Source organism: Cupriavidus sp. JZ107 (assembly GCF_053903255.1).
In genome coordinates this window covers 2569656-2624629 of record NZ_CP096481.1, presented here as the reverse complement: position 1 = coordinate 2624629, position 54974 = coordinate 2569656, and the positions used below count along the sequence as shown (strand labels likewise).

The window sequence follows — 54974 nt, the reverse complement described above, 5'->3', positions numbered from 1 at the left end:
CGCCGTTCGCTGGCGACGATGGGCGTGCCCGAGAGCCAGATGGAAGCGGTCAGCCTGGGCAAGGAAAAGCCCAAGGCGCTCGGTCATGACGAAGCGTCGTGGGCCGAGAACCGCCGCGCCGATATCGTCTATTGATGCGCGTCCATTGATACCCTCTGGGTTCGTTTCGATCCGTTGATTCTGCGCTGAAGAAAGTCGATCCATGAAAGCACGCGTCTCTACTCTGTCGTGGCTAGTCGCCGCAGTTTGTGCCGGCCTGTTGCCGGTCGCCCAGGCGCAGGCCGGTGTCTTCGACGATGACGAGGCGCGTCGCGCCATCATCACGCTGCGAGAGCAGTTCAATGGCTTCCAGGCCACTGCCTCGCAGCGGATCGACCAGAACAGCCGCGCCCAGATCGATATCCAGAACCAGCTCGAAGGGCTGCGCCAGGAAGTGGCGCGCCTGCGGGGCCAGAACGAGGTGCTGCAGAACGAGGTCGCCAATCTGCAGCGCCAGCAGAAGGACTACTACGCGGACCTGGACGCGCGGCTCAAGAAGTTCGAGCCGCAGCAGGTCACCGTGGAAGGCCAGCAGGGCCTGGCCCAGCCGGGCGAGAAGACCGAGTACGACGCCGCGCTCAAGCAGTTCCAGACCGGGGACTTCAAGGGCGCCGGCGCCAACTTCTCGGCCTTCATCAAGAAGTATCCGCAGAGCCCATACCTGCCGCTGGCGCAGTACTGGCTGGGCAATTCGCTGTACGCCCAGCGCGACTACCGCGGCTCGATCACGGTGCTGCAGAACATGGTGCAGGCCAGCCCGACGCACCCGAAGGTGCCCGACGCGATGATCGCGATCGCCAACAACCAGCTGGAGTCGAACCAGAAGGCGGCGGCGCGCAAGACGCTGGAGCAGGTGGTGGCCAAGTATCCCGGCACCGAGGGCGCGCAGGCGGCCAGCAACCGGCTGAAGACGCTGAAGTAGATCGCGCCCGACGTAGCGCGACTGCGCGGCGGCGACGCCGGCGTCCGAAGTGCCAAGGCCCGCGCAAGCGGGCCTTTTTTCGTGGTCGCGCTAAAATAACGGGTTACCCGATTTACCGCGAAGGCCGGCCCGGTCCTTCGCCCGCTACCCCGGCACGCGCCACCCCGAGATGACTCAACGCGCAATCGTCCTGCTTTCCGGCGGTCTGGACTCCGCCACCGTGCTCGCCATGGCCAAGGCCCAGGGCTTCGAAACCTATGCGCTGTCAATGCGCTACGGCCAGCGGCATTCGTCGGAGCTCGAGGCCGCCAGGCGTGTCGCCGCGGCGCTCGGCGCCAGGCGGCACGAGATCGTCGATCTCGACCTGCGCCGGTTCGGCGGCTCGGCGCTGACCGACGACGCGCTAGAGGTGCCGACCGACGGCGCGGCCGGCGGTATCCCCATCACCTATGTGCCGGCGCGCAACACGATCATGCTGTCGCTGGCGCTCGGCTGGGCCGAGGCGATCGGCGGCCGCGACCTGTTCTTCGGCGCCAATGCGGTCGACTACTCGGGCTACCCCGATTGCCGTCCGGAGTACGTGCAGGCCTACGAAGCGCTGGCGAATCTCGCCACCAAGGCCGGCGTCGAGGGCGAACGCATCCGCGTCCACGCGCCGATCATCGACATGACCAAGGCCGAGATCATCCAGGCCGGTGTCCGGCTCGGTGTCGACTACGGCATGACGGTGTCGTGCTACCAGGCGGACGAACAGGGCCGCGCCTGCGGCGTCTGCGATTCCTGCCGGATCCGCCGCGCGGGCTTCGAGGCCGCCGGGGTGCCGGACCCGACCCGCTACCAGAACGCCGCGGCATCCTGACCGCAACGACGCGGCCGCGCCGCTCACTTCCTATCGATCCGCCACCGGCAATCCGCCATGCCTGAAATCGACGTCCCCGCGCTGACGCGCACCGTGCTGGTCTGCACGTTCGCCCTGACCTTTCTGTTCGGGGCGGTCCTGCAGCGCACGCATTTCTGCACCATGGGCGCCGTCTCCGACATCGTCAACATGGGCGACTGGACCCGCATGCGCATGTGGGTGCTGGCGATCGGTATTGCGATGATCGGCACCGGCGTGCTGGCGTGGTCCGGCCAGATCGATCCGGCGCGGACCATCTACGCCGCCGACAAGCTGGCCTGGCTGTCTGCGCTGGTCGGCGGGCTGCTGTTCGGCTTCGGCATGGTGCTGGCGTCGGGCTGCGGCAGCAAGACGCTGGTGCGGATCGGCGCCGGCAACCTGAAGTCGCTGGTGGTGTTCGTGTTCCTGGGCCTGTCGGCCTATATGACGCTGCGCGGGCTGTTCGGCGTGATTCGCGTCAATACCGTCGACACCGTGGCGATGCAGCTGCCGACCTCGCAGGACCTGCCGTCGCTGCTGGCGCAGACCGGCCTGTCGCGCGGCACGCTGCAACTGGTGCTGGGCCTGCTGCTTGGCGGCGTGCTGTCGCTGTGGGCGCTGGCCGGCAAGGGTTTTCGCACCTTCGACAACCTGCTCGGCGGCATCGCGGTGGGGCTGATCATCGTGGCGATGTGGTACGTGTCCGGCCATCTCGGCTTCGTGCCGGAGGACCCGAATACGCTGGAGGAGGTATTCGTCGCCACCAACAGCGGCCGCATGGAAAGCCTGAGCTTCGTCGCGCCGTATGCCTATACGCTGGACTGGCTGATGATGTTCAGCGACAAGAGCAAGGTGCTGACGGTCGGCATCGTCAGCGTGATCGGCGTGATCGCCGGCGCCGCGGCCTATGCGGTGGCCTCGCGCACGTTCCGCTGGGAAGGCTTCGGCAACGCCGAGGACGTCGCCAACCATATCGTCGGCGGCATCCTGATGGGCGCGGGCGGTGTGACCGCGCTGGGCTGCACGATCGGGCAGGGCCTGTCGGGCGTGTCGACGCTGGCGATCGGTTCCTTCATCGCGCTGGCCGGCATTCTGCTGGGCGCCGTGCTGGCGTTCCGCTATCAGATGTGGCGGCTCGAGCGGATGGTCTGAGCGGCAGGGTCAGGCATCATGGGCCGGCCGCGAATTCAGCCCGCCAAGGGCATTGCCGTTGACATGATCAGTCAGCAGTGACTATAATCGCGGCTTCGGTTTTTTCGGGTCGTTAGCTCAGCCGGTAGAGCAGCGGACTTTTAATCCGTTGGTCGCAGGTTCGAATCCTGCACGACCCACCAGTATTGCGAAGGGCCTGTGACGCAAGTCACAGGCCCTTTTTGCATGGTGCGGCGGGGAACTGGCGGGGACGTGCCCTTCGGCGCGGCCCTCAGCGGCCCGGCGTCGGCGGCTGGGTCGGCGGCGTCGGCGTCTTGGTGGTCGTCGTGTTCGACTCGGTCTCGCGCATCGACACGAACAGGTCCCAGCTGGCGATGAACAGCGCGGCGATCAGCGGGCCGATCACGAAGCCGTTGATGCCGAACAGCGCCATGCCGCCCAGCGTCGAGATCAGGATCACCCAGTCCGGCATCTTGGTGTCCTTGCCGACCAGGATCGGGCGCAGCACGTTGTCGACCGCGCCGATCACCAGCGCGCCGAACGCGATCACCGTGATGCCCTTCCAGATCACGCCGGTCAGCAGGAAATAGATCGCGACCGGTCCCCAGATCAGCCCCGCGCCGACCGCCGGCAGCAGCGACAGCACCGCCATCACCACCCCCCACAGCACCGCGCCCTGGATGCCCAGCACCGCGAACAGCAGGCCGCCGAGCAGGCCCTGCAGCGCCGCCACGGCGATATTGCCCTTGATGGTGGCGCGGATCACGCCGGTGAACTTCAGCAGCAGCATCTGCTTGTGTTCGTCGCTGAGCGGCAGCGCCAGCCGGATCCTGCGCGTCAGCTTGGCGCCGTCGCGCAGCAGGAAGAACAGCAGATACAGCATCACGCCGAAGCTGATGACGAACTGGAAGGTGTTCTGGCCGATGCTGAGCGCCTGCGTGGCCAGGTACTGGCTGATCTGGCCCGCCGCGGTGGCCAGTTTTTCCTGGATCGAGGCGACGTCGTTGAGCTCGAGCCGGGTCAGCGCCGAGTTCAGGCTCGACGGCAGTGCCGCCACGGCCTGTTCGAAATAGGCGGTGAAATTGATATGGCCCGAACGGATCTGGTGCACCACCGCGGTGGTTTCATTGAGCAGCGAGGCGGTGACCAGGAACATCGGCAGCACCACCACCAGCAGGCATAGCAGCAGGGTAATCAGCGCGGCGAGGTTCGGATGGCCGCGCATCTTGCGCGTCAGCAGATTGTTCAGCGGGGTGAAGATGATCGCCAGGATCACGCCCCAGAATACCGCGCCGAAAAACGGCTGGAGCACCCAGAAGAAGGCGATGGTGACGATGGCCAACAGGATGTAGAAGGCCTTCTGGTGCATGGCGGTTCAGTGTCGAAGTGTCAGGGACACGAGATGGATGGGCGATGCGCCGGCGAACCCGCGGCCCGCCCGGATGCCAGTGCTGGCCTGGTATTCCGCGGCGGGTCCCGACGGTTCAGCGTACCAGCGGATCGTGAAAACCGGTATCGGTGCGCGCGCCGGCGGCGTCGCGGGCGGCCCTGGCTGCCGGGACATTGCCTTCGGGCGTCTGCGCGCGCGCCTGCTGCCAGGTCCGCCAAGCCCAGTAGCCTGCGCCGGCAACCGCGCCCAGCTTGGACAGCTTCCAGCCCCAGCGCAGCACCGGCACGCGCCGCATCAGCGGCAACGCCAGCGACAGTGCCGAGCTCATGACCGGATAGTCCTTGGCCATGCCGAGCAGCTTCCACATCGACTGGGGCCGCGCCATGCGCGGCAGCCAGGCGCCGATGCGGCCGATGTTGCGGACGCTGGCGCGCACGTCGGCAAGCGATTGCGCGCAGTCGTAGCGCTCGAGCGCCGCGCGCGTGATCAGCAGTTCCTTGCGCACCGCCAGCGGCAGCCGCACTTCGCGGTCCGTGCGCCGGCGTGCCGGCGGTTCGGATCGGGCGGTCCGGGCGCCGACGCCGGTCGGCGCCATCGGCGGCAGTCCGGCTTCGTTCAGCGCCGCGGCCGAGGGCGCGGCGTAAGCGTCGGCCGAAGATCCCGCGGATGCGGCTGGCGTGGGGGCCGGTGTGGAGGCCGGTGTTGGAGCGGGGGTCGGTGTCATTGGCGCAGGCTCTCCCGGTCCTTGTCGATTTCGGCCAGCGTGGCTTCGAACATCGGCGGCGAATTGCGGATGATGTTGCGGGCTGCAAGCAGGCAGATGCCGCCGAGCAGCAGATAGACCACGACCACCGCGCCCAGCGCCTGCACCCGGTAGTTGTCCCAGAACAGCAGCACGATCAGGCCGGTCAACGCGAACAGCGAGAGCCCGAAGAAGATCAGGCCGACCAGCGCCAGCAGCGCCATGCGCAACAGCCGGGATTTTTCCTCGGACAGTTCGACGCTGGCCAGCTCCAGTCGGGTCTGCACCATCGCCGCCACCGAGCTGCCCAGTGTGCGCAGCGAGTCCAGTAACTTGGGTGAGGAGGTGTCGGTCATGCGGTTCCGCTGATTGGAGTGTCGTCATGCGCCGCGTCGCGGCACCCGGCAGGAGGGGGCCCGCGCCGTCGGCGCGCCACGGGCGCCCGCGAACGGGGGCCCGGCTGGGCGCCGGCGCAGGCCGGCAAGTCGCGGTCGGGCGCGGGAACCGGCTGGCTCCGCCGGCCCGACCGGCTGGCTTTACTTGCGATTGAGCAGCAGGCCGATCAGCAGACCGGCGCCGGCGGCGATGCCGACCGCGCGCCAGGGGTGGTCATGTACGTAGTCGTCGGTGGCCCGGGCCGCGGCCTTGCTCTTGGTGACGACGGCGTCCTGCAGGTCCTGCGCTTTTTCCTTGGCTTGCTTCAGCAGGCCCATGCCACGCTCGCGCAGTTCGGCGGCCTTCTCGCCGGTGGTCGAGGCGGCTTGCTTGAGCAGCTCCTCGGCATCGGACAGGACGGTTTTGACATCGCTCATCAGTTTCTCCTGGTTGCGGGCGGTTGTTTCGGATAGTTGCATGTTGGCCTTCCTCGCTCTCGTAGGGTGTCTTCGCCTTGCTGCGGTCCAAGCATTTCCTAGGATATGCGGCGCTCAGCAATGGTTTCAAGACAGCGAGTCCTACAAGTCATGTAGGACATCGGCGCAGCGCGATGCAAACCTTAGTGGTTTTGCCCGGCCGGCACGCCGTCAGGCGTCGCGCGCCCGTCCGGCGCGTCCCGATCGCGAGGTGGCGGCGGGTTTCGGCGTCACGCCGAAGTCTTCGACGATTGATTCGGCAAATGACTTCGCGTGATGTTGTAGTGACTTTATATTTGTTTGTGTCTCACCGCAATCGGAATAGACTGGTCTGAGTCCGGGCGCTGGCTTGCCCGGAGGCAAGCATCATTGGACAGACCACTGACGACTGACAGGCAAGGAGGCAAACCATGGCACTGAGGCTAGGCGACATTGCGCCGGACTTCGAACAGGATTCCAGCGAAGGCCGCATCCGCTTTCACGAATGGCTAGGCGACAGCTGGGGCGTGCTGTTCTCCCATCCGGCGGATTTCACGCCGGTCTGCACGACCGAACTGGGCCTGACGGCCAAGCTCAAGGACGAGTTTGCCAAGCGCAACGTCAAGGCGATCGCGCTGTCGGTGGACCCGGTCGAGTCGCACCTGGGCTGGATCCAGGACATCAACGACACGCAGGGCTGCCAGGTCAATTTCCCGATCCTGGCCGACGCCGACCGCAAGGTGTCCGAGCTCTACGACATGATCCATCCGAACGCCAACGAGACGCTGACCGTGCGCTCGCTGTTCGTGATCGATCCGAACAAGAAGGTGCGGCTGATCATTACCTATCCGGCCAGCACCGGCCGCAACTTCAACGAGATCCTGCGCGTCATCGATTCGCTGCAGCTGACCGACAAGCACAGCGTGGCGACGCCGGGCAACTGGCAGCAGGGCGAGGACGTGGTGATCGTGCCGTCGTTGAAGGACGAAGAGGTGATCAAGCAGAAGTTCCCGAAGGGCTACAAGGCGATTCGCCCGTACCTGCGGATGACGCCGCAGCCGGACAAGCAGCAATAAGTGTCCCGGGAACGGAGACAGAAACAGAAACGGTAACGGAAACAGAAACGAAAACGCCGCCCGGGTCCGCGTGGTGCAAGCGGGCCGGGGCGGCGGCAACGGTGTCGTACCGACGGGTTCGCCCGTCGTCTCCTTGGTAGTGTGCTTTGGCCCGGCGACAGCCGGGCCTTTTTATTGGGCCGTGCTTGCTTGCGCGGCCCGGTTCAGCGCAAGGCCGCTCAGAAGAAGGCCTGGATGCCGGTCTGCGCGCGGCCCAGGATCAGCGCGTGGATGTCGTGCGTGCCTTCGTAGGTGTTGACCACCTCGAGGTTGACCACATGGCGGATCACGCCGAACTCGTCCGAGATGCCGTTGCCGCCGAGCATGTCGCGCGCCACGCGGGCGATGTCGAGCGACTTGCCGCACGAATTGCGCTTCATGATCGAGGTGATCTCGACCGCCGCGGTGCCCTCGTCCTTCATCCGGCCCAGGCGCAGGCAGCCCTGCAGGCCCAGCGTGATTTCCGTCTGCATGTCGGCCAGCTTCTTCTGCACCAGCTGGGTCGCGGCCAGCGGGCGGCCGAACTGCTTGCGGTCCAGCGTGTACTGGCGCGCGGTATGCCAGCAGAATTCGGCCGCGCCCAGCGCGCCCCAGGCGATGCCGTAGCGGGCCGAGTTCAGGCAGGTGAACGGACCCTTCAGGCCGCTGACGCCCGGCATCAGGTTCTCTTCCGGCACGAATACCTGGTCCATCACGATTTCGCCGGTGATCGAGGTACGCAGCCCGACCTTGCCGTGGATCGCCGGCGCGCTCAGGCCCTTCCAGCCTTTTTCGAGGATGAAGCCGCGGATGGCCTCCTTGCCGTCCTCGCCCATCAGCTTGGCCCACACGACGAACACGTCGGCGATCGGCGAGTTGGTGATCCACATCTTGGCGCCGCTCAGCTCGTAGCCGCCGTCCACCTTCTTCGCGCGCGTCACCATCGAGCCCGGGTCGGAGCCGTGGTTGGGTTCGGTCAGGCCGAAGCAGCCGATCCATTCGCCGGTGGCCAGCTTGGGCAGGTACTTCTGCTTCTGCGCCTCGCTGCCGAATTCGTAGATCGGCACCATCACCAGCGACGACTGCACGCTCATCATCGAGCGATAGCCCGAATCGACGCGCTCGACCTCGCGGGCGATCAGGCCGTAGCTGACGTAGTTCAGCCCCGGGCCGCCGTACTGCTCGGGAATCGTCGGGCCGAGCAGGCCGAGCTCGCCCATCTCGCGGAAGATGGTCGCGTCGGTCTTTTCATGCCGGAACGACTCCAGCACGCGCGGCATCAGCTTGTCCTGGCAGTAGGCCGCGGCGGCGTCGCGCACCATGCGCTCGTCGGCGGTCAGTTGCTGGTCGAGCAGCAGCGGGTCGGCCCAGTGGAATTCGGCGTTGGCGGCCATCGAGGTCTCCTTCGGTAGAGCGGTGAACGCGGGTCAGCGTGATTGAACTTGAAATGGAACTTGGAAATCGGCGCGGCGGACCGGCTGGCGGCGTGCCGCCGGTCTTGTTTTGTAGTTCCGCATTGCGGAACCATGTTCCGATGCGTTAGTATAGCGCAAAGCGTCCGGCCGGCAACAGCCATGTCCTGCCGTCGCGACACGTCCCGAAACGTCCCGACTTTCCTTTCACCGCATCTCAACGCCTTCGACCGAGGAGCCCGCCGTGGCCAACTCCGACGTGCTTTCTGCCGCCGCCCCCGCCGCCCCCGAGGCCAAGCCCGACCGTGCGGCGCGCGAGAGCGATCCGAACTTCGTCACCGCGCTGGCCCGTGGCCTGGAGCTGCTGCGGTGCTTTCGCACCGGCGAGTCGATGCTGGGCAACCAGGACTTCGTACGCCGTACCGGCCTGCCGAAGGCGACCGTCAGCCGCCTGGCCGGCACGCTGGTGCAACGGGGGTATCTGCGCTACGACGAGAGCCTGGGGAAGTACGCGCTGGACGCCGGCGTGCTGGCGCTCGGATTTGCCTACCTGTCGGCCTCCGGCGTGGTAGCGCTGGCGCGGCCCCATATGCTGGCGTTCGCGCAGACGCATGGCGTGTCGGTGTCGCTCGGCAAGCGCGAGCGGCTGGAGGTCATCTATCTGGAGTCGATCCGCAACGATGCCGGCTCGATGCTGGGGCTCGGCGTCGGATCGCGGCTGTCGCTGGTATCAAGCTCGATGGGGCGCGCCTATCTGGCGGCGCTGCCCGGGCCGAAGCGCGAACGCCTGCTGGCCGAATTCGCGCAGGCCTATCCCGAGCAATGGAAGGCGCAGCAGGCGCCGATGCGGGCGGCGGTGGCGGAGGCCGAGCAGCGCGGCTACGCGGCCTCGTTCCGCGACTGGCATCCGGCGATCCACGCCTGCGCGGTGGCATTCCGGCCGATCGGCGAGAAGGACATCCACATGCTTAGCTGCAGCGCGTCGTATGGCAGCGTCGACGAAGCGACGTTCCACCAGGCGCTGGCGCCCGCGCTGCGCGCGCTGGCGGCGCGGCTGTCGGAAGGGGCGGGCGGGGCCACGCGCTGAGGGCAGCCGTTCGAAACGCTGAAAGCATCCGAACAACCGGGATGTCGTTCCCGCGAAAGCGGGAATCCAGTGTCTTTGAAAGTCGCTGGGTCCCCGCCTTCGCGGGGACGACCGGTGTTCTGGATTCACGCACCGGTCACAGGTCGGTACGCAGCTTCCACAGTTCGGGGAACAGCACGATGTCGAGCATCTTGCGCAGATAGCCGACGCCCTCGGTGCCGCCGGTGCCGCGCTTGAAGCCGATCACGCGTTCGACCGTGGTGACATGGCGGAAGCGCCATTGGCGGAAGGCATCCTCCAGATCGACGAACTTCTCGCCGAGCTCGTACAGCTCCCAGTGCGCCTCGGGCTGGCGATAGACCGCGAGCCACGCCGCCTCGACCGAGGCGTTGTAGCCGGCCGGCTCGGTCCAGTCGCGCTCGAGACAGGCCGCATCGATCGGAAAGCCGCGCCGCGCCATCAGCCGGATCGCCTCGTCGTACAACGACGGCGTGCGCAGCGCCTGCTCGACCAGCGCATGGTGCTGCGGGCGGTGCGCATGCGGGCGCAGCATTGCCGCGTTCTTGTTGCCGAGGATGAATTCGATCTCGCGGTACTGGAACGACTGGAAGCCGGACGACATCCCCAGATAGGGCCGCATCGCCGAATACTCCGGCGGTGTCATCGTCGCCAGCACGTTCCAGGCCTGCACCAGCTGGTCCATGATGCGCGACACCCGCGTCAGCATCTTGAACGCCGGCGGCAGGTCGTCGCGCCGCACCGCCTCGCGCGCGGCGCGCAGCTCATGCAGCATCAGCTTCATCCACAGCTCGGTGGTCTGATGCTGGACGATGAACAGCATCTCGTTGTGATCGGGCGACAGCGGATGCTGGGCGTTCAGGATCTGGTCCAGCGCCAGATAGTCGCCGTAGCTCATCTGCTGGCGCATGTCGAGCTGGGCGCCGTGCCACTGGTCGCCGGACCGGGTGCCAGCCTCGCCGGTCCCTTCTGCCTGGTGCGCCGCGCCGCCCGACATCGGGCAACCGCCGTGTCCGGCCTTGATGTTCTTCGATTCCATGGTCATCGTTTCGCTCGCTGCTCAGGTCACCGCCGTGCGCGTCTGGAAGCGCGCCGCTTCGTAGGCACCGCTGTCGAGCACGTCGCGCAGCACCTCCACCGCATCCCAGACGTCCGCAAAACCAGTGTAGAGCGGCGTGAAGCCGAAGCGGATGATCTGCGGCTCGCGGTAGTCGCCGATCACGCCGCGCTCGATCAGCGCCTGCATCACGGCATAGCCCTGCGGATGGGCGAAGCTGACCTGGCTGCCGCGGCGCGCGTGCTGGCGCGGCGTGACCAGCGTCAGCGGATGGTGGCCGCAGCGCGCTTCCACCAGCGCGATGAACAGGTCGGTCAGTTGCAGCGACTTGGCGCGCAGCGCCTGCATGTCGGTGCGGGCGAAGATCTCCAGCCCGCATTCGACCATCGCCAGCGAGGTCATCGGCTGCGTGCCGCACAGGAAGCGCGAGACGCCGCTGCGCGGGCGATAGTCGGGCTCCATCGCGAATGGCGCGGCGTGGCCCCACCAGCCCGACAGCGGCTGCCAGAACGCGTCGCGCAGCGCCGACGCGACCCACAGGAAAGCTGGCGAACCAGGGCCGCCGTTCAGGTACTTGTAGGTGCAGCCGACCGCGTAGTCGGCGCCGGACTCGCGCAGCGCGACCGGCACCGCGCCCGCCGAATGCGCCAGATCCCAGACCGTCAGCGCGCCGCGCGCATGCGCCAGCTCGGTCAGCGCCGCCATGTCCAGCATCTCGCCGGTCTTGTAGTTGACGTGGGTCAGCATCAGCACCGCGGTATCGTCGCGCACCGCGGCGTCGATCTCGTCGGGGCTGTCGACCAGTCGCAGCGAATAGCCCTGCTGCAGCAGATCGGCCAGGCCCTGGGCGATATACAGATCGGTCGGGAAGTTGCTGCGCTCGGAGACGATCACCTTGCGGCCCGGCGCGCGCAGGCCCTGCACGCGCAGCGCGGCGGCCAGCACCTTGAACAGGTTGACCGAGGTGGTGTCGGTGACGACGACCTCGTCGGGACCGGCGCCGACCAGCGGGGCCAGCAGATTGCCCAGGCGCTGCGGCAGCTCGAACCAGCCGGCGGTATTCCAGCTGCGGATCAGGCCTTCGCCCCATTCCTGCTCGACCACCTGGGCGGCGCGCGCCGAGGCCGCGCGCGGGCGGGCGCCCAGCGAATTGCCGTCCAGATAGATCACGCCGTCGGGCAGCGCGAAGGCGTCGCGCAGCGGGCGCAAGGGGTCTTGCCGGTCCAGCGACAGGCAGTGCTCGCGGGTAGTTGCGGTCATGGGTTCCTTGATGAGGATTGTCGATCGCCGTCGGGGGCGATCGCTGTCAATGCCGGGATGCCGGGCCGGTCGCCGCTCAGCCCAGGCTGCGCAGCACCGCCCGCACCGGGCTCGCGTCGAGTCCGGCAAAGCGCAGCGGCAGCGCGATCAGTTCGTAGTCGCCGGGCGCGACGGCGTCGAGCACCAGTCCTTCGAGAATCGCCATCCGATGCCGGCGCACCATCCGATGCGCGTCCATGGTCTTGGACTGCTGCGGGTCGAGCGACGGCGTGTCGATGCCGATCAGCCGCACGCCGTGTTCGGCCAGCAGCGCGATCGTTTCCGGCGCCACCGCGCAGAAGTCGGGGTCCCATTCGGCCAGCGGCGCGCTGCGGTAGGTCCGCAGCAGCACGCGCGGCGGTGCGCCCGCCAGCGCGCCCGCGACCTGCTCCGGCCGGACCAGCGGCGCGGCGCCGATGCAATGGATCACGCGGCACGGGCCCAGGTACGGGTCCAGATCGACCTCGCCGATCGGCGCGCCGTCGGCCGCGTAGTGCAGCGGCGCGTCGGCATGCGCGCCGGTGTGCGGCGATAGCGTGATGCGGCCGACATTGACCGGGCAGTGCTCGTCCATCTGCCAGGCAGCTTGCTGCTGGAACGGCGTGTCGCCCGGCCATACCGGCGTCGCCGGCGACAGCGGCGGGCTGATGTCCCACAGGCTGCGCGCCGTGGGCGAGGGCGGGGAAGCGGAAAAACCGTCGGACATGGGGCTGGCGCCTCGGCGCGGGGATGGAAGGAATACGGCAGCGGTTCGCGGCAGTGATTCGCTGCCACTCGGCGGTCGCGCCGCTCCCGGCATGATAGTCAAGATTCCGGGAAAGAGGCTTGCTATTTCAACGGCCGGCGCACCCGTATTTCGCATAGAATTCGAATTATCGGCTGTTCATCGAAAGAATCTTCGACATGACCCTCGACCCCATCGATCTTCGCATCCTGACCTGCCTGCAGCAGAACGGCCGCATCAGCAACCAGGACCTGGCCGAGCGTGTGGCGCTGTCGCCGTCGGCCTGCCTGCGGCGGGTGCGGCTGCTCGAAGAAAGTGGCGTGATTGGCGGCTATCGCGCCTGGTTCGACGCAGAGCGGCTCGGGCTGGAGCTGGAGGCGATCGTGCAGGTGTCGATGCGGCCGGCGGTCGAGGGATGGCACGACACCTTCAACGCAGCGGTGCAGTCGTGGCCCGAGGTGCTGTCGGCCTATGTGATCACCGGGGACAGCAACTACATCCTGCGCGTGCAGGCGCGCAACCTGAAGCACTACTCCGACTTCATCGTGAACCGGCTCTATCGGACGCCGGGCGTGATGGATATCCGCTCGAACATCGTGCTGCAGCGGATCAAGACCGAGGGTTCGCCGTTGGCGCTGGTGCAGCCCCGCGCGCCGGGCTAGCAGGCGGCCGGCGAGGAGAGCGCCGCCTGCCTGGCGCGCCTACCGCCGCGCGTGCAGCGCGATCAGCCGACGCAGCGTTTCCTTCAGCTGGTCGCCCTGGCTGGCGCCGAACGCGGCCAGTACCTGGGCCTCGTGTTCGGCCGCCTGGACCAGCAGCGGCCGGGCCCGTTCGCGGCCGCGCTCGGTGATCGACACCAGCGCCTGGCGCCGATCGGGCGCGCCTTCGCGGCGGCGCTCGACCAGGCCGTCGGCGGTCATGCGGTCCAGCAGCTTGGTCAGCGTGGGCTGCTTGGTCAGCGTGATATCGGCCAGCGCGCCGACCGTGCAGACGTCGCGGTCGGCCAGCGTCGCCAGCACGCGCCACTCCGGCACGCTCAGGCCCGCCGCCTCGACCTTGCGGTGGAATTCCCCCGACACCAGATGGCTGGCGCGCGCCAGCAGATAGGGCAGATATCCGTCGACGAAGGGCATGGTCACGTTGGGCCGGCCTCGTGCAGAAGCGCGCGCGTTCAGTCGCGCAGCGGGCTGGTGGTGGAGAACTCGCCGCCCTGGAACACCAGCGGCAGGCCGCCGCTGCCATGGATGCCGCAGCGCTCGACCTCGCCGACGAAGATCACGTGATCGCCCTCGTCGTAGCGGCTGCGGTTGTGGCATTCGAACCAGGCCAGCGCATTGGCCAGGATCGGCAGGCCGGTCGCCGACAACCGGTAATCGACGCCGGCGAAGCGGTCGCCCTTGAGCGTGGCGAAGCGCTGGCACAGGTCCAGCTGCGTCGCGGCCAGCACGTTGATGATGTAGTGCGAGCCGCCGCGGAACATCGGCAGGCTGTTGGCGCGGGTCGCCATGCTCCACAGCACCAGCGGCGGATCGAGCGAAACCGAATTGAACGAGCTGGCGGTGATGCCGACGAACGGCGGATCGGCCGGCGATTCGCGCATCGCGCGCGTGGTGATGACCGTCACTCCGGTGGCGAACTGCGACAGCGCGCGGCGGAAATGCATCGCGTCGAAGTCCGGCGCGGCGGCTTGGCCGTAAGGCGTCGGGTCCCCGTCAGGCGGGTTGGCGTCGGGAAATCCCATAGGTCGGGTACCGCTGATTTCCATGAAATTTCATATATTATTTGCCGCAGAACGCAGAATCACAAGCGAAGAAACACAAGCGAAGAAACCCCAGCGAAGAAACACAAGCAATCCAATCGGGGCGCGGGATCGCAAACGGCAAGGCGGGACTTTGCTGCGATGCCGCGGAACGCACCGAGGGGCGGGCCCGGCCCCAATCAGCAGCAGAAGCAGCAGAGGAGGAGCGTCATGCTCGTCGAGCAGATCGAACACCGCTGGCTGGCGGCCTTCCGGCGGACGCTGGAACTGTGCGCGCTTTCCGCGGGTGAAGTTGTCGGCATTGTATCGGAGTCGCAATCCCGACAAGTCATCGTGGACTTGGCCGAGCTGGCCGTGCAGGCGCTGGGCGCGACGCCGATCCGTGTGCGCGTGCCGACGCCGGCGCTGCAGGCGCCGGCGCCAGTGCGCTCGACCGGCGCCAGCGACGCGCTGCAGCAGCTGGAGCCGGTGATCGCGGCGCTGTCGCGCTGCCATCTGGTGCTGGACTGCACCGTCGAAGGCCTGCTGCACGCGCCGGAACTGCCGCGGATCCTGCGGGGCGCCGACGGCGTCGTGCCGCGGCTGCTGATGATCAGCAACGAACATCCCGAGATCCTCGAACGCTGCGTGCCCGATCCCGAACTGGAGACCGGCGTGCGCGCGGCGATGCGGCGGCTGCGCGGTGCATCCGAGATGCGCGTGAGCTCCGGCGCCGGCACGGACCTGCGCATCGGCCTGGCCGGCGCGCGCGTGGGTGGAGTCTGGGGCTATTGCAACAAGCCGGGCCAGGTCGCGCACTGGCCGGGCGGGCTGTGCCTGGCGTTCCCCGCCACCGGACAGGTCAACGGCACGCTGGTGCTGGCGCCGGGCGACGTCAACCTGACCTTCAAGACCTATCTGCGCGACACCGTGGTCTGCCATGTCGAGCACGACTACATCGTCGGCATCGAGGGCAACGGCGTCGATGCGGACATGATGCGCGGCTACTACGCGGCCTGGGCCGACAAGGAGGGCACGCGCGCCGCCTACGCGGTCTCGCATGTCGGCTGGGGCATGAATCCGCAGGCGCGCTGGGATGCGCTGACCTTCTACGACCGGCGCGATTGCAACGGCACCGAGCTGCGCGCGTTCGCCGGCAATTTCCTTTACTCGACGGGCGCCAACGAAGTGGCCGGCCGCCATACGCTCGGCCATTTCGATCTGCCGCTGCGCGGCTGCACGGTGACGCTCGATGGCGTGGCCGAGGTCGAGCAGGGCCGGCTGGCGGCCATGCCGCGGTGACCGGTCTATCCGCCGATTTGCCTACCCGTTCCAAGACAGGAGCTTCGATGTCCCAGCCTGACTCCCGCCGCGACGCCGATCGCGATGCCACGATCCGCCACGCCAACGGCATCGCCACGCTGGTCCGCGGCGACGGTCCCGTCGCGGTCGTGATGCTGCATGGCATCGGCGGCGGCAAGGCGGCGTGGCCCGCGCAGTTCGACGCGCTCGGCGACGCCGGCTATCGCGCGGTCGCCTGGGACATGCCCGGCTACGTCGACAGCGCGACGATTGCCCCGTACGACTTCGCCGGCCTCGCCGCCGCGCTGGCGCCGGTGCTGCAAGCGGAGCGCGATGCCGGCCGCCGCGTGGTGCTGCTCGGCCACAGCATGGGCGGCATGGTCGCGCAGCAGGCCTGTGCGGCGATGCCCGAGACGATCGACGGCATGGTGCTGTCGGGCACCTCGCCGGCTTTCGGCAAGGCCGACGGCGACTGGCAGCGCGACTTCATCGCGGCCCGCACCGCGCCGCTCGACGCGGGCCGCACGATGGCCGAGATGGCGGCCGGCCTGGTGCGCGGCATGGTCGCGCCGGACGCGCCGGCCGATGCGGTGGCCTTCGCCACCCGCGTGATGGCGAGCGTGCCGCCCGACACCTATCGCGCCGCGCTGCATGCGCTGGTGCGGTTCGACCAGCGCGAGGCGCTGGCGCGCATCGCGGTGCCGGTGCTGGCGCTGGCCGGCGAGCACGACGCCAATGCGGCGCCGGCCGTGATGGAACGGATGGCGGCACGCATTCCCGGCGCCGAGTACCGCTGCCTGCCGGGCGTCGGCCATCTGGCCTGCATGGAGCGGCCGGCGCGGTTCAACGAGGCCGTGCTCGATTTCCTGGCGCGGCATTTTCCGGTCCGCTGACGTCGGCCCGGACGTGTCGAAGCAATGCGCCACCGCACCACGGCACAACCAGACCGACGCACCGACGCACTACCGCACCCAACGCATAACAAGCTGACCACGAGAGACACCATCATGCCCCTGGACTTCGTTCCCGCTGTCGGCGAGGCCGATTTCACCGACGATCAGGTCCGTCTGCTGACGCTGGCCAACAGGCTCGGCCGCGAACGCTTCGCGCCGCGCGCGGCGCAATGGGACCGCGAGGCAAGCTTCCCGTTCGCCAACTACGACGACCTGCGCGAGGCCGGGCTGCTGGCGCTGTGCGTGCCGCGCGCGTTCGGCGGCGAGGGCGCGGACTTCGCGACCTACTGCATGATCGGCGCGGAGATCGGCCGCTTCTGCGGCGCCACCGCGCTGACCTACAACATGCATATCTGCTCGACGATGTGGACCGGCATGCTGGCCGACGGCATCGCGATGACGGAGGCGCAGCGCGCCGAACACGCGGCCCGCCGCGAGCTGCATTTCGCGCGCGTGGTCAAGGACGGCGCGGTCTATGCGCAGCCGTTCTCCGAAGGTTCGGCGGCCGCGGCCGGCAAGGCGCCGTTCGGCACCACCGCGCGCAAGGTCGAGGGCGGCTGGCTGCTGAACGGCCGCAAGATCTTCGCCTCGCTGTCGGGCGCCGCCGACTACTACGGCATCCTCTGCACCGAGGACCGCGGCGATCATCATCCCGACATGCGCGACACGCTGTATATCGCGGTGCCCGGCAAGGCCGAGGGGCTGACCGTGACCGGCGACTGGGATCCGATGGGCATGCGCGGCACGGTCTCGCGCACGCTGCTGCTCAAGGACGTGTTCGTGCCCGACGACGAGCAGTTGATGCCGCGCGGCGTCTACTACAAGGCCGCCCAGACCTGGCCGGCGATGTTCTTCACGCTGTCGCCGACGTATCTTGGCGTGGCGCAGGCCGCCTACGACTTCACCGTGCAATACCTGCGCGGCGAAGTTCCAGGCCAGCCGCCGGTCAAGCGGCGCATGTATCCGACCAAGCAGATCGCGGTGGCGCAGATGCGGATCCAGCTCGAGTCGATGCGCTCGCTGTTCTGGCGCGTCATCCACGAGGCGCGGCCCAATCCGACCAAGGACCAGCGCATGCGTCTCTACGCCGCGCACTACGCGGTAATGGAGGGCGCCAACGATATCGCACGGCTGGCGATCCGCACCTGCGGCGGCCAGTCGATGCTGAAGGATCTGCCGCTCGAGCGGCTCTATCGCGATTCGCGCTGCGGCGCGCTGATGCTGCCGTGGACAGCCGAGCTGATCCTCGACCGCATGGGCCGCGAGACGCTGTACGAACCGGGCGAGCGCGACGAATGAGCGGCGCCTGTGGAGGGCGGCCGCATCTGGATGCGGCCAGCGTCGGCGCGCTGCTGCGGCCGCTGCACGCGCTGGCCGACACGCAGCCGCAACGCCCGGCGCTGCATTTCCGCGGCCGCACGATCGGCTATGCCAAGCTGTGGAGCCGCATCGAGCGGGTCACCGCGCATCTGCTGGCCGACTGGGGCATCGCGCGCGGCGACCGCGTGGCGACGCTGTGCCTGAACCACGATCTGCAGCTGGCGCTGCTGTTCGCCTGCGCGCGGCTCGGCGCGATCTTCGTGCCGCTGAACTACCGGCTGGCGGTGCCCGAGCTCGCCGCGATCGCATCGCACGCCGGCGTGCGCGCGATCTTCCATGACGATGCGCATGCCGATGCCGCGGCCGCCGTCGCGGTCACGGTCACGGTCCCGCGTGCCAGTGCGGAGGGAGTCGAAGGCGAAGGCGCGGGCGGTACCGTGCGCCACGCCCATATCGACCGGCTGATCGACAGCCCGGCGCCGCCCGAGCCGAGCGACGCGCCGATCGGCCCGATGCCCGACGACACGCCGCTGCTGCTGGTCTACACCTCCGGTACCACCGGCCAGCCCAAGGGCGCCCTGCATACGCAGGCGGCGCTGCTGGCCAACGCGCGTGCCAGCTGGTGGGCGCACGCCATGCGCGACAGCGATCATGTCCTGTCGACGCTGCCGATGTTCCATGTCGGCGGCCTGTGCATCCAGACCGTGCCGGCGCTGCTGCTGGGCGCGCAGGTGACACTCCACGAGCGCTTCGCGCCGGACGCCTGGCTGCAGGCGTTGGCCGACGCACGGCCGACGCTGTCGCTGATGGTGCCGGCCACGCTGCGCGCGGTGCTCGAGCATCCCGGCTGGGCCGACGCCGACCTGAGCGTGCTGCGCGGCGTGATGGCCGGCTCGTCGACGATCCCGCGCGCCTATATCGATGCCTTCCATGCGCGCGGCGTGCCGCTGGGGCAGGTCTACGGCGCCACCGAGACCGGTCCGGTCTCGATCGTGTTGCGCCTGCACGAGGCGATGGCGCGGCCCGGCTATGCCGGCTGGCCGCAGCCCGAGGCGCAGGTGCGGCTGCTCGGCCGCGACGGCAACGACGTGGCGGACGGGGAGGTCGGCGAGATCTGCATTCGCGCCAGCAATCTGATGCAGGGCTACTGGCGCGAGCCTTGCCATCCCGGCTTCGCCGACGGCTGGTTCCGCTCGGGCGATCTCGCGCATCGCGACGCCGACGGCTGCATCGAGGTGGTCGGACGCAGCAAGGACATGATCATCTCCGGCGGCGAGAACATCTATCCGGCCGAGATCGAGAACGCGCTGGTCGCGCTGCCCGGCGTGGCCGAATGCGCGGTGGTGGGTTTGCCCGATCCGCGCTGGGGCGAGGTGCCGGTCGCGGTCATCGTGCCGGCGCCGGGCGCGGACCGCGCCGCGCTGGCGACCGAGCCGCTGCGCGAGGCGCTGGCCCAGCGCATCGCCCGCTTCAAGCTGCCGCGCGAGGTGGTGCTGCTCGACGCGCTGCCCAAGAGCGCGCTCGGCAAGGTATTGAAGCCGCAGCTGCGTGCGACGCTGGAGGCGGCGCGGGGCTGCAGCGGCGGCAACGGCGGCAGCGGCGGCAGCGGCGGCACGAACTGAGCGCGGCGGGTATCATCGTTCGATCGCGCCTTGCCGCGCATCCCAACGGGTAAGCATCCATGGAAGATCGAACCGAAATCGCCACGCTCGGTGGCGGCTGCTTCTGGTGCCTGGAGGCGGTCTATCAGCAGGTCGAAGGCGTGACCGCGGTGGAGTCCGGCTATACCGGCGGCCATGTCGACGATCCGAGCTACGAGCAGGTCTGCAGCGGGGATACCGGCCACGCCGAAGTGGTGCGGGTGTCGTTCGACCCGTCGGTGATCTCCTATCGCGAGATCCTGGAGATCTTCTTTGCGATCCACGATCCGACCACGCTCAATCGCCAGGGGAACGACGTCGGCACGCAGTACCGCTCGGTGATCTACACCCACTCGGACGCGCAGCGTGACACCGCGCAGCAGGTGAAGGCCGACATCGCCGCGCAAGAGCTGTACGACGGCCCGCTGGTCACGCAGATCGAGCCGGCGCAGCGCTACTGGCGCGCCGAGGCCTATCACCAGAACTACTACCGCAATCATCCGGAGCAGGGCTATTGCGCCTTCGTGATCTCGCCGAAGGTCGCCAAGTTCCGCAAGAGCTTCGCGCACCGGTTGCGCGCGCAGTAGGCAGGCAGCAAGCGCGGCAATCACAGCCACCACGGCTGCCGCGGGACGCTAGACGCCCAGCCGCTGTGCGATCGCCTCGGCCAGCCGCGCCAGCGTCAGCGGCGCGCAGCCCTCGGCGTTGTTGCTGACGATCAGATAGGCCGGCTGCCCGGCCTGCAGCGTGCGCACGGCCAGGTCGGCCGCGGCCGCCAGCGTCTGCGGATCGAGCACGTGCAGCCGGTCGAACGGCTCGAATGCCGCCTCGGCCTGCTCGTAGCCATAGCCCTGATGCAGCAGCCAGCGCAGCACCAAAGGCCCCGGTTCGCCCTCGTCGCGCAGCGCCTGCGCCGGGGCCTGGCGCGCCAGTGGCGGCATGCGGTCGCGCGCCGAGCAGCCGAAACGCACGCCGTGCGCGCGCAGCAGCTTGATGAAGCGCGGTGTCAGCAGTTCGGGATCACGCAGCTCGACCGCATAGCAGGCGTTCGGCGTCTGCGCCGGGTCGAGCGCGGGCAGGGCCGACAGGAAGGCGTCGAGGCGCGACAGGAAGCCGGCGGCATCGGCCGCCATCGCGCGCAGCGGCGACAGCTGGAACAGCAGCGGCCCGCATTTGGCGCCCAGCCCCGCGGTGGCCGGCGTAATGAAATCGCGGATCGCGATCTCGACATCGAGGAATGCCGCATTGGCGAGCCGGCCGGCGCCATTGCTGGCGCGCAGCCACGGATCGCAGACGCTGGCGGGCGCCTTGACCAGGAAGCGGAAATCGTCGGGCACCTGGGCCGCGTAGGCGAGATAGTCGGCCAGCGGAATCGGCGCGTAGAAGCCGCGGTCCACGCCGGCCGCGCGCAGCAGCGGGTGGGCGGCATAGGCGCCGAGGCCCTTGCGGGACAGCAGGCTGTCGCTGTAGTCGCCGTCGTAGACCAGGCCCTTCCAGCCCGGATAGGACCAGGTCGAGGTACCGAGGTAGAGGTGGCGGGGCAGCCGGGCGGCCAGCGCCGTCAGTTCGGCGGAGGCAGCGACCGGCTGGACCGTCTTGCCGCGGCGAACACGCTGGGTCCCCGCTTTCGTGGGGACGACACCTCCATCCTGCGCGGCGTCGTCCCCGCGCAGGCGGGGACCCAGTGACTTTTCCGTTGGTGCCGTTGAAGCGGGCGGCAGGCCGCCAAACAAATCGTCAATCAAGCGTCTTGTCGTAGATGTAGTGGCGCGACCAGGGCAGCGTGTTCGACGGCTGGGTGGCCTTGTGGCAGACCACCTGGTAGATCGACATCTTCTCGCTGTCGAAGGCCTGCGCGCAGCCGGCCAGATAGACGCGCCAGATGCGGTATTTCTTCTCGCCGACCATCGCGCGGATGGTCTCGCCATGCGTCTCGAAGTTGTCGGCCCAGTGCCGCAGCGTCTGCGCATAATGCCGGCGCAGCAGCTCGACGTCGTAGGCCTCGAGGCCGCCCTTGGCCAGCGTATGCAGCACCATGCCGATATGCGGCAGCTCGCCCTGCGGGAACACGTAGCGGTCCATGAATTGCGCGCCGTCCATCGGCACCTTGCCGCTGTCCGGGTCGGGCGACGTGATGCCGTGGTTCATCGCGATGCCGTCGTCGGCCAGCAGCTCGCACATGCGGCTGAAGTAGGTGACCAGGTTTTCCTTGCCGACGTGTTCGAACATGCCGACGCTGGTGATGCGGTCGAAGGTACCGGTGACGTCACGGTAGTCCTGCAGCCGGATCTCGATCTGGTCCTGCAGTCCGGCCTGCCTGACCCGTTCGGTCGCCAGCGCGAACTGGTTCTCCGACAGCGTGATGCCGACGCAGCGCGCGCCGAACTTCTGCGCGGCGCGCAGCACCAGCGCGCCCCAGCCGCAGCCGATGTCCAGCAGCGTCTGGCCCGGCTGCACGCGGATCTTGGTCAGGATGTGGTCGATCTTCTTCAGCTGCGCGGTGGCCAGGTCCTCGGTGCCGTGCTCGAAGTACGCGCACGAGTAGACCATGTTCGGGTCCAGCCACAGCTTGTAGAAGTCGTTCGAGACGTCGTAGTGGTATTCGATCGACGCCTTGTCTTCCTGCTTGGTATGGGTGAAGCGTTGCGCGACGCGGGCCAGCGTGCTGCCGGCCAGTTGCGTGGTCGCGCGGGAGAAGCCGTAGCCGACCGCGATGATGTCGGCGAGCTTGCCCTCCAGATCGATCTTCTGCTGGACGTAGGCCTCGCCCAGGTTGTCCAGCGTCGGCGTCAGCAGCAGCGGCAGCGCGCCGGCCTCGCGCACCGTCAGCGTGACGGCCGGTTGTTCGAAGTTGCCCAGCGCGTATTCGTGGCCATTCCAGAGCCGCAGCTTGACGGGCAGGTTGGCCTTGTCGCGCAGTTCCGCGACCCAGCGCTCCAGTTGCGTGTCCAGTGCTTGCTTGAAAAACATGCGGCTTTCCTCCTGATGAATGGCGGCATATTTCCGAACGAACAGCTGTGGGCGGCCCCGCTTTCGGATATATCAAGCTGTGCCATACCCAACGCCAGAACACGCTGCCCGGTGCGTCTGGCGTTTCACTTTATACGCCAAACCACACCGGTGTGCAGTGCACTGCCTGAACCCCATGTCGATGTCAGGGGCAAACCAGGCACAACGGCGCGCCGGTCAGGACGATCACGGCGACAGGCGCGCGATGCGCCAGCTGCCGTCGGGCTGGCGCAGGTAAGCGATGCGATCGTGCAGCCGCGACGGGCGGCCCTGCCAGAATTCGACGCGCGTCGGCGCCACGCGATAGCCGCCCCAATGCGGCGGCCGCGGCGGGTTCTCGCCGAAGCGCTGGCGGAACTCGGCCTCGCGCTGTTCCAGCAACGCGCGGTCGGCCACCTCCTGGCTCTGCGCCGACGCCCAGGCGCCGATGCGCGAGCCCAGCGGCCGCGAGGCAAAGTAGGCATCGCTCTCGGCGTCGCTGACCTTCTCGACGACGCCTTCTATGCGGACCTGCCGTTCGAGCTGAACCCAGTGGAACAGCAGCGCGGCGCGTGGGTTGACCGCGAGGTCCAGCCCCTTGCGGCTCTCGTAATTGGTGAAGAAGGTGAAGCCGCGCTCGTCGATGCCCTTGAGCAGCACGATGCGGGCCGACGGCTGGCCGCTTGCATCGACGGTGGCCAGTGTCATCGCATTGGGCTCGGGCAGCTTGGCGGTCAGCGCTTCCTCGAACCAGCGTTCGAATTGCGCGATGGGTTGTGGCGCGACATCGGCTTCGGTGAGGGAACCGAGCACATAGGTACGGCGGAGATCGGCGAGTTGCGTCATGGCGGGAAGGGCAGCGGCACGGCCGCGGAGGGAATGGCTGAAAATCGCTGAACGGGTCTCCGATAGCGTTGGCACACCTGCTTGCGCGCGGCCGATATGCGGATCCGGATGCCTGGAGTATAGCGAAGGCATCCCGGCCCGCGAGCCGCCTGCCGACAGAGAACGGCCTCAGGCGGCGGGCGGCGGCAGCTTGCGCGACTGTCCGCGCGAATAGTAGCCGGCCACGCCCATCGCGCCGGCCATCGACAGGAAGATCGGCAGCATGCCCAGCGCGGTACCCACCACGCCGAAGGTCAGCGGCCAGACCACCTGGCTGGTGTTCAGCACGGCCGAGCGCAGGCCCAGCGCCTCGCCGGCGCGGCCCGACGGCGAGGCGCTATGCAGGATGTTCATCACGTTCGGCTGCGCGCTGCCGAGCGCCAGGCCCAGCACGAACGCCAGGCAGCACATCAGCCAGAACGTGGAGACGAACGGGTAGAGCAGGTAGGCGATGCCGCCGACCAGCAGCGCGCCGCGGATGATCTTCCATTCCGACAGATGGCGCGTGACCAGCGGCATCGCGATGCGGATCGCCAGCGTGGCGATCGCGAAGGCGCCGAGCACCCAGCCGATCGACGACGGCGACAGGCCGACGCGCGTGCCCTGGATCGGGATCAGGAAGGCATGCAGGTCCCAGGCGGCGGACAGCACCGCGCTGGCGACGAAGACCGCGCGCAACTCGGGCACCATCAGCAGATCGAGCGCCGAGCCGCGGCCGCCGTCGAGCGTGGCCTGGCGTGCCGCGCCGGCGCCTTGCGCGGGCAGGCGGTCGTGCACCAGCCGCAGGCCGATCTGGCCGATCAGCGCGACGCCGACCAGCAGCAGGAAGGCGGGGCGATAGCCGGCGTGCTCGATCACGTAGCCGACCACCACCGGGCCGAGCGTGCCCGACACCGACAGGCCCAACGCGTGCCAGGTGTAATTGCGCAGCCGGGTCTCGTCGGTCGACAGCTGGCCGATCAGCAGCTGCATCGCGACCTGGACCAGCATGAAGCCGACGCCGATCAGCGCGCACGACAGGTACAGCGCGGCAATGCTCGGCCAGATCGCCGGCAACAGCGTGCCGCCGAGCACCATCAGCGAGCCCGCGGTCATCGGCCGGCGCGGCCCGATCTGGTCGATGCGGCGCCCGGCGCGGATCGCCAGCAGCATCGGCAGCAGCGCGTACAGCGACATCAGCAGGCCGAGCGTGATGGTCGAGGCCTTCAGCGAAATGGCGAACAGGGAAACGACGACGCGGCTGGCGTTGAACGCCACGTGGTTGCACACCGTCAGCGCGATCAGAACACTGATCGGCATGGCGGCGGCGGGATACGGCGTCATTCGTGCAGGGACCGGGAAGCGGAGGGTGGAACGAAGGACCGGAAAGACCGGAAGACGGGAACAACCCGAAAAAAGACGAACGGGGGGCGGCATGCGCCGCGCCCCGCAACAGACCGCGCCCTGGGGCGCCACCTGCAAATTGCCATCCGTTTTACAGCGTGGTGTTGTGCATCGAGCCGCCGCTACCGCCTGGCGTCTCCATGTAAATGGCCATTTAATTATCGGACGCTTGTTGACAGCGTGCAACGGTCTTTTAGGTTTTGGTGCACAGAAAGGGGGCGTGCGTCCGGGAGTGTTGCGCTGGAGCATCGGTGGCCGATGCACCAGCGCTGCGAAGTGAAGCGGGCAGCCCGTCAGCCGCCTTGATACATCGGCGATCTGTTGGGTCCAGGCGACGGTGCGGCCGGTGCGGTTGGGTTTTGGCGACGCGGATCGGCCTCGTTGGCTCCTGCCGGCGGCTGGGCGCCGGGCGCCGACGCCGGCGCGCGGCGATCGCGGTAGGCCTTGCCCGGCGGCGGCGCGGTCGGGCGCTTGCGCAGTTCGGCCAGCAGCTTGCCGCACTGGCTGTCCTCGGCCGGCGACAGGTCGATCAGCGGCAGCACCGTCGCGACCGGCGCCAGCAGCGCCAGCGCGACCGCGCCGCCGGCGCGCAGCGCCAGCACGCCGATGTCGGGGCTGACGCGCGGGTCCTTCAGCGTGCCGCCCACGTACAGTGGCGAGCGCAGCGAGAACACACGCATCCCCTTGGAGTCCGGGTTGATCGTCAGGCCCAGCCGCTCGCTGGCCAGGTCGACCACGCCGGTCGCATTGATGGTGGCGTCCTGCGTGTCGATGACGAAGGTGCGGGCGCGGCCCATGCCGTTGGTGAACGTGAAGTCCGCCACGCCGCAATGGATCTGTACCGGCTTGTCGCCGAACAGCTTGGCGATGATCACGCTGCCGACGTTCAGCCCCATCGCCTCGAGGATGAACTTGCTGATGGTGCCGTTCTCGACCAGCAGCCGCGCCTCGCCATTCGACGAGCCGAGCAGCGCGGCGACCGAATTGCCGGTGGCCGACAGCTTGGCCGCGCCATTGATTTCGCCGACGCTGGCCCGCATCGATTCGAGATTGGGGAACAGCTGCTTGATCTTCAGCCGGCGTGCCGTCATGTCGATGGTAGCGCCCATCGGCGTGCGCTTGCCGTTCAGCTGCAGGTTCGAAGTCAGCGTGCCGCCGGCCACGCCGAAGTTCAGCGGCTTCAGGTTCAGCACGCCGTCCTGCAGCACGATATGGGTCTGCAGATTGTTGATCGGCAGATCGACGTCGCGGATGATGCGCTGGCCCGTGAAGCGTACGTCGGCGTCGATATCGTCCCAGCGTTCGGTGCGGAACGGCGCCACCGGCAGCGCCTTGTCGGCCGGCTGGCGTACCGGGCTGCGCGGCGCGGCCTGGCCCGGCTTGGCGTTGGCGCCAATCAGCGGCGCCAGGTCCTCGAAGCGCAGCTGCTTCGACACCAGCTCGCCGGCGAGCAGCGGGCGCGGATCGCGCTGCGTATAGGTCAGCGTGCCGCCGAGGTCGCTGCCGCCGACCCGGCCGCTGAAGTCCTGATAGCGGTAGACCGACGCGCCCTTGCGCAGCGTCGCGGTCAGGCGGCCGTTGGTGCGATACGGCGGGGTCTCGGGCAGCACCACGCCGGTCAGCGGGTACAGGTCCGCCATGCTCTCGCCGGACAGCTGCAGCATCAGGTCCAGCGCGGCGAGCCGGGCCGGCTCGGTCAGCGTGCCCTCGATCTGCGCGCGGGTGCTGCCGACGCGCACATCGGCCTGCAGCGGGTAGGGCCGGCTGGCGTCGCGCAGGTTCAGCACCGCGCCGGCCCTGCCGTTGGCGTTGATCGTGGCCTTGTTGTAATGGCCGACCGCGCGCCAGCGGATGCCGTAGACCGGTTCGCCCTTGCTGTTGGCCCTGGCGGCGGAGGCCGCAGCGGCCGAAGCCGCGGCCGGCCCGCTGGCGCCGCCCGCGGGTGGCGCCGAAGCGGCCGGGACGGACGAGGGTGCGGATGAAGGTGCCGACGCAGGTGCCGATGAAGGTGCGGATGAAGGTGCAAGCGGGCCGTCGCGATCCTTGTCATACAGCGGGGCATCGCCGATGGTCTCCAGCGTCGCGCGCAGTTCGATCTTGCTGGCGGCGTCGTTCAGCGCCAGATGGCCGCGCGTCAGCACCACCTCGCCGATTTCCAGATGCCATTGCGATGGCTCCTTGTCTTCGCGGGTGGGGAAGGTCCAGTTGTTGCGCTTGTCGGCCAGCCGTTCGAGCGCGACCGAGGGGCCGTCGATCGTGATGGTCGGCAGCGAGATCTCGCGCGCCAGCAGCGGCAGCGGCCGCAGCAGGAACACCAGCTCGCGCGCGGTGGCGAGGTTGGGCTGCTGGGTCCAGTCGGGATTGCCGATCGTGATGTCGCGCGCGGACAGCCGCGGCCATGGCACCAGGCGCCGCCAGCCGCTCTCGCCTTCGGGCCGGCGCCAGGTCAGGATCAGGTCGCCATTGACGGCGAACGGCCGGCCGATCGCATCGCTGACCTTCTCGTTGAGCCACGGCTTGAGGCGGTTCCAGTCGAACAGCAGCACGAAGGCCACCACCGCCGCAATCAATACCAAGGGCGTCAACACACTCCACAGCACGGCCTGGCGGCGCATCGACATTGAAGGGCTCCTGGCCGGCGCACGCGCGGACCGGACTGGTGCGCTGGCGCGGCGGACGTACCACGTTGCGGCTATTGTATAGTTGCGCGCCGGGCCCTCCTGTCGGCATGCGACTGACAATGATGCCCGCGTTTTCCGCATTTTTCGCCCGCCGCCGCGCCTTGTCCCTGCCGGCCGGCGGGTCCCAGCCGATGGTGAAGTCCTCGATGGCCGACAACCGCAACGCGCACTCCCGACCCGACCACAATGACGACGCCGCTGGCGCGCTGGCGCTGGCGGAACTGCCTGCGGCGCTGCCGCACGACAGCGCCGAGGACGACGACTATCACCGCCGCTTCGGCGGCGTGGCGCGGCTCTACGGCGCCGAGGGGCTGGCCCGGCTCGAGGCGGCCAGCCTCTGCGTGGTCGGCATCGGCGGGGTCGGCAGCTGGGCCGCCGAGGCGCTGGCCCGCAACGCGGTGGGCCGCATCACGCTGATCGATCTGGACCATATCGCCCCGTCCAATACCAACCGGCAGATCCACGCATTGGGCGACGAGTACGGGCGCGCCAAGGTCGAGGCGATGGCGCAGCGGCTGGTGCAGATCAACCCGCGCGTGCGGGTCCGTCCGGTCGATGATTTCGTGACGCCCGACAATGTCGAGGCGCTGCTGGCCGGCCACGACTACGTGATCGATGCGATCGACGCGGTCAAGGTCAAGATCGCGATGCTGGGCTGGGCCCGGCGCCAGCGGCTGCCGATCGTCACCTGCGGCGGCGCGGGCGGCCAGCTCGACCCGACCCGCGTGCGCGTCGCCGACCTGTCCCGCACGATCCAGGATCCGTTGCTGGCCAAGGTCCGTGCCGGGCTGCGCAAGCAGTGGGGTCTGCCGCGCGACCCGAAGAAGCCGTTCGGCCTGCCGGCGGTCTATTCCGACGAACCGTTGCGCTATCCCGAGCCCGAGCAGCAGGCATGCGAGATCGACGAGGCGCCGTTCGCCGACGCCGCCCATCCGCCGCGGCAGGGGCCGCAGGGGCTGGCCTGCGCGGGCTTCGGCTCGTCGGTGGCGGTCACCGCGGTGTTCGGCTTCGTCGCGGCGTCGGTGGCGCTGAGCGCGATCGCGCAGGCCCGCTGACGCTGGCGGTTCTCTGTCGCCCCCGCGAACGCGGGGGCCCAGCGACTTGAGCTCAAGCCACTGGGTCCCCGCCTGCAGGGAACGACACGAGTGTTCAGGCGCGCAGCGCGTCCAGCAGCCGCGCGACCTCCGCCTCGCCGGGCGCGAGGTTGTCGAAGAAGATCAGTTCGGGATAGTCGGCCGCCGCCGGCATGAAGCGCCGCTGCCGATAGTCTTCCCAGTGCGCGAGCTTGTAGGCGTCGTTGGGATTGCCGCGCCGCACGATGCGCGCGTGCGCCTCGTCCTCCGGAAGATGGACCCAGACGATGCGCACCGTGGTGCCGGCCGGCACCGCCAGCCAGTTCGGGTCGCTGAGCCGATGCTCGCGGATCTCGCGCGACAGCGGGCCGATCACGATCGCGCTGATGCCCAGCGCCAGGTTCTCGCGCGCGGTATCGAGCAGGCCCTGGTATTCCGGATCGCGCAGATGCTGCAGATAGAGCGGACTGTCGCGGTCGTTGGGATCGCCGGTCAGCGCCCCCATCGCGGCGGCGCTGTAGCGGCCGTACAGCGTGTCCTTGTCGAGCAGGCAGAACGGCTCGCCGGTGGCCTCCATCAGCGGGCCGATCAGCCGATGGGCCAGCGTGGTCTTGCCGGTACCGGCATGTCCGCAGAAGAAAATCAGTCGTGGCATCGAGGGCAACGAAGGGGGAAGGACGGCGTGCCCGGCGCGGGATTCGCGCGGGATTCGCGCGGGATTCGGTATCCTTGCGCGTATCCCTGTGCCTTCGGGCATTCCGCGCAGCATAACCGATCGCCTACATGACCGTTTCCGCTCCCGCTTCCGATTCCGCTTCCGATCACGCCTCCGATCACGCGGCGCCGGCCCTCACGGCTTCCCCTGCCGCACCGCCCGAGCTCGACAGCAGCGCGCTGCCGGCCGACCTGCATCTGGGCGAGCCGGTCACCGACCATACCCATGCGGAGTTCGTGGTGCTGCTGGAGGCCGCCGCGCGCGCCGGCGACGATGGCTTTCTGGCGGCGCTGGACGAATGGATCGACCACACGCGCTATCACTTCGGCATGGAAGAGGCGTGGATGGAGGCGATGAACTTCGGGCCGCGCCAGTGCCATGCCGGCGAGCATCGGCAGATGCTGGAGATCGTCGACAAGGTCCGGGCCAAGGTCGAGCAGGAGGGGGACTTCGAAACCGGGCGCCGCCTGGTGGCGGAACTGCCCGGCTGGTTCGCGCTGCATGTGCGCAAGCAGGACGCCGCGATGGTGGCCTATATGCGGCAGAACGGCTTTACGTTGGTGGAGGGGCCGGCGGGGTGAGGGTGGGGCGATCGCCTGCGCTTCAAGACCACCCCTCTCCCCAACCCTTTCCCCCCTGAGGGGGAGAGGGAGGACGCACTCGGCAAGCTCGGACAGACATAGCGATCGGTTTTCTGCTTTCCTGCTCGCCGGACATCGCGGTCGGTTTTCTCCCCTCTCCCGCTTGCGGGAGAAGGGCCGGGGGAGAGGGCAGCCGCCCCCGTCAGCCCGACGACCTCAGTTCAACGCCGCACTCAACTGCCGGCGCCAGCGCGACACCGCCTCCGGCGCGTCGCCCATCATCTCGAACACCGACAGCATCGTCTTGCGGCCGACATCGTCCTCGAAGCCGCGGTCGGTGCGCACGATCGCCAGCAACTGCTCCAGCGCCGGTTCGTATTGACGGCGGGCGATCAGCAGCCGCGCCAGATCGAGCCGGGCCTGCAGGTCCGCGGCATTGGCCTGGATGCGGCCGGTCAGCGTGGCCTCGTCGGGCAGGTCGCCCAGGCCCTTCATCGCCTCGAGCCGCGTCTGCAGCGCGGCGTAGGCATCGTGCTGCGGCGCGCGCGGCGTCAGCATGCCGAACTGGGCCTCGGCTTCCTCCAGCGCATTGCCGTCGAGCAGGAACGCGATGTAGTCGATGCGGGCCTCGTCGAAGCCGGGATCGAACGCCAGCGCGGCCTGGAAGGCCTCGCGCGCGATGTCGCGCTTGCCGCCGGCGGCCGCCTGTCGTGCCTCGCGCAGCGCGATCTGGCCCGGGTTCGGCGTGACTCGCGCGATGAACTCGCGCAGGCCCGATTCGGGCAACACGCCGATGAACTGATCGACCGGCTTGCCGTCGACAAAGGCCACCACATGGGGAATGCTGCGCACGCCGAAGTGGGCGGCCAGCTCCTGATTCTCGTCGACGTTGATCTTGGCCAGCTTCCACTTGCCGCCGGCCTCGCGCTCGAGTTTTTCCAGCAGCGGGCCCAGCGTGCGGCACGGTCCGCACCATGGCGCCCAGAAGTCCACCAGCACGGGGACGCTGCGCGACAGCGCAATCACGTCGTGGTCGAAGTTCTGCAGGGTGACGTCGCTCATTCCTTGCCTCGCTGTTCGTGAATTCCTGATATCGCGTGAGATCCGCGCCCGGCCCGGACGCATGCCGCCAGGTTCGGCAACGCGCCGTACGGCCGGTTCCCTGTGATCGATGTGGGGACGGCGCCGCTCATGTCAACCCTGTTTGCGGGAATCTACCCCTTGGAAATAGAACGGTCGTTCGGTTATATTGCTTGACGATTCGCCGCCGGGGCTGCTTGCCGGCCGCGGCGGCGTCGGCTCATCGCCAGACTACGACGCCCAGCAACGACGCTCGAGAACAGGTCGCGAAGACCGCTCAGGAGACAACGCATGCAGACCCAGAAGCCCGCCGCGCGCCCGCATTTCCAGTTCTGGCCCAAGCGGGCGCCCACCGCCATCGTGCTGCCCGAGACCTCGCTGTGGGTCAATCTGGAAGTGTCGGCGCGCCGCTATGCCGACAAGGCCGCGATCCGCTACTTCGGCAAGGCCATTACCTTCCGCGAGCTCGAGGCGCAGGCGACCGCGCTGGCCGGCTGGCTGCAGCGCGAGGCCGGCGCGGCCAAGGGCGACCGGGTGCTGCTGTACATGCAGAACTGCCCGCAGTTCATCGTCGGCTACTACGCGATCCTGCGTGCCGACGCGGTGGTGGTGCCCGTCAATCCGATGAACCGCGCCGAGGAATTCAAGCACTACATCACCGACGCGCAGGCCCGCGTGGCGATCTGCTCGGCCGATCTGGCCGGCGGCGCCGCGGCCGCCAATGCGGAGCTGCCGCAGGAGCAGCAGCTGCAGCATCTGCTGGTGACCCAATACGCCGACGCGCTGCCCGAGCGCCACGAACACCCCGAGGACGCGCCGCCCGCCTGGCTGACCGCCGAGCACCCGCTGCCGGCCGGCGCCGTGCCCTGGCGCGACGCGCTGGCCTCCGGCCACCAGCCCAGCCCGCATACCGCAGGTCCCGACGACATGGCAGTAATGCCCTATACCTCGGGCACCACCGGTTTCCCGAAGGGCTGCATCCATACCCATCGATCGGTGATGCACAACGTGGTCGGCGGTTCGACCTGGTCGGGCTCGGGCGCCGAGTCGGTGATCCTGTCGGTGCTGCCGCTGTTCCACGTGACCGGCATGCAGTACGGCATGAACGGCCCGATCTACAGCGGCGCGACCGTGGTGATGCTGCCGCGCTGGGACCGCGAGGTCGCGGGCCGGCTGATCTCGCGCTACCAGGTCACGCACTGGACCAATATCCCGACGATGGTGATCGATTTCCTGGCCAGTCCGAATCTGGCCGAGTTCGACCTGTCGAGCCTGCGCTATATCGGCGGGGGCGGGGCGGCGATGCCGCAGGCGATCGCCGAGCGGCTGCGCGAGCAGTTCGGCCTGAACTATCTCGAAGGCTACGGGCTGTCCGAGACGATGGCGCCGACCCACAGCAATCCGTCGGACCGGCCCAAGCTGCAGTGCCTGGGCGTGCCGACCTTCAACACCGACGCGCGCGTGGTCGACCCGGCCACGCTGAAGGAGCTGCCGCCGGGCGAGGTCGGCGAGATCATCGTCTGCGGCCCGCAGGTGTTCAAGGGCTACTGGGGCAAGCCGGACGCGACGCGCGAGGCCTTCATCGAGTTCGAAGGCAAGACCTTCTTCCGCACCGGCGACCTGGGCCGGATGGACGAGGAGGGCTATTTCTTCATCACGGACCGGCTCAAGCGGATGATCAACGCGTCCGGCTTCAAGGTCTGGCCGGCCGAGGTCGAGAACCTGCTGTACAAGCATCCGGACGTGCAGGAGGCCTGCATCATCGGCACGCGTGACGCCTATCGCGGCGAAACGGTCAAGGCCGTGGTCGTGCTGAAGGCGCACGCCAAGGGCAAGACCACTGCCGACGACATCATCGGCTGGGCCAAGGACAATATGGCCGCCTACAAGTATCCGCGCGTGGTCGAGTTCGTCGACGCACTGCCGAAGTCCGGGACCGGCAAGGTGATGTGGCGCCAGTTGCAGGAAGCCGAGAACGCGCGCCTCGGTTGATGCCGCGCGGTGCAAGGGGTGCGCGGCCGCTCAGTGCCCGCGCACCCGCATCAGCATCTTGACCATCGTCTTGTAGCCGCGCTCGCGCGCATGGCGCGTCGGCGTGACGCCGTCGCGATCGGCCAGGTTCGCATCGGCGCCGGCGTCGAGCAGCAGCTGCACCACGTGCTCGTAGCGCGCGCTGCCGTCGCCTAGCACGATCGCCTCGAGCAGCGCCGTCCATCCCAGCGCATTGACATGATCGACCGGCACGCCGGCCTGCAGCAGCAGCTGGACCACCTCGGGGTTGCCGTGCTGCGACGCCGCGGTCAGCGCGGTGCCGCGATAGCGGTCGGTGCTGCGCGGATCGGCGCCGTGCGCCAGCGCCAGCCGCACCAGCTCGAGCTGGCCGCTGGCGGCGGCCAGCAGGAAGGCGCTGTTGGCCTGCTCGTCCTTGTGATTGACATCGGCGCCCGCGTGGATCAGCGCGCGGGCCGCCTCGCCATGCCGCTGATAGACCGCGAGCAGCAGCGCCGTGCGTCCGCGCTCGTCGGCGGCATGCGGCGACGCGCCGGCACCCAGCAGTTTGCGCACCAGCGCCGCGTCGCCGAGCGAGGCGGCAGTCAGCAGATTGCGGTTCAGCGCGCTCAGCCCGTCGTGTGGCCTGCCGGCGCTGCCCGGCTGCGTGGCGGCACGTTGCGGGGACGACGGCGAAGCGGGAGCCGGCGAGGACGAGCCGGGCCGGGCCGCCATCGACACGCCGGCCGGCCCTGACAGCAAGGCCCCACCGAGCAGCAGCCCCGACAACCCCAGCGCTTCGGCGACCATCAGGCGGCGGGCTCGGGCGGGGGCGGGCATGGCGCTCTCCGGTTCAGGCGGCGTTGGCCGCTTTGCTGTCGGCGGCGGGCTCGCCGGCCGATTCACCGTCCGATTCGTCGGCCGGTTCCGCGTCGGCGGCCTGGATCTGCCGCCACAGCCGGCCCAGATAGGGGTCGTCGACGCCGTGCGTGGCCAGGCCCAGCAGCGTCTGGTGCAGATAGTCGCGCGCGGGGCCATACAGGCCGGTGGCGCGCCGCAGGCAGGCCACCACGCGCTCGTCGGGCAGGCGGCCGGCATAGGCTTCGTGGGCGCGGTTCATCACGAAGGCGAGCGCCCGCTGCGGGGGTGCCTCGCCATCGAGCTTCACGCGCAGCCAGCGCGGATGGTAGGCGCCGGTCATCATCTCGCGGCGCCACAGCACGCGGAATTCCTGCTCGACGACGTGGCTCGGGATGCGGAACACCATGCCGTGGCAGCTGCCGCCGCGGTCCAGGCCCAGCACCAGGCCCGGGTTGTCCCAGGTGCCGCGATTGATGCGCGAATAGAGGTAGAAACCGCGGTGATAGCCGTGCACGGTCGCGAGCCGGCGCTCGGTGTGCACCACCATCGGATTCCAGATCAGGGAGCCGTAGCCGAACAGCCAGACGTCGCCATGCATGTCCGGCTGGTCGGGCCGGCGATCCAGCGTGGACCGCAACGAGCGCTCGAGCGCGTCGTCCGACAGCAGCGAGGAAGCCACCGGGGTACCGCCCAGCGTGGTCCGCAGCCGGTCCGCTTCAAGATCTTGTCGGGTGATGGCCATGGTGCAAGCATAATGCAAAGCCGGGCAGCGGGAGGCTTGGTACACCACATGGCAGTGAGATGTCGGCGTGGGGCAACGGGGAAGCCCTACCCACTGCCGGCGGGGTGGCGGCCGATGTTGCGCCGTCCTTACAATGGCTGCCAACTACCAGGAGGGATGGATATGGCGCGAACGCTTACGGTGGCCTTCGGCACCGGCAAGGAATTCGAGTTCACCATCGGCGATACCGAACTCGCGGGCATCAGCGACGATGCGGGCTGGCGCTGGTTCGACCGGGAGTATGCGGAGCTCGACTGCCAGGCGTCCAGCCCGGTGGGCAAGGTGCTGGTCATTGACAAGATCCTCAGCGTGGCGCGCTTCTCGGGCGAGCAGCGCTTTGCCGGCGATCCGGACTGGGCCCGGGAGTACGCGCGGCATGCCGCACATATCCTGGGCCGCGATCGGGTGCGCGTCGACGTCGGCAACGCGTCGATCGGCTTCTGAGCGTGTTGGCTGGCTCGTACCCGCAGACAACGCCCGATCGACCATCATGTCATTCCCGCGAAGGCGGGAATCCAGCGTCTTCAAGAGTCACTGGGTCCCCGCGTTCGCGGGGACGACAAACCTGGCGTGCTGAACCGCCTCAGACGGCCAGCAGCTCCACCTCGAACAGCAGCGTGGCGTTCGGCGGAATCACGCCGCCGGCGCCGCGTGCGCCATAGCCCAGGTCGGCGGGAATCACCAGCCGGCGGGTGCCGCCGACCTTCATGCCTTGCACGCCTTCGTCCCAGCCGCGGATCACGTGGCCGGCGCCCAGCGGGAACACGAAGGGATCGTTGCGATCCTTGCTCGAATCGAATTTGCGGCCGGCCTGGCCGTTCTCGTACAGCCAGCCGGTGTAATGCACGGTGACGTGCTTGCCCGCGGTCGCTTCGGCGCCCTGGCCGGTCACGGTGTCTTCGTATTGCAGGCCGGAAGGAGTGGTGATCATCGGTCTTTCCTTTGTGTGACTGCGCATCGCGATCGGCGATCGCGACCCGCGTGGTGATTCGGAGCATGGACCCCGCGGCCGTGGCCGGCGCTCACGGTCCTGCCGCAGTGCTGCCGCGGTGCTGCCGAGACGGCAGTGTACCCGCAAGCGGCCTGACGTCAGCCGTCGGCCCGCTGCCAGGTGTCCAGGCGCAGCTGCACGCTGCGCTCGTCGTCGCTGAACCAGATCTCGCCGTCCTGGATCGTCACGGTCAGCCGCATCGCCCGGCGCGCCATGCCGGCCAGCGCGTCGACCGCCTCGCCGGGCACCGCGTGGACCGTCAGATTGCGCAGCTTGCCGGCCTTGCCGGCGATGCCCTTCCACCATTCGCGGGCGCTGGCGGGCTGGTAGGCGAACACGGTCACGCGCGCGGCACGCGAGGCCGCGCGCTTGAGCCGCGTCTCGTCGGGCTGGCCCAGGTCGATCCAGTGTTCGATCTCGCCGGTCAGGCTGCGCTCCCACAGGTCCGGCTCGTCGGGCTCGTCAAGCCCGCGCGTCAGGCTCAGCGTCTCGCTGGCCTCGCAGGCGAACGCCAGCAGCCGCACCATCATGCGGGCATCGTTCTCGGACGGGTGTTGCGCGACGGTCAGCGCATGGGTGCCGTAGTAGTGCCGGTCCATATCGGAGATCGACAGCTCGGCTTTGCAGATGGTGGACTTCAGGGCCATGGGGAAGAGGGGGGCGGCGGGCCGGCCGATGGCGCGGGCAGGATGCCCGGCATGGCCGGCCGGCAAAGCGCGCATGTTACCCGATCACCGCGCGCATGACGGTGCGGGACATGGCCGCAGGCAAGCGGCAGCGGACTGTGGAAAACACAACGCCGCGCGGGAGGCACGGCGCGGATGTCAGCGGGACTTGCGGTAGTCGCTGAGGTAGAAGCGCAGCAGCGCGGAGGCGATCACCAGCGCGAGGAAGGCGGCGGCGATGACCATCGCCTGGCCGGCCGGGCTGTCGATCTGCCCGTTGACGCCGAGTTCGACCAGGCGGCCGATCACCAGTATCACCAGCACCGGGATCACCAGGGCGCGGCGGCCGTAGGTACGCATCACCCAGCCGGGGAAGTTGCGCAGATGGCCCACGAAATCGCGCGGAATGCTGCAGATCAAGCACGCCCCTGCGGCAGCGAGCGAAGCCGCCACCACATCCCCCAGTCCAATCCCGAACATGATTCCCCGTCCCGTCGCACCCGGGCGAAACATGCCGGGGCTAAATTTTGCAAAGCGCTGATTCTACAGAAGATTTCGGCATTTCAGGTGTCGCCTGGTCGACCTGTGAAAGAAGCCGACACTCTGTCAGGGCACCAGCACCGGCAGCAGGAAAATGCCGAGCACGCACAGGAAGCCCAGCGTCCAGCACAGCGAGCGCAGCGTGGCGCGATCGGCGAGATAGCAGACGGTGTAGAGCACGCGGATCACGATGAAGGCGACCGCCAGCTCGTCGATGCGCGCCTGCGGCGCCTGCAGATGGCTGGCGCACAGCACCGCGGCGGCGAACAGCGGGAAGGCCTCGAAGTGATTGCGGTGGGCCAGGTCGGCGCGGCGGGCGCGGCCGCTCTGCCGCTCCAGCCAGGCGCGCGGATCATGGTTGTCGAAGCCGGGCGCGCCCCATTTGGCGATGCCCACCGTGACGATGGGCAGGATGCCGGCGATCAGCACGCACCAGAAAGCGATCGGCATGGCGTTGTCCTTGGTTTTGGCGTCCGCGGTTTGTCGGCGGTCGGGCAGCGATCAGTCGGAAATCACGCCGCCACCACCCGGATCGTCACGCCCGGCAGCGTCACCACCTGGCCGGCGCGGATCTTCGCGGTCTTGCGCGATTCGGCCACGCCGTCGACCGCGACCTCGCCGGCCGCGACCAGCGCCTTGCCGGCGCCGCCGCTGTCGACCACGCCAGCCAGCTTGAGCAGATCGTTCAGCGCGATGTGCTCGCGGTCCAGCGGAAAGGTCAGGGTCTGCATGGTGAAGATCGGGTTTGGGTGTGTGGCATCGGTTGCTGACAAAGCGTCAATAACCATCATGTCGTTCCCGCGAAAGCGGGAATCCAGCGTCCTTGAAAGCCACTGGGTCCCCGCGTTCGCGGGGACGACCGGCTTTGTCGGCAATCGAGGACAGGGCGCCTACTTGCCCCAGCTGTCCTTCAGTCCGACGATGCGGTTGAAGACCGGACGGCCGGGCTGGCTGTCGACCCGGTCCGCGACGAAGTACCCGTGCCGCTCGAACTGGAAGCGGTCCTCGGCCTTGGCCTCGCGCAGGCCGGGCTCCAGATACGCTGTGACCACGCGCTTGGAGTCGGCGTTCAATGCATCGAGGAAGTTCTTGCCGCCGGCGTCCGGATGCGGGTCGTTGAACAGCCGGTCGTACAGCCGCACCTCGGCCTGCAGCGCATGCTCGGCGCTGACCCAGTGGATGTTGCCCTTGACCTTGACGCTGTCCGCGCCCGGCGTGCCGCTCTTGGTGTCCGGCAGATAGTTCGCATGGACGGCGACCACATTGCCGTCGGCGTCCTTGTCGACGCCGGTGCATTCGATCACGTAGCCATAGCGAAGCCGCACCTTGTTGCCCGGGAACAGCCGGAAATAGCCTTTTGGCGGGTTCTCGTTGAAGTCCTCGCGCTCGATCCACAGCTCGCGCGACAGCGGGAATACGCGCTTGCCGAGCTCGGGCTGCTTCGGATGGACCGGCGCCGAGCACTCCTCGCTCTGGCCTTCCGGATAGTTGTCCAGGATCAGCTTCAGCGGATCGAGCACCGCCACGCCGCGCGCCGCGCGCGCATCGAGGTCGTCGCGCACCGCGCCTTCCAGCGTGCTCATGTCGATCCAGCTGTCGGACTTCGCCACGCCGACGCGATCGCAGAACAGCTGGATCGATTCGGGCGTATAGCCGCGGCGGCGGATGCCGACGATGGTCGGCATGCGCGGATCGTCCCAGCCATCGACGCGGCCCTCGTTGACCAGCTGCAGCAGCTTGCGCTTGCTGGTGATCGCGTAGGTCAGGTTCAGCCGGGCGAACTCGTACTGATGCGGCAGCGGCTCGCGGAACACGCCGCATTCGCGCAGCTGGGCCAGCACCCAGTCGTACAGCGGACGGTTGTTCTCGAACTCCAGCGTGCACAGCGAGTGGGTGATGTTCTCCAGCGCATCGGAGATGCAATGCGTGAAGTCGTACATCGGATAGATGCACCACTTGTCGCCGGTGCGATGGTGGTGCGCATGGCGGATCCGGTAGAGCACCGGATCGCGCATCACGATGTTGGGCGCGGCCATGTCGATCTTCGCGCGCAGCACGTGTTCGCCGTCGGCGTACTTGCCGGCGCGCATGTCGCGGAACAGCTGCAGGTTCTCCTCGACGCTGCGCTCGCGGTAGGGCGACGGCGTGCCCGGCTCGGCGAAGTTGCCGCGGCTGGCGGCGATCTGCTCGGCGCTCTGGCTGTCGACATACGCGACGCCGCGTTCGATCAGCTTCTCGGCAAAGGCGTACAGCTGGTCGAAGTAGTCGCTGGCGTAGTACAGGTGGGCCTGCCGGCCGCCCTGCGCGTCGGCGCTGTCCCAGCTGAAGCCGAGCCAGTGCACCGCGTCGATGATCGAATCGACGTACTCGGTGTCTTCCTTGACCGGATTGGTGTCGTCGAAGCGCAGGTGGCAGCGGCCGCCGTAGTCGCGCGCCAGCCCGAAATTCAGGCAGATGCTCTTGGCGTGGCCGATATGCAGATAACCGTTGGGCTCCGGCGGGAAGCGCGTGATCACGGTGGGCAACGGCCGGCCCTGGGCGTCGTTGCGGCCGGCATAGGTGCCGGCGGCCAGATCCTGGTCGATGATGCTGCGCAGGAAGTTCGAGGCGGCGGGCGTGCTGTCTTGGGCTTTCGGGTCGTGGCTCATGGTTTGGCCAGGTTGGGCCGCGGGTCGCGGCCGGCTTCAGGGCGAATTCGGATTCGGGGTAAGGATCGGCGCGGATGGCGCCGGCCAGCGCGCCGCGGCCCCGAGGGCCCGGCATGTTGGCGGGAACCGGGGATTTTACCGTGCCGGCGCATCGGACGCGCGCGCAATCGCTGGAGGCGGGCTAGCATGGAGTCCCATCCCCCTTCGTTGACGAGGAGCGCCATGCCATCGCCCGAACCCGCCGCCGTCCTAGCCGCGCTGTGGCGCACCACCGGCCTGCCCGACACCGCCCTCGCGCAGGCCACGCTGAGCGGAGCCGAACCGGTGCTGCCGTCGTCGTTCGCGGTCGGCACCGCCGCGCAGGCGAGCTTGGCGGCGTCGGCGCTGGCGGCCGCGGCGCTGTGGCAACAGCGCACCGGCCGCTGGCAGCAGGTCGCGGTCGACATGCGCCACGCCATCGCGGAATTCCGCAGCGAACGTTATCTGCGCGTCGATGGCGGCCCCGCGCCGGAGCTGTGGGACAAGATCGCGGGCGCCTATCGTTGCGGCGATGGCCGCTGGGTCCGGCTGCACACCAACTTCCTGCATCACCGCGACGGCGTGCTGCGCCTGCTCGGCTGCGCCAATCAGAAGGACGAGGTGCAGGCCGCGCTGGGCAAATGGGACGCCGAGGCGTTCGAGACCGCGGCTTCGGATGCGGGCATGGTGGTCGCGGCGATGCGCAGCTTCGACGAATGGGATCGCCATCCGCAGGCCGCCGCGCTGCGCGAGCTGCCGCCGATCGTCATCGAGCGGATCGGCGACGCGCCGCCGATGCCGTTGCCGGACCTGCCGGCGCAGGACGCCCGCCCGCTGTCCGGTGTGCGCGTGCTCGAGTTCACCCGCATCATCGCCGGCCCGGTTGCCGGGCGCACGCTGGCCGCTCATGGCGCCGACGCGCTGCTGGTCACCGCGCCGCATCTGCCGTCGATCCCGCCGCTGGTGATCGACACCGGCCGCGGCAAGCGGTCCTGCCAGCTCGATCTGCGCGACGCCGACGACAAGCACACACTGCACAAGCTGCTGCACGGCGCCGATGTCTTCCTGCAGGGCTATCGGCCGGGCGGGCTCGCGGCGCTGGGCTTCGGCCCCGAGGCGGCGGCGCGCGCCCGGCCGGGCATCGTCTATGTCTCGCTGTCCGCCTATGGCCATGTCGGACCGTGGGCCGGCAAGCGCGGCTTCGATTCGCTGGTGCAGACCGCGACCGGCTTCAACGACGCCGAGGCCCGAGCGGCCGGCAGCGACACGCCGCGCCCCCTGCCGGCCCAGGTGCTGGATCACGCCGCCGGCTATCTGCTGGCGCTCGGCGCGATGGCCGCCCTGCACCGGCGCGCTACCGAGGGCGGCAGCTGGCACGTGCGCGTGTCGCTGGCGCAGACCGCCCAGTGGCTGCGCAGTCTGGGGCGGATCGAAGAGGGTCTGAAGGCGCCGGACCAGCGCATCGACGACATCAGCGACTTGCTCGAGGCGGTGCCCTCGGGCTTCGGCATGTTGACCACGGTGCGCCACGCGGCGCAGCTGTCGGAGACGCCGGCGCGCTGGGAACAGCCGTCGGTGCCGCTGGGCAGCGACGCGGCCGAGTGGCTGCCGCGCGCTACGTCGAAATAACGCGATCCGACAGAGCCCGTCGCCCCCGCGAACGCGGGGGCGCAGCGTCTTTGGTCCTCCGGCTTCGGGCCAAAGCCGCTGGGCCCCGCGTACACGACAGGGTGATGCCGTCGCCAAAAAATTTTGACCGCAACGAACCTACTGAGTAGTATGTTTTGGCAAACGGCAGGGGCGACACTTGCCGACACAAAACAGGAGACAGCGGCATGCGGGTTCTGATCACGGGCGCGGCCGGTTTCATCGGCACCGCGCTGCAACGCGCGTTGATGACGCACGGTAGCTTGGCCGACGCGGATGGCAGGCCGCGCCGCATCGAGGAACTGGTGCTGGCCGACCGCGCCGAGGTGCCGCTGGTGGGTGACGCGGAGTGCCGGCGCACTGTGCTGTGCGGCGACCTGGCCGAGGCCGGCTTTGCCGAGCGACTGGCAAGCCTTGCGCCGGACAGCGTGTTCCATCTGGCCGCGAGCCTGACGCTGGAGACCGAGGCCGACGAGCCGCGCGCCTATCGCCTCCATGTCGAGGCGCTGCGCGCGCTGATCGCCGGCTTCGGCAAGCCGCCCCGGCTGGTGCAGGCGAGCTCGATCGCCGTGTTCGGCGGCAAGCTGCCCGCGACCGTCGGCGATGGCCTGCGCGCCGAGCCCGACACGACCTACGGCACGCACAAGGCCATTGCCGAGCTGCTGCTGGCCGACTACAGCCGCCGCGGCCGCGTCGACGCACGGGCGTTGCGGCTGCCGATCGTGCTGATCCGCGACGGCGCGCCATCGCCGGCGGTGTCGGACCGCATCGCCGCGATCGTGCGCGAGCCGCTGGCGGGCCGCGATGTCGTCTGCGGCCTGCATCCGGACACGCGGATGCCGGTCGCGTCCGCACAGGCCGTCGCGCGGGCGCTGATCGCCATGCACGATCTGCCGGCGGACCGCTTGCCGCACGACCGCGCGCTGAACCTGCCTTCGTTGTCGACTACCGTCGCGGAGATGGCGGCCGCGCTGCGTCGCGCGGCGGGCGACGAAGCCGCGGCGCGGGTCCGCTACGAACCCGACCCCGCGCTCCAGCGCGTGGTCGACAGCTGGCCGCGTGCCTTCACGTCGGACCGGGCCAGCGCGCTCGGTCTGCATGCGGATCCGGATGTCGACGCGATCCTCGCCGCCTATCTGGACGAGAAGGCGGCGGCATGAAGAACCCCGCAATGGGATTCCGCCGCAACGGCCCGATGTCCGTTGACGAAGGCGAGCGGCAGGCCGAGGCCGCGATGCGCTTCGACGACCGGCTGCCGGCCGAGGTCGCCGCGTTGCCGGTCTGCATCGTCGGTGCAGGCTCGTCCGGCGTGACCGCCGCCAAGGCGCTGAAGGAGAAGGGCATCGCCTTCGACTGCTTCGAGCTGGGCTCGAAGATCGGCGGCATGTGGCGCTACGAAAACGACAACGGCATGTCGTCGGCCTATCGCAGCCTGCATATCGACACCAGCCGCACCAACCTCGGCTACTCCGATTTTCCGATTCCGGACCGCTATCCCGACTTCCTGTCGCACTACGAGGTCATCGAGTATCTGGAAGCCTATGCCGAGCGCTTCGGCATCCCGCCGCATATCCGCTTCAACACACGGGTCGAGCGCGTCGAGCCGGCCGGCGATGGCAGCTGGCGCGTCACGCTGGGCGACGGCAGCAGCCGGCGCTATCGCGCGGTGATCGTCGCCAACGGCCATCTGTGGGATCCGCGCTGGCCAAGCTTCGATGGCCACTTTTCCGGCGAGCAGATTCACTCCCACCACTACCGCACCGCCGAGCCGTTCCGCGACCGCAACGTGCTGATCGTCGGCATCGGCAATTCCGCGGTCGATATCGCGGTCGACGTCTGCAAGTCGGCGAAGCGGACCTGGATCTCGACGCGGCGCAGCGCCTGGATCATGCCCAAATACATCATGGGCCATCCCACCGACCGCTGGTCTGCCTTCTTCGCGCGGCGCCTGCATCTGCCGACGCGCGTCACCCGTACGCTGGTGCGCTGGCTCGCGTATCTGGCCACCGGCGACCAGGCGCGTGTCGGCATTCCGCGGCCGCGCCACGCGATCTGGCGCGAGCATGCGACGCTGAGCCAGGAGCTGATCCCGTATTGCGGTCATGGCTGGATCCGCGTCAAGCCAAACATCCGCCGGCTCGATGGCGAGTACGTCGATTTCGACGACGGCAGCCGAGAAGCGGTCGATGCGATCATCCACGCGACCGGCTACCGGGCCAGCTTTCCGTTTCTCGATCGCCAGGTGTTCGAGGTCGCGGACGGCAAGGCCGAGCTCTATCGCCGCATGATGCCGCCGGATCGGCACGGTCTGTTCATGCTCGGGTTGGTGCAGCCGATCGGCCCGACGATCCCGCTGGTCGAGATCCAGGCCAAGTGGCTGGCCGCGGTACTGGCCAACGAGATCCGGCTGCCGGGCCGGGACGGCATGATGGCGGAGATCGGCGCGCATCGGGACTACGTGTCGCGCCGCTTCGTCGGCTCGGCACGCTACACGCTGGAGGTAGACTTCCGCCGGTATGCGAAGCAACTGTTTCGCGATATCGCCCGGGGAGGGGCGACATGACCCCAAGCAAACAGGAAATCCTGGTCCAGGCCGCGGAATGCTTCATGGAACAAGGCTTCCATGCCACCAGCATCGACGACGTCGCGCGGCGGCTCGGCGCGACCAAGGGCCGCATCTACCATCACTACGCGTCGAAGATCGACCTGTTCTTCGAGGTGCATCGCGAAGGGATGCGCTTGTTGTTCGAGGCCGTCGAGCCCGCGCGCAAGCTCGAGGGCGATGGCGTCACCGTGCTGGCGGCGATGCTGCGCGCGCATGCGGTGGCCGTGCTGCGACACCATACCTTCGAGAGCGTGGTGGCGCAGGGCGTGCAGATGCATCGCTTCGGTGCGACCACGCCTTCGCAGCGGCAGACGCTGGACGAACTGATCGAGAGCCGCGACCGCTTCGAGAAGCTGTTCAAGGACCAGGCCGCGGCGGCGAGGCGCGATGGCTCGCTGGCCGCCGATGCCGACCTGTCGATCGCGGTGAAGACCTTGCTGGGCGGCATCCAGTGGTCGCTGATCTGGTATCGCCCGGAGGCCGATGCCGACGAGCACGCGCGCGAGCGCCTGGCCGAGGCGATGGTGCGTACGCTGGTCGAGGGCATCCGCGCGCGGCCGGGGCGGGCCTGCGCCGCGGCCCCCACCAAAGGCAAGGCGCGCAGCGCGGCGGGCTCGGGCCTCACCTGAGATTCCGCGCTTCGAGCATCGGTTCTCAGGCCGCCTCGTTCAGCAGCCGTTCGACCAGCCACAGCCGATCGACGCCCCACACCGGCTCGCCGTCAACGATAAAGAAGGGCGCGCCGAAGACGCCTTGCGAGACGGCATGGTCCACCGCCGCCTCGAGCCGCCGCTTGCCTTCGGGGGAGGCGATCTCGGCCGCCAGCCAGCCGGTATCGGCGCCGACTGCTGCGGCCTCCTCCAGCACCGCATCGAGATCCGTGATGTCTTCCCCGCGCGCCCACAGCCTGGCGAAGATGCGCTGCGCGAAGCGTTTCGCCTGCGCCGGATCGCGTTCGTCCAGCGCCAGAAAGGCGCGCGATGCCTTGACCGAATTGACGCCCCGCATATCGCGCTGGACGAACGGCACGCCGAATATCCGCGCCATCCGGGGCTTGTCGAGCCGCAGGTAATCCGACTTCAGCGGCGTCTCCATCAGCGGCTTCAGACCCATGATCTTGACCACCGTGACGCCAAGCAGGAAGGGGCGCCACACCACGGTTCGGCCATGGCGGGCCGCGAGCGCATCGATCTGCGTCGAGCCGAAGTAGCCGTAGGGCGAGATGAAGTCGAAATAGAAGTCGATGGGGCTGGCCATCGCCGCCTCATTCCATCCTGATGTTCAGTTGCTCGATGGTCCGCCGCCAGTACGCGGATTCGCGCTGCACGCGCGCGCGGATCTGCTCGGGCGACAGGTCGGAGGCCACCATGCCCTGCGTCTGCAGCAGCGGTGCGAAGTCCGGCGCGTGCGTGGCGCCGCGGATGGCGGCAGCGAGCCGGTCCACCGTCGCGCGCGGCGTGGCGGCCGGGACATAGGTGGCGATCCAGTAGCCGGGCGCGGCGATATTGGGGTACCCCGCCTCGGCCAGCGTGGGCACGTCCGGGAACAGCGCGTTGCGCCGTTCGCCCGCCACGGCCAGCACGCGGATCTTGCCGGCCTTCTGCTGCACGAGCGCCAGGCTCGCCGGCGGGAACGAAAAGCTGTACCGGCCGGACAGCAGCTCCACCATCGCCGCGCCCGCGCCCTTCATCGGCACATGCTGGGCCGAGACCTTCGCCTCGCGCTTGTAGAGCTCGCCGACGACATGGCTGGGAAAGCCGGCGCCGGACGATACATAGTTGGCCTTGTCCGGCCGCTGGCGCAGCAGCGTCGCCAGTTCCTGCGCCGTCTTGGCCGGCGAATCGGCCGGCACCGCCAGCACCACGTCGCCGCCATCGCCGACGATGGCCACCGGCATCAGGTCGCGCGATGCATCGTACGGCGTGTCCGGCATCAGCGCCGGAATGGTGGTCAGCGGCCCGTCGACCGAGAACAGCACCGTATGGCCGTCGGCCTTGCTGCGCACCACCGAGTTGACGCCGATGGTGCCGTTGGCGCCGCCGCGGTTCTCGGTGACGACGCTGTGGCCCAGCGTGGTCTTGAGCTTCTCGGCCAGCGTGCGCGCCAGCGCGTCGCTGGGACCGCCAGGCGCCGCTGGCACCACCAGCGTGACGGTACGCGACGGAAACTCATCGGCCAGCGCCGCGCCGCCGCAGGCCAGCATCATCGAGGACAGGAGCGTGACGAGGGCTTTCATGCCGGGCTTCCTTCGGCTGGCACATTGCGGTCACGGTCGTCGTCCCGGGCCTTGGTGGCGTTGTCCGCGGCAAGGCGGCGCAGCTCGCCCTTGGCGACCTTGTTGATGCCGACCAGCGGCAGGCTGGCGAGAAAGCGGATCTCGCGCGGCACCTTGAAGCCCGCAAGCAGCGCGCGGCAAGCCGCGTCGATCTCGCGGGACAACGCTTCGGTCGAAGCGCTGGCATCGGTCGGCACCACGAAGGCGACCGCGACCTCGCCCATGGCGCCATCCGCACGGCCCACCACCGAGACATCGGCGACGCCCGGCACCGCGCGGACCACGCGTTCGACTTCCGCCGGCGACACGCCTTCGCCGCCGCACTTGATCACGTCGCGCGCACGCTCCAGGAACTGGATCGAGCCGTCGGCGTGGACCTTCATGCGATCGCCGGTGCGGAACCAGCCGTCGGCCGTGAAGGCGGCGGCGTTGGCTTCCTCGTCGTTGAAGTAACCGGCAAAGAGCGTCCGTCCGCGCTCGCCGAGGATCTCGACCTCGCCGACCTCGCCCGGCGCGAGCGACGCGCCGCCGCTGCCTGCCATCCGGGCTGCGTAGCCGGGCGCGACCCACCCGATGGCACCCGGTGCGACCGCCCGGTCGGCCTGTCCCAGGATGCCCGGCGCGAGCAGTTCGGTCATGCCCCACCAGCCCAGGATCGGCACGCCGAAATGCCGCTCGTACTCGGGCAGCCAGACCGAGTTGCACCACAGCCGGAAGGCGTGGGCCGGCGGCACGGGCTGGCGGAACAGCGCCGCACTGGTGAATTGCACGTGCGGCGCAAAGGTGCAGCGCCGCGCCAGCGCCACCGGCCAGAAGCGGCTTGCGGAAAAGCGTGGCAGCAGCACGATGGTGGCGCCTGCGTGCAGGGCGGGCAGCACGCTCCAGGCCAGCCCCACGACGTGATAGAGCGGCAGCGGGACCAGCACGATATCGGAGGGCAGCAGCCCGATGCCGGCCGCACACGATTGCGCCGCCCACAGCGCGTTCGCGCGCGACCAGACCACGGCCTTCGGGCGCGACGAGGTGCCGGACGTGAACATCATGCTGCCGGGGGCAAGCGGGTCCAGTCGCACGCGTTCGACCGGGGCATCGTGCAACGACGCGAAGCCTGCCGTGTCGTCGGCATCGCCGGCGTCGATGACGATCTGCCAGCGCAGGCGGTGTGCCCCGGCACCGGTGGAAGGGGGCGTACCGGGCAATCCGCGCTGCGTGACGATGCCGACCGCGCCGGTGTGGTCGGCGAAGAAGGCCAGCTCGTCGGTAGCCGACTTGGGATTGAGCACCACGCAGACCGCGCCAATCCAGGCGCAGCCGAACCAGGTCAGCAGGAACTCGGGACAGTTGTTGGCATGCAGCAGCACGCGATCGCCGGGCCGCACGCCGCGCTGGGCGAGTCCGCTGGCGACGCGGCGGACGTCATCGAGGAAGGCCCCACGGCTCCACTCGCGCCCGGCGCCCTCGAATGGCTCCCAGGCCAGCAGCAGCCGATCCGGTTGCTCGCGCGCCCGGGTTTCGAGCAGGTCGACGATATCGTCCATGGGCCTCCCGCCACATGCTGCTCGGAGGAAAGAGCGCACGGGCAAGGCCCAGTGTACGGAGGGGACATCCCCATGTCATATGCCGTTTTATCGCACCGGCTTAACACGGGGTTATGGACCGGGCGTGGCCGCCCGGCCCGCAGCGCTCTGTCAGTACAGCGTCTGGCGGATCCGCTGCGGCAGTTCGGCGTCGTAGGCGCGGCCGTCGATGGCATCGCGGCTCAGCGTCGCCAGGATGGTGCCGGTGCTCGGCAACGCGCTGCGCGGAATCTGCGCTTCGGGCGACCACAGCCGCGAACGCACCAGCGCGCGGGCGCACTGGAAGAACGCCGAGCGGATCGCGATCAGCAGCACCGTGGAGGGGGCTTTGCCGTCGACCGTGCACTGCGCGATCCGCTCCGGATCGGTCGAGATCGTCGCCGTGCCGGCCACGCGCAACGTCTCGTCGACGCCCGGCACGAGGAACAGCAGGCCGACGCGCGGGTCGGCGAGGATATTGCGCAGGCTGTCGATGCGGTTGTTGCCGCGGCGGTCCGGCAGCAGCAGCGTGCGCTCGTCCAGCACCTTGACGAAGCCGGGCGCATCGCCGCGCGGCGAGCATTCGGCCATGCCGTCGGCCACCGTCGACAGCAGGCAGAACGGCGAGGCCTCGACGAAGGCGCGATAGTGCGGATGCAGGTAGTCGACTTCCTTGGCCAGCGAGGCCGGCGCGGGTTTGCCGTAGTGCGTTTCCAGGTCTGCCAGCGTGGCGATGGTGTGATCGGTCATGGCGGATGGGCGGTCGAGCGAGGTGGAGGAGCGGGGCGGCCGCGGGTTGGTATTCCCGACGGGTGGAGCGTTCGGGCGGTGCGCGGCATCGGCAAGTCTACAGCGTGACGGTGCCCCGGCCGATTTCGATCACGCGGCCGCCGACGCGGATCGCGCCCTCGCCATCTTCGGTATCGACTTCCAGCCGCAGCCGGCAGGGCCGCTCGACCAGATCGCCCTGGGCAATCTCGTAGCGCGCCGGCAAGGCATGGCCGGTGGCGAGCAGCCAGCCGCCGAGATTCGCGCAGGCCGAGCCGGTGCCCGGGTCCTCGGCCACGCCGCCGCCCTGCTTGGTGAAGAAGTAGCGCGCGACCACGCGGCCCGGCTGCTGCGGATCGAAGGCGAACAGATAGGCGGTCTTGCGGCCGAGGCTGCTGGCGGGCCAGGCGTCCAGGCGGCTGCCGTCGGGCACCGCGCGGCGCACGGCGTCGGGGCTGCTGAGCGGCACCAGCAGCTGATCGGCGCCGGTATCGACCCAGATCGGCGAGCCGGCCAGATCGTCGGCCCGCAGTCCGAGCAGCGCGGCGACTTCCGCATCGGGCAGTGGCGCCGGCGCGGTCTTCGGCTGGCCGCGATGCGGCGCGGTGAAGGTCCACACATCGCCTTGCGCGCGCACCGGCACGACGCCCGCCTTGAACTCGAGCGTCAGCGCATCGCCGGTGTTGCGCAGCGCCCGTACCGCGTGGGCGGTGCCCAGCGTCGGATGGCCGGCGAAGCGCATCTCATAGCCCGGCGTGAAGATCCGCACCATCGCGTCGGCCCGCTCCGACGGCAGGATGAAGGTCGTCTCGGACAGGTTGAACTGCAGCGCCAGCGCCTGCATGGTGGCATCGTCCAGCCCGCGGCCGTCCTCGAACACACACAGGGGATTGCCGCCGAAGGTCGATTCGGCAAAGACATTGAGCAGGCGGAAGGCGTAGGTGGGCATGGCGGTGGCATCGATAAATGACAAGCTGCCAGTGTAGGGCGATGGGCGCGCGCGGCCATGTACAGTTGACGACTCATCGATCGGGCCAGTGCAAAAAAAACGCCGGCATGGTGCCGGCGCAATGAGTGTCCAGGGGGACGGCTGTTCGGGGAAGGTCAGAACCCCACCGCCTGTCCGTCGCGACGGCTGTCGCTGGCGGCGACATAGCCGTGTTCGGCATCTTCCGACAGGCGCCAGATGAACTGGCCGGAGCCGAAGTCCATATACGGGTCCGCCACCGACTTGAGCTGGTGGCCGCGGTCCTTCAGGCCCGCAACGGTGGCCGGGTTCATCGTCGCTTCGACGTCCAGCGTGAAGTCGCGGTTGACCTTCCAGCGCGGCGCGCAGCAGGCGGCCTGCGGCTGCTGCTTGTAGTCGAGCATGCGCACCACGGTCTGCAGATGGCCCTGCGGCTGCATGTCGCCGCCCATCACGCCGAAGCTCATCACCGGCTGGCCGTCGCGCGTCATGAAGGCGGGGATGATCGTGTGGAACGGGCGCTTGCCGCCGGCCACGACGTTGGGCGACTTCGGATCCATCGAGAAGCCGACGCCGCGGTTCTGCAGGCTGATGCCGGTGCCGGGCACCACCACGCCGGAGCCGAAGCCCATGTAGTTCGACTGGATGAACGAGATCATCATGCCGCTCTCGTCGGCCGCGGTCAGGTAGATCGTGCCGCCGACCTTGGGCATGCCGAAGTCGAAATGCGTGGCGCGCTTCATGTCGATCAGCTTGGCGCGCGACTTCAGGTAGCCGTCGTCGAGCATCTGCTCGGGCGTGACTTCCATGCTGCGCGGGTCCGACACGTAGCGGTACAGGTCGGCGAACGCCAGCTTCATTGCTTCGATCTGCAGATGCTGCGAGTCGATCGAATCGACCGGCAGGTTGCCCACGTCGAAATTGTCCAGGATGCCGAGCGCCATCAGCGCGGCGATGCCCTGGCCGTTGGGCGGGATCTCGTGGATCTCGTAGCCGCGATAGGACTTGCGGATCGGTTCGACCCAGTCCGGGCGGTAGTCGCGCAGGTCGGCCATTGTCATCGCGCCGCCGCACTCCTTGCTGAAGGCGGCGATGCGCTCGGCGATCTGGCCCTCGTAGTAGTCGCGGCCGCCGCTGGCGCCGATGCGGCGCAGCGTTTCCGCGGCGGCCTTCATCACGAACTTCTCGCCGGTATGCGGCGCGCGGCCGTTCGGCATGAAGGTGTCGGCGTAGCCCGGCTGGTCCTTCAGGTCCGGCACCGCGGCGGCCCACTTGTGCGCGACGATCGGCGGCACCGCGTAGCCGCGCTCGGCGATCTCGATCGCGGGTTCCATCAGGTCGGCGAACGGCAGCTTGCCGAAGCGCTCGTGCAGCGCGGCCCAGCCGGCCACCACGCCCGGCACGGTGACGCTGTCCCAGCCGCGGATCGGCCGCTTGGCCAGCCCGTTGCCTTCCTCGCCGTACTTGTTGCGGAAGTAGTCGGGGTTCCAGGCGGCCGGCGCCACGCCCGACGAGTTCAGGCCGTGCAGCTGCTTGCCGTCCCACAGGATCGCGAAGGCATCGCTGCCCAGGCCGCACGAGACCGGCTCGACGATGGTGATCGCGGCGGCGGCGGCAATCGCCGCGTCGATCGCGTTGCCGCCCTTGAGCAGCATGCGCAGGCCGGCCTGCGCGGCCAGCGGATGCGAGGTCGATACCACGTTGCGCGCGAACAGCGGAATGCGCACGGAGGGGTAGGGATTGGTCCAGTCGAAGGTCTGCATGGCTTGTCTCTTGGCGTTGCCGCCGTGATGGCGGCTATGGTTGTCTGCCGCTTATTCCGCGGTGATGTTGCGGTCCTTGATCAGTTTGCCCCAGCGGGCGCTTTCCTTGCTGACGATCGCCGCGAACTGCGCGGGCGTGCCGCCGACCGGCTCGGCGCCGAGCTTGGCCAGCCGTTCCTTGACCTCCGGCGCCTGGATCGCCTTGTTGAACTCGGCGTTCAGCCGCGTCACCAGGTCGGCCGGCAGGTTCTTCGGGCCATAGATGCCGAACCAGGTCTCGCTGACGAAGCCGGGCAGGCCCGATTCGCCGACGGTCGGCACGTCGGGCACCAGCGACGAACGCTTCGGGCTGGTTACCGCCAGCGCCTTGAGCTTGCCGTCGCGCACGTGCGGCAGGGCGGTGACGATGCTGTCGAACAGGATATGCACCTTGCCCGAGATCAGGTCGGCGATCGACAGCGCGGTGCCCTTGTACGGGATGTGCGTCAGCTGGACGCCGGCCTGCGCGCTGAAGGCCTCGGCCATCAGATGGACCACGGTGCCGTTGCCGCTGGACGCGTAGTTCAGTTCGCCGGGGTGCGCCTTGGCATGGGCGATCAGTTCCTTGACGTTGTTGACCGGCAGATGGTTCGTCACCACCAGCAGGTTGGTCGCGCTGGCGACCTGGCCGATCGGCGTGAAATCGGTCTGCACGTTGTACGGCAGCTTCGGATGAATATGCGGTCCGATCGAATGCGTGCTGCTGGTGGCCATCAGCAGCGTGTAGCCGTCCGCCGGGGCCTTGGCGGCCATGTCGGAGCCGATCGAGCCGCCCGCGCCGGGCCGGTTGTCGACCACGACCTGCTGGCCCAGGTTGGCGCCGACCTTCTGCGCGATCGCGCGCGCCAGCAGGTCGGTCGCGCCGCTGGCGGGGAAGGGCACGATCAGGCGGATCGGCTTGGCGGGATAGCTCTCGGCCAGGGCGGGCGCGGCGGCGAAGGCCAGCGTCGCCGCCAGGCCGGTGCCCAGCAGGCGCAGCCAGGATGTCATCTCAATCTCCGTGGACGTTGTCGTTCGATGCCGGCGGACCGGCCGATGGCGCATTATTCCGTGCAGCTTTACATAATGAAAGCTAATATTTCTTTCTTTTGCCTCAAGTTTCCCTTAAGGCTGACTTCGGGCCGAGTTCGGGCCGACTTCTGGCCGACTTCAGGTCGCGCTTCAGGGTTTCATTGAACGCTGTCCCGGCCATCGGCGTGGGCCGCTTCCCCTTATGTTATGAGCACCATTCGCTTTCTTCGCACCTTTGTCGCGGTCGCCGAGCACGGCTCCTTCGCCGCCGCCGCCGGCCATGTCGCGCTGACCCAGGCCGCGGTCAGCCTGCAGATGCGCGCGCTGGAGGGCGAACTGCGGCGCGACCTGTTCGATCGGACCGGGCGCGTGGTCGTGCTCAATGCGGGCGGGCGCGAGCTGCTGCCGCGCGCGCGCCAGCTGCTCGCGCTGTACGACGAGATGCGCGCCGCGCCCGAGACGCCCGAGGCGATGGCGGGCGCGGTCGCCGTCGGCGCGGTGGTGTCGGTGATGGGCGGCCTGTCGCATGTGGTGGCCAGCATGAAGACCGAGCATCCGGCGCTGGACGTCCGGCTGGTCGGCGCCAAGTCGATCGAGCTGGCGACGCTGGTCGAGGCCGGCGAGCTCGACGCGGCCATCGTGGTGGAGGGGCCGGGCCGGCTGGCGGGGGCGCTGCGCTGGACGCCGCTGTATCGGGAGCCCCTGGTGGCGATCGCCGCGGCCGGCAGCGCCGCCACGGATGCGCGCCAGGCGCTGGCGGGGCAGGCCTTCCTGCGCTTCGACCGCACGCAGCTGACCGGCATGCTGGTTGAGCGGGCCCTGCGGCGCGCGCATCTGCGCGTCAACGAGTTCCTCGAACTCAATTCGATCGAGGCACTGGTCGAACTGGTGCGGCAGCAGGTCGGCGTCACCGTGGTGCCGCTGCTGCAGCGGGCGCGCTGGCGCGACGACGAGGCGTTGCGGGTGCTGCCGCTGGAGGCGGGCGGTGAGCCCGTATGGCGCACCATCGGCATGCTAGAGCGGCGCGACCATGCGCGCCGGCATATCACCGAGGCGATCCGCGCGGCGTGCGCGGCGCTGTTCTGCGCGCCGCGCTAGGCCGGGTTCGCATCGATCGGGACCCAAAAAAAACGGGGTGCCGGCCGGCACCCCGTTTCACGTCTTGCATCGTTGCTTCTTATTCTTCCTGGAACGCTTCCTCGCGCTTGGCCTTGATCGACGGCAGGGCCACGATCAGCACCAGGATCGCGGCGGCGATCAGCAGGCTCAGCGACAGCGGACGGGTGAAGAACACCGAGAACTCGCCACGCGAGAGCAGCAGCGTGCGACGGAAGTTCTCTTCCATCATCGGTCCGAGCACGAAGCCGAGCAGCAGCGGCGCCGGTTCGCACTTGAGCTTCAGGAACAGATAGCCCACCACGCCGAAGGCCGCGGTCTGGAACACGTCGAAGGTGGTGTTCTGGACCGAGTAGACGCCGATACAGCAGAACGTCAGGATGGCCGGGTACAGGAAGCGGTAGGGCACCTTCAGCAGCTTGACCCAGATGCCGATCAGCGGCAGGTTCAGAATGATCAGCATCAGGTTGCCGATCCACATCGAGGCGATCAGGCCCCAGAACAGCTGCGGGTTGCTGGTCATCACCTGCGGACCCGGCTGGATGTTGTGGATCGTCATCGCGCCGACCATCAGCGCCATCACCGCGTTGGGCGGGATGCCCAGCGTCAGCAGCGGAATGAACGAGGTCTGCGAAGCGGCGTTGTTGGCCGATTCCGGACCCGCCACGCCTTCGATCGCGCCCTTGCCGAACTCCTGCGGATACTTCGACGACTTCTTCTCCAGCGTGTAGGCCGCGAACGAAGCCAGCGAGGCGCCGCCGCCCGGCAGGATGCCCAGCGCCGAGCCGAGCACGGTGCCGCGCAGCACCGCCGGGACCATGCGCTTGAAGTCTTCCTTGGTCGGGAACAGGTTGGTGATGCTGTCGGTGAAGGTCTCGCGCTTTTCGCGTTGCTCCAGGTTCGCGATGATTTCCGCGAAACCGAAGATACCCATCGCCACGGCCACGAAGTTCAGGCCGTCGGTCAGTTCCGGCACGTCGAACGAGAAGCGCGCCGCGCCCGAGTTGACGTCGGTACCGACCAGGCCCAGCAGCAGGCCCAGCACGATCATCGCGATCGCCTTGACCAGCGAGCCCGAGGCCAGCACCACGGCGCCGATCAGGCCCAGCACCATCAGCGAGAAGTACTCGGCGGGGCCGAACTTGAACGCCAGTTCCGACAGCGGCGCGGCAAAGCCGGCCAGGATCAGCGTGGCCACGCAGCCGGCGAAGAACGAGCCCATGCCCGCGGTCGCCAGCGCCACCCCGGCGCGGCCGCGCCGCGCCATCTGGTAGCCGTCGATGGTTGTCACCACCGAGGACGATTCACCCGGCAGGTTGACCAGGATCGCGGTGGTCGAGCCGCCGTATTGCGCGCCGTAGTAGATGCCCGCCAGCATGATCAGCGCGGCCACCGGCGGCAGCGTGTAGGTGATCGGCAGCAGCATCGCGATGGTCGCGAGCGGTCCCAGGCCGGGCAGCACGCCGATCAGCGTGCCGAGCAGGCAGCCGAGAAACGCGTAGGCCAGGTTCTGGAAGGTCAGGGCGGTCGAGAAGCCGATGCCCAGGTTGGTTAGCAGTTCCATCTGGCGCTCCTTAGCCGGTAATGAAGGCCGGCCACACCGGCATCTGCAGATTGATGCCGTAGACGAAGGCGCCCATGCTGATCAGCACCAGCACGATGGTGTTCAGGATCGCGCCGCGCCATGTGAACTCGTGGCTGGCCATCGACGACACCAGCACCAGCACGATCACCGACAGCACCATGCCCAGC

The 54974-nt window shown here is 68.7% G+C and carries 55 protein-coding genes and 1 tRNA gene (2 of these 56 cut by a window edge); 22 read left to right on the top strand and 34 right to left on the bottom strand.

Translation table 11 applies throughout. The features are described from left to right. The 5 genes from pal to M1D55_RS21510 form a co-directional block, all read left to right on the top strand. Positions 1-135, top strand: partial view of a peptidoglycan-associated lipoprotein Pal gene (gene pal, locus M1D55_RS21530; protein WP_023264086.1) — the end only. It extends 381 nt beyond the left edge of the window; only the last 135 of its 516 coding nucleotides appear in the window; its start codon lies off the left edge, out of view; the stop codon is at positions 133-135. A 67-nt stretch (positions 136-202) separates the two neighbouring features. Continuing rightward, entirely contained in the window at positions 203-961 is a 759-nt protein-coding gene (gene ybgF / locus M1D55_RS21525) for a tol-pal system protein YbgF (RefSeq protein WP_006578188.1), read from the top strand. Positions 962-1130: 169 nt separating this feature from the next. Next, on the top strand, positions 1131-1820 hold the full coding sequence (gene queC, locus M1D55_RS21520; protein ID WP_456281787.1) for a 7-cyano-7-deazaguanine synthase QueC: 690 nt from the start codon (positions 1131-1133) through the stop codon (positions 1818-1820). Between the two features lie 57 nt (positions 1821-1877). After that, positions 1878-2990 carry a YeeE/YedE family protein gene (locus M1D55_RS21515; RefSeq protein ID WP_456281786.1) on the top strand — a complete coding sequence of 371 codons (1113 nt, stop codon included), beginning with the start codon at positions 1878-1880 and terminating at the stop codon, positions 2988-2990. A 106-nt stretch (positions 2991-3096) separates the two neighbouring features. Beyond that, positions 3097-3172, top strand: a tRNA-Lys gene (locus M1D55_RS21510). 89 nt (positions 3173-3261) lie between these two features. Here M1D55_RS21510 and M1D55_RS21505 read toward each other — a convergent pair. The 4 genes from M1D55_RS21505 to M1D55_RS21490 form a co-directional block, all read right to left on the bottom strand. After that, the gene (locus M1D55_RS21505) at positions 3262-4359 is read right to left on the bottom strand and encodes an AI-2E family transporter (RefSeq protein ID WP_006578190.1); all 1098 of its coding nucleotides are present in this window, start codon (positions 4357-4359) and stop codon (positions 3262-3264) included. Between the two features lie 115 nt (positions 4360-4474). Next, entirely contained in the window at positions 4475-4975 is a 501-nt protein-coding gene (locus tag M1D55_RS21500) for a DUF3318 domain-containing protein (RefSeq protein WP_456281785.1), read from the bottom strand. Positions 4976-5100: 125 nt separating this feature from the next. Continuing rightward, positions 5101-5478 (bottom strand): phage holin family protein, encoded by a 378-nt coding sequence (locus M1D55_RS21495; RefSeq protein ID WP_064572827.1) that lies wholly within the window; start codon positions 5476-5478, stop codon positions 5101-5103. 180 nt (positions 5479-5658) lie between these two features. Next, on the bottom strand, positions 5659-5976 hold the full coding sequence (locus tag M1D55_RS21490; RefSeq protein ID WP_315904136.1) for a DUF883 family protein: 318 nt from the start codon (positions 5974-5976) through the stop codon (positions 5659-5661). Between the two features lie 407 nt (positions 5977-6383). Between M1D55_RS21490 and M1D55_RS21485 the strand changes: the two genes are divergently transcribed. Next, a complete protein-coding gene (locus M1D55_RS21485; RefSeq protein ID WP_023263675.1) occupies positions 6384-7028 on the top strand; it encodes a peroxiredoxin in 645 nt (214 codons plus the stop codon). Positions 7029-7246: 218 nt separating this feature from the next. Here M1D55_RS21485 and M1D55_RS21480 read toward each other — a convergent pair whose 3' ends face one another. After that, positions 7247-8440 carry an acyl-CoA dehydrogenase gene (locus M1D55_RS21480; protein ID WP_006578460.1) on the bottom strand — a complete coding sequence of 398 codons (1194 nt, stop codon included), beginning with the start codon at positions 8438-8440 and terminating at the stop codon, positions 7247-7249. 277 nt (positions 8441-8717) lie between these two features. Between M1D55_RS21480 and M1D55_RS21475 the strand changes: the two genes are divergently transcribed. Next, positions 8718-9545, top strand: a complete 828-nt coding sequence (locus M1D55_RS21475; protein ID WP_456282747.1) for an IclR family transcriptional regulator — start codon at positions 8718-8720, stop codon at positions 9543-9545. 136 nt (positions 9546-9681) lie between these two features. Here M1D55_RS21475 and kynA read toward each other — a convergent pair whose 3' ends face one another. The 3 genes from kynA to kynB form a co-directional block, all read right to left on the bottom strand. Further along, positions 9682-10560: a tryptophan 2,3-dioxygenase gene (gene kynA, locus M1D55_RS21470; protein ID WP_456282746.1), complete on the bottom strand. Its 879-nt coding sequence runs from the start codon at positions 10558-10560 to the stop codon at positions 9682-9684. 63 nt (positions 10561-10623) lie between these two features. Further along, positions 10624-11880 (bottom strand): kynureninase, encoded by a 1257-nt coding sequence (kynU, locus tag M1D55_RS21465; protein WP_456281784.1) that lies wholly within the window; start codon positions 11878-11880, stop codon positions 10624-10626. Between the two features lie 76 nt (positions 11881-11956). Then, complete coding sequence (kynB, locus tag M1D55_RS21460) at positions 11957-12625, bottom strand: arylformamidase (RefSeq protein WP_456281783.1); 669 nt, start codon at positions 12623-12625, stop codon at positions 11957-11959. A 197-nt stretch (positions 12626-12822) separates the two neighbouring features. Here kynB and M1D55_RS21455 point away from each other — a divergent pair, with 197 nt between their 5' ends. Next, a complete protein-coding gene (locus M1D55_RS21455) occupies positions 12823-13305 on the top strand; it encodes an Lrp/AsnC family transcriptional regulator (protein WP_456281782.1) in 483 nt (160 codons plus the stop codon). Between the two features lie 39 nt (positions 13306-13344). Here M1D55_RS21455 and M1D55_RS21450 read toward each other — a convergent pair whose 3' ends face one another. Continuing rightward, complete coding sequence (locus M1D55_RS21450; protein ID WP_006578454.1) at positions 13345-13776, bottom strand: MarR family winged helix-turn-helix transcriptional regulator; 432 nt, start codon at positions 13774-13776, stop codon at positions 13345-13347. Between the two features lie 38 nt (positions 13777-13814). Further along, positions 13815-14384: a flavin reductase family protein gene (locus tag M1D55_RS21445; RefSeq protein WP_006578453.1), complete on the bottom strand. Its 570-nt coding sequence runs from the start codon at positions 14382-14384 to the stop codon at positions 13815-13817. Positions 14385-14612: 228 nt separating this feature from the next. Between M1D55_RS21445 and M1D55_RS21440 the strand changes: the two genes are divergently transcribed. The 5 genes from M1D55_RS21440 to msrA all read left to right on the top strand — a co-directional run bounded on the left by M1D55_RS21440 (position 14613) and on the right by msrA (position 20183). Then, positions 14613-15683: a peptidase M29 gene (locus M1D55_RS21440; RefSeq protein WP_456281781.1), complete on the top strand. Its 1071-nt coding sequence runs from the start codon at positions 14613-14615 to the stop codon at positions 15681-15683. Positions 15684-15730: 47 nt separating this feature from the next. After that, on the top strand, positions 15731-16576 hold the full coding sequence (locus M1D55_RS21435; protein WP_456281780.1) for an alpha/beta fold hydrolase: 846 nt from the start codon (positions 15731-15733) through the stop codon (positions 16574-16576). A 114-nt stretch (positions 16577-16690) separates the two neighbouring features. Beyond that, positions 16691-17935, top strand: coding sequence for an acyl-CoA dehydrogenase family protein (locus tag M1D55_RS21430; RefSeq protein WP_456281779.1), 1245 nt, complete (start codon positions 16691-16693; stop codon positions 17933-17935). Then, complete coding sequence (locus M1D55_RS21425; RefSeq protein ID WP_456281778.1) at positions 17932-19578, top strand: class I adenylate-forming enzyme family protein; 1647 nt, start codon at positions 17932-17934, stop codon at positions 19576-19578. The genes M1D55_RS21430 and M1D55_RS21425 overlap by 4 nt, the downstream gene beginning before the upstream one ends. A 59-nt stretch (positions 19579-19637) precedes the next feature. Next, the gene (gene msrA / locus M1D55_RS21420; protein WP_006579979.1) at positions 19638-20183 is read left to right on the top strand and encodes a peptide-methionine (S)-S-oxide reductase MsrA; all 546 of its coding nucleotides are present in this window, start codon (positions 19638-19640) and stop codon (positions 20181-20183) included. A gap of 48 nt (positions 20184-20231) precedes the next feature. Here the strand turns inward: msrA and M1D55_RS21415 are convergent, their stop codons facing one another. The 5 genes from M1D55_RS21415 to M1D55_RS21395 all read right to left on the bottom strand — a co-directional run bounded on the left by M1D55_RS21415 (position 20232) and on the right by M1D55_RS21395 (position 27473). Continuing rightward, positions 20232-21341, bottom strand: a complete 1110-nt coding sequence (locus tag M1D55_RS21415) for a DUF72 domain-containing protein (RefSeq protein ID WP_456281777.1) — start codon at positions 21339-21341, stop codon at positions 20232-20234. Beyond that, on the bottom strand, positions 21334-22566 hold the full coding sequence (locus M1D55_RS21410) for an SAM-dependent methyltransferase (RefSeq protein ID WP_006579981.1): 1233 nt from the start codon (positions 22564-22566) through the stop codon (positions 21334-21336). The genes M1D55_RS21415 and M1D55_RS21410 overlap by 8 nt, the downstream gene beginning before the upstream one ends. A gap of 225 nt (positions 22567-22791) precedes the next feature. Further along, entirely contained in the window at positions 22792-23430 is a 639-nt protein-coding gene (gene pdxH, locus M1D55_RS21405; protein ID WP_053821232.1) for a pyridoxamine 5'-phosphate oxidase, read from the bottom strand. Between the two features lie 168 nt (positions 23431-23598). Next, positions 23599-24792 carry an MFS transporter gene (locus M1D55_RS21400; protein WP_456281776.1) on the bottom strand — a complete coding sequence of 398 codons (1194 nt, stop codon included), beginning with the start codon at positions 24790-24792 and terminating at the stop codon, positions 23599-23601. A gap of 353 nt (positions 24793-25145) precedes the next feature. Continuing rightward, entirely contained in the window at positions 25146-27473 is a 2328-nt protein-coding gene (locus M1D55_RS21395) for an AsmA family protein (RefSeq protein ID WP_456281775.1), read from the bottom strand. A gap of 272 nt (positions 27474-27745) precedes the next feature. Between M1D55_RS21395 and M1D55_RS21390 the strand changes: the two genes are divergently transcribed. After that, the gene (locus M1D55_RS21390; protein ID WP_064573718.1) at positions 27746-28588 is read left to right on the top strand and encodes a tRNA threonylcarbamoyladenosine dehydratase; all 843 of its coding nucleotides are present in this window, start codon (positions 27746-27748) and stop codon (positions 28586-28588) included. A gap of 94 nt (positions 28589-28682) precedes the next feature. Here M1D55_RS21390 and M1D55_RS21385 read toward each other — a convergent pair whose 3' ends face one another. After that, positions 28683-29261: an AAA family ATPase gene (locus M1D55_RS21385; RefSeq protein ID WP_064572842.1), complete on the bottom strand. Its 579-nt coding sequence runs from the start codon at positions 29259-29261 to the stop codon at positions 28683-28685. A 128-nt stretch (positions 29262-29389) separates the two neighbouring features. On the opposite strand from M1D55_RS21385, the gene M1D55_RS21380 reads away from it, so the two are divergent. Then, a complete protein-coding gene (locus tag M1D55_RS21380) occupies positions 29390-29902 on the top strand; it encodes a hemerythrin domain-containing protein (protein WP_456281774.1) in 513 nt (170 codons plus the stop codon). Between the two features lie 216 nt (positions 29903-30118). On the opposite strand, the gene trxA is transcribed toward M1D55_RS21380, so the two are convergent. Then, positions 30119-30964, bottom strand: a complete 846-nt coding sequence (gene trxA, locus M1D55_RS21375) for a thioredoxin (protein ID WP_456281773.1) — start codon at positions 30962-30964, stop codon at positions 30119-30121. Positions 30965-31273: 309 nt separating this feature from the next. On the opposite strand from trxA, the gene M1D55_RS21370 reads away from it, so the two are divergent. Continuing rightward, on the top strand, positions 31274-32974 hold the full coding sequence (locus M1D55_RS21370; RefSeq protein WP_456281772.1) for a long-chain fatty acid--CoA ligase: 1701 nt from the start codon (positions 31274-31276) through the stop codon (positions 32972-32974). A 30-nt stretch (positions 32975-33004) separates the two neighbouring features. Here the strand turns inward: M1D55_RS21370 and M1D55_RS21365 are convergent, their stop codons facing one another. Together M1D55_RS21365 and M1D55_RS21360 are read right to left on the bottom strand one after the other, a co-directional pair. Further along, positions 33005-33811, bottom strand: coding sequence for an ankyrin repeat domain-containing protein (locus M1D55_RS21365; RefSeq protein WP_197498272.1), 807 nt, complete (start codon positions 33809-33811; stop codon positions 33005-33007). Between the two features lie 13 nt (positions 33812-33824). Beyond that, positions 33825-34574, bottom strand: a complete 750-nt coding sequence (locus M1D55_RS21360; RefSeq protein WP_064572848.1) for a gamma-glutamylcyclotransferase — start codon at positions 34572-34574, stop codon at positions 33825-33827. A gap of 162 nt (positions 34575-34736) precedes the next feature. Here M1D55_RS21360 and M1D55_RS21355 point away from each other — a divergent pair, with 162 nt between their 5' ends. Further along, positions 34737-35057 carry a hypothetical protein gene (locus M1D55_RS21355; RefSeq protein WP_064572851.1) on the top strand — a complete coding sequence of 107 codons (321 nt, stop codon included), beginning with the start codon at positions 34737-34739 and terminating at the stop codon, positions 35055-35057. Between the two features lie 139 nt (positions 35058-35196). Here the strand turns inward: M1D55_RS21355 and M1D55_RS21350 are convergent, their stop codons facing one another. The 6 genes from M1D55_RS21350 to M1D55_RS21325 all read right to left on the bottom strand — a co-directional run bounded on the left by M1D55_RS21350 (position 35197) and on the right by M1D55_RS21325 (position 39457). Continuing rightward, the gene (locus tag M1D55_RS21350; protein ID WP_006578666.1) at positions 35197-35544 is read right to left on the bottom strand and encodes an FKBP-type peptidyl-prolyl cis-trans isomerase; all 348 of its coding nucleotides are present in this window, start codon (positions 35542-35544) and stop codon (positions 35197-35199) included. 158 nt (positions 35545-35702) lie between these two features. Further along, positions 35703-36251 (bottom strand): YaeQ family protein, encoded by a 549-nt coding sequence (locus M1D55_RS21345; protein ID WP_006578667.1) that lies wholly within the window; start codon positions 36249-36251, stop codon positions 35703-35705. A 177-nt stretch (positions 36252-36428) separates the two neighbouring features. Beyond that, positions 36429-36749, bottom strand: coding sequence for a hypothetical protein (locus M1D55_RS21340; protein WP_456281771.1), 321 nt, complete (start codon positions 36747-36749; stop codon positions 36429-36431). Between the two features lie 126 nt (positions 36750-36875). Continuing rightward, on the bottom strand, positions 36876-37259 hold the full coding sequence (locus tag M1D55_RS21335; protein ID WP_006578669.1) for an MAPEG family protein: 384 nt from the start codon (positions 37257-37259) through the stop codon (positions 36876-36878). A gap of 62 nt (positions 37260-37321) precedes the next feature. Next, a complete protein-coding gene (locus M1D55_RS21330) occupies positions 37322-37540 on the bottom strand; it encodes an RNA-binding S4 domain-containing protein (RefSeq protein WP_006578670.1) in 219 nt (72 codons plus the stop codon). Between the two features lie 159 nt (positions 37541-37699). After that, positions 37700-39457 carry a glutamine--tRNA ligase/YqeY domain fusion protein gene (locus tag M1D55_RS21325; protein ID WP_006578671.1) on the bottom strand — a complete coding sequence of 586 codons (1758 nt, stop codon included), beginning with the start codon at positions 39455-39457 and terminating at the stop codon, positions 37700-37702. 222 nt (positions 39458-39679) lie between these two features. On the opposite strand from M1D55_RS21325, the gene M1D55_RS21320 reads away from it, so the two are divergent. The 4 genes from M1D55_RS21320 (at position 39680) to M1D55_RS21305 (ending at position 44356) form a co-directional block, all read left to right on the top strand. Then, the gene (locus M1D55_RS21320; RefSeq protein WP_456281770.1) at positions 39680-41104 is read left to right on the top strand and encodes a CoA transferase; all 1425 of its coding nucleotides are present in this window, start codon (positions 39680-39682) and stop codon (positions 41102-41104) included. Positions 41105-41310: 206 nt separating this feature from the next. Further along, positions 41311-42282, top strand: coding sequence for an NAD-dependent epimerase/dehydratase family protein (locus tag M1D55_RS21315; protein WP_456281769.1), 972 nt, complete (start codon positions 41311-41313; stop codon positions 42280-42282). After that, positions 42279-43685 carry a flavin-containing monooxygenase gene (locus M1D55_RS21310; RefSeq protein ID WP_456281768.1) on the top strand — a complete coding sequence of 469 codons (1407 nt, stop codon included), beginning with the start codon at positions 42279-42281 and terminating at the stop codon, positions 43683-43685. Before M1D55_RS21315 ends, M1D55_RS21310 begins: the two co-directional genes overlap by 4 nt. Beyond that, on the top strand, positions 43682-44356 hold the full coding sequence (locus M1D55_RS21305; protein WP_456281767.1) for a TetR/AcrR family transcriptional regulator: 675 nt from the start codon (positions 43682-43684) through the stop codon (positions 44354-44356). The genes M1D55_RS21310 and M1D55_RS21305 overlap by 4 nt, the downstream gene beginning before the upstream one ends. A gap of 25 nt (positions 44357-44381) precedes the next feature. Here M1D55_RS21305 and M1D55_RS21300 read toward each other — a convergent pair whose 3' ends face one another. The 7 genes from M1D55_RS21300 to M1D55_RS21270 form a co-directional block, all read right to left on the bottom strand. After that, a complete protein-coding gene (locus M1D55_RS21300; protein WP_006576715.1) occupies positions 44382-44984 on the bottom strand; it encodes a 2-hydroxychromene-2-carboxylate isomerase in 603 nt (200 codons plus the stop codon). A gap of 7 nt (positions 44985-44991) precedes the next feature. Then, complete coding sequence (locus M1D55_RS21295) at positions 44992-45963, bottom strand: Bug family tripartite tricarboxylate transporter substrate binding protein (RefSeq protein ID WP_456281766.1); 972 nt, start codon at positions 45961-45963, stop codon at positions 44992-44994. Next, entirely contained in the window at positions 45960-47540 is a 1581-nt protein-coding gene (locus M1D55_RS21290; RefSeq protein WP_456281765.1) for an AMP-binding protein, read from the bottom strand. Before M1D55_RS21290 ends, M1D55_RS21295 begins: the two co-directional genes overlap by 4 nt. A 150-nt stretch (positions 47541-47690) precedes the next feature. Then, positions 47691-48308, bottom strand: a complete 618-nt coding sequence (locus M1D55_RS21285) for a pyridoxamine 5'-phosphate oxidase family protein (RefSeq protein WP_456281764.1) — start codon at positions 48306-48308, stop codon at positions 47691-47693. A 97-nt stretch (positions 48309-48405) separates the two neighbouring features. Continuing rightward, positions 48406-49275, bottom strand: a complete 870-nt coding sequence (locus M1D55_RS21280) for a PhzF family phenazine biosynthesis protein (protein WP_064572866.1) — start codon at positions 49273-49275, stop codon at positions 48406-48408. 155 nt (positions 49276-49430) lie between these two features. After that, a complete protein-coding gene (ggt, locus tag M1D55_RS21275; RefSeq protein ID WP_064572868.1) occupies positions 49431-51056 on the bottom strand; it encodes a gamma-glutamyltransferase in 1626 nt (541 codons plus the stop codon). Between the two features lie 51 nt (positions 51057-51107). After that, positions 51108-52085 (bottom strand): Bug family tripartite tricarboxylate transporter substrate binding protein, encoded by a 978-nt coding sequence (locus M1D55_RS21270; RefSeq protein WP_023263429.1) that lies wholly within the window; start codon positions 52083-52085, stop codon positions 51108-51110. 228 nt (positions 52086-52313) lie between these two features. Between M1D55_RS21270 and M1D55_RS21265 the strand changes: the two genes are divergently transcribed. Further along, on the top strand, positions 52314-53204 hold the full coding sequence (locus tag M1D55_RS21265) for a LysR substrate-binding domain-containing protein (protein ID WP_023263428.1): 891 nt from the start codon (positions 52314-52316) through the stop codon (positions 53202-53204). A gap of 79 nt (positions 53205-53283) precedes the next feature. On the opposite strand, the gene M1D55_RS21260 is transcribed toward M1D55_RS21265, so the two are convergent. Together M1D55_RS21260 and M1D55_RS21255 are read right to left on the bottom strand one after the other, a co-directional pair. After that, entirely contained in the window at positions 53284-54786 is a 1503-nt protein-coding gene (locus M1D55_RS21260) for a tripartite tricarboxylate transporter permease (protein WP_006578404.1), read from the bottom strand. 10 nt (positions 54787-54796) lie between these two features. Continuing rightward, positions 54797-54974, bottom strand: the final stretch of a protein-coding gene (locus M1D55_RS21255) for a tripartite tricarboxylate transporter TctB family protein (protein ID WP_006578403.1). It continues 284 nt past the right edge of the window; only the last 178 of its 462 coding nucleotides appear in the window; the start codon falls outside the window, past its right edge — the gene reads right to left on this strand; it ends in the stop codon at positions 54797-54799.

Bases quoted from the DNA above. Each gene is read 5' to 3' on its own strand.
- M1D55_RS21315 (WP_456281769.1), top strand. From the start codon at position 41,311: ATGCGGGTTCTGATCACGGGCGCGGCCGGTTTCATCGGCACCGCGCTG.
- ybgF (WP_006578188.1), top strand. From the start codon at position 203: ATGAAAGCACGCGTCTCTACTCTGTCGTGGCTAGTCGCCGCAGTTTGT.
- M1D55_RS21345 (WP_006578667.1), bottom strand. From the start codon at position 36,251: ATGGCCCTGAAGTCCACCATCTGCAAAGCCGAGCTGTCGATCTCCGAT.
- kynB (WP_456281783.1), bottom strand. From the start codon at position 12,625: ATGTCCGACGGTTTTTCCGCTTCCCCGCCCTCGCCCACGGCGCGCAGC.
- ggt (WP_064572868.1), bottom strand. From the start codon at position 51,056: ATGCAGACCTTCGACTGGACCAATCCCTACCCCTCCGTGCGCATTCCG.
- M1D55_RS21310 (WP_456281768.1), top strand. From the start codon at position 42,279: ATGAAGAACCCCGCAATGGGATTCCGCCGCAACGGCCCGATGTCCGTT.
- M1D55_RS21400 (WP_456281776.1), bottom strand. From the start codon at position 24,792: ATGACGCCGTATCCCGCCGCCGCCATGCCGATCAGTGTTCTGATCGCG.
- M1D55_RS21385 (WP_064572842.1), bottom strand. From the start codon at position 29,261: ATGCCACGACTGATTTTCTTCTGCGGACATGCCGGTACCGGCAAGACC.
- M1D55_RS21265 (WP_023263428.1), top strand. From the start codon at position 52,314: ATGAGCACCATTCGCTTTCTTCGCACCTTTGTCGCGGTCGCCGAGCAC.
- kynU (WP_456281784.1), bottom strand. From the start codon at position 11,880: ATGACCGCAACTACCCGCGAGCACTGCCTGTCGCTGGACCGGCAAGAC.
- M1D55_RS21295 (WP_456281766.1), bottom strand. From the start codon at position 45,963: ATGAAAGCCCTCGTCACGCTCCTGTCCTCGATGATGCTGGCCTGCGGC.
- kynA (WP_456282746.1), bottom strand. From the start codon at position 10,560: ATGTCGGGCGGCGCGGCGCACCAGGCAGAAGGGACCGGCGAGGCTGGC.
- M1D55_RS21440 (WP_456281781.1), top strand. From the start codon at position 14,613: ATGCTCGTCGAGCAGATCGAACACCGCTGGCTGGCGGCCTTCCGGCGG.
- M1D55_RS21430 (WP_456281779.1), top strand. From the start codon at position 16,691: ATGCCCCTGGACTTCGTTCCCGCTGTCGGCGAGGCCGATTTCACCGAC.
- M1D55_RS21300 (WP_006576715.1), bottom strand. From the start codon at position 44,984: ATGGCCAGCCCCATCGACTTCTATTTCGACTTCATCTCGCCCTACGGC.
- M1D55_RS21370 (WP_456281772.1), top strand. From the start codon at position 31,274: ATGCAGACCCAGAAGCCCGCCGCGCGCCCGCATTTCCAGTTCTGGCCC.
- M1D55_RS21455 (WP_456281782.1), top strand. From the start codon at position 12,823: ATGACCCTCGACCCCATCGATCTTCGCATCCTGACCTGCCTGCAGCAG.
- M1D55_RS21290 (WP_456281765.1), bottom strand. From the start codon at position 47,540: ATGGACGATATCGTCGACCTGCTCGAAACCCGGGCGCGCGAGCAACCG.
- M1D55_RS21285 (WP_456281764.1), bottom strand. From the start codon at position 48,308: ATGACCGATCACACCATCGCCACGCTGGCAGACCTGGAAACGCACTAC.
- M1D55_RS21320 (WP_456281770.1), top strand. From the start codon at position 39,680: ATGCCATCGCCCGAACCCGCCGCCGTCCTAGCCGCGCTGTGGCGCACC.
- queC (WP_456281787.1), top strand. From the start codon at position 1,131: ATGACTCAACGCGCAATCGTCCTGCTTTCCGGCGGTCTGGACTCCGCC.
- M1D55_RS21495 (WP_064572827.1), bottom strand. From the start codon at position 5,478: ATGACCGACACCTCCTCACCCAAGTTACTGGACTCGCTGCGCACACTG.
- M1D55_RS21330 (WP_006578670.1), bottom strand. From the start codon at position 37,540: ATGCAGACCCTGACCTTTCCGCTGGACCGCGAGCACATCGCGCTGAAC.
- pdxH (WP_053821232.1), bottom strand. From the start codon at position 23,430: ATGACGCAACTCGCCGATCTCCGCCGTACCTATGTGCTCGGTTCCCTC.
- trxA (WP_456281773.1), bottom strand. From the start codon at position 30,964: ATGAGCGACGTCACCCTGCAGAACTTCGACCACGACGTGATTGCGCTG.
- M1D55_RS21515 (WP_456281786.1), top strand. From the start codon at position 1,878: ATGCCTGAAATCGACGTCCCCGCGCTGACGCGCACCGTGCTGGTCTGC.
- M1D55_RS21365 (WP_197498272.1), bottom strand. From the start codon at position 33,811: ATGCCCGCCCCCGCCCGAGCCCGCCGCCTGATGGTCGCCGAAGCGCTG.
- M1D55_RS21340 (WP_456281771.1), bottom strand. From the start codon at position 36,749: ATGTTCGGGATTGGACTGGGGGATGTGGTGGCGGCTTCGCTCGCTGCC.
- M1D55_RS21355 (WP_064572851.1), top strand. From the start codon at position 34,737: ATGGCGCGAACGCTTACGGTGGCCTTCGGCACCGGCAAGGAATTCGAG.
- M1D55_RS21485 (WP_023263675.1), top strand. From the start codon at position 6,384: ATGGCACTGAGGCTAGGCGACATTGCGCCGGACTTCGAACAGGATTCC.
- M1D55_RS21410 (WP_006579981.1), bottom strand. From the start codon at position 22,566: ATGTTTTTCAAGCAAGCACTGGACACGCAACTGGAGCGCTGGGTCGCG.
- M1D55_RS21505 (WP_006578190.1), bottom strand. From the start codon at position 4,359: ATGCACCAGAAGGCCTTCTACATCCTGTTGGCCATCGTCACCATCGCC.
- M1D55_RS21500 (WP_456281785.1), bottom strand. From the start codon at position 4,975: ATGGCGCCGACCGGCGTCGGCGCCCGGACCGCCCGATCCGAACCGCCG.
- M1D55_RS21260 (WP_006578404.1), bottom strand. From the start codon at position 54,786: ATGGAACTGCTAACCAACCTGGGCATCGGCTTCTCGACCGCCCTGACC.
- msrA (WP_006579979.1), top strand. From the start codon at position 19,638: ATGGAAGATCGAACCGAAATCGCCACGCTCGGTGGCGGCTGCTTCTGG.
- M1D55_RS21480 (WP_006578460.1), bottom strand. From the start codon at position 8,440: ATGGCCGCCAACGCCGAATTCCACTGGGCCGACCCGCTGCTGCTCGAC.
- M1D55_RS21490 (WP_315904136.1), bottom strand. From the start codon at position 5,976: ATGCAACTATCCGAAACAACCGCCCGCAACCAGGAGAAACTGATGAGC.
- M1D55_RS21380 (WP_456281774.1), top strand. From the start codon at position 29,390: ATGACCGTTTCCGCTCCCGCTTCCGATTCCGCTTCCGATCACGCCTCC.
- M1D55_RS21305 (WP_456281767.1), top strand. From the start codon at position 43,682: ATGACCCCAAGCAAACAGGAAATCCTGGTCCAGGCCGCGGAATGCTTC.
- M1D55_RS21395 (WP_456281775.1), bottom strand. From the start codon at position 27,473: ATGTCGATGCGCCGCCAGGCCGTGCTGTGGAGTGTGTTGACGCCCTTG.
- M1D55_RS21360 (WP_064572848.1), bottom strand. From the start codon at position 34,574: ATGGCCATCACCCGACAAGATCTTGAAGCGGACCGGCTGCGGACCACG.
- M1D55_RS21425 (WP_456281778.1), top strand. From the start codon at position 17,932: ATGAGCGGCGCCTGTGGAGGGCGGCCGCATCTGGATGCGGCCAGCGTC.
- M1D55_RS21270 (WP_023263429.1), bottom strand. From the start codon at position 52,085: ATGACATCCTGGCTGCGCCTGCTGGGCACCGGCCTGGCGGCGACGCTG.
- M1D55_RS21325 (WP_006578671.1), bottom strand. From the start codon at position 39,457: ATGAGCCACGACCCGAAAGCCCAAGACAGCACGCCCGCCGCCTCGAAC.
- M1D55_RS21435 (WP_456281780.1), top strand. From the start codon at position 15,731: ATGTCCCAGCCTGACTCCCGCCGCGACGCCGATCGCGATGCCACGATC.
- M1D55_RS21335 (WP_006578669.1), bottom strand. From the start codon at position 37,259: ATGCCGATCGCTTTCTGGTGCGTGCTGATCGCCGGCATCCTGCCCATC.
- M1D55_RS21280 (WP_064572866.1), bottom strand. From the start codon at position 49,275: ATGCCCACCTACGCCTTCCGCCTGCTCAATGTCTTTGCCGAATCGACC.
- M1D55_RS21445 (WP_006578453.1), bottom strand. From the start codon at position 14,384: ATGGGATTTCCCGACGCCAACCCGCCTGACGGGGACCCGACGCCTTAC.
- M1D55_RS21350 (WP_006578666.1), bottom strand. From the start codon at position 35,544: ATGATCACCACTCCTTCCGGCCTGCAATACGAAGACACCGTGACCGGC.
- M1D55_RS21450 (WP_006578454.1), bottom strand. From the start codon at position 13,776: ATGCCCTTCGTCGACGGATATCTGCCCTATCTGCTGGCGCGCGCCAGC.